This window comes from Massilia sp. CCM 8734, assembly GCF_011682155.1.
In the GTDB taxonomy this organism is placed as follows: Bacteria; Pseudomonadota; Gammaproteobacteria; order Burkholderiales; family Burkholderiaceae_D; genus Telluria_A; species Telluria_A rubra.
This window is the reverse complement of record NZ_WHJI01000005.1, coordinates 108,611-166,281: the sequence shown is the minus strand read 5'-3', so window position 1 is coordinate 166,281 and position 57,671 is coordinate 108,611. Positions and strand designations below refer to the sequence as shown.

Annotated in this window: 37 protein-coding genes and 1 pseudogene (2 of these 38 running past the window's edge); 14 read left to right on the top strand and 24 right to left on the bottom strand. The window is 65.3% G+C overall.

All coding sequences use genetic code 11. The annotated features are described in order from the left end of the window. Positions 1-1,119, top strand: partial view of a TonB-dependent siderophore receptor gene (locus tag F2P46_RS07100; protein ID WP_166886731.1) — the 3' portion only. It extends 990 nt beyond the left edge of the window; 1,119 of the gene's 2,109 nt are visible here — the last part of the coding sequence; its start codon lies beyond the left edge, outside the window; it ends in the stop codon at positions 1,117-1,119. A 142-nt stretch (positions 1,120-1,261) separates the two neighbouring features. Here the strand turns inward: F2P46_RS07100 and F2P46_RS07095 are convergent, their stop codons facing one another. From F2P46_RS07095 to F2P46_RS07085, 3 genes are all read right to left on the bottom strand, one after another. Next, a complete protein-coding gene (locus tag F2P46_RS07095) occupies positions 1,262-1,783 on the bottom strand; it encodes an AAA family ATPase (RefSeq protein WP_166886728.1) in 522 nt (173 codons plus the stop codon). Continuing rightward, positions 1,780-2,376 carry a nicotinamide riboside transporter PnuC gene (gene pnuC, locus F2P46_RS07090; RefSeq protein ID WP_166886725.1) on the bottom strand — a complete coding sequence of 199 codons (597 nt, stop codon included), beginning with the start codon at positions 2,374-2,376 and terminating at the stop codon, positions 1,780-1,782. Before pnuC ends, F2P46_RS07095 begins: the two co-directional genes overlap by 4 nt. 91 nt (positions 2,377-2,467) lie before the next feature. After that, on the bottom strand, positions 2,468-4,615 hold the full coding sequence (locus tag F2P46_RS07085) for a S46 family peptidase (RefSeq protein ID WP_166886722.1): 2,148 nt from the start codon (positions 4,613-4,615) through the stop codon (positions 2,468-2,470). Positions 4,616-4,806: 191 nt separating this feature from the next. Between F2P46_RS07085 and F2P46_RS07080 the strand changes: the two genes are divergently transcribed. From F2P46_RS07080 to F2P46_RS07055, 6 genes are all read left to right on the top strand, one after another. Further along, positions 4,807-8,121 carry a WG repeat-containing protein gene (locus tag F2P46_RS07080; protein WP_166886719.1) on the top strand — a complete coding sequence of 1,105 codons (3,315 nt, stop codon included), beginning with the start codon at positions 4,807-4,809 and terminating at the stop codon, positions 8,119-8,121. After that, entirely contained in the window at positions 8,118-11,450 is a 3,333-nt protein-coding gene (locus F2P46_RS07075; protein WP_166886715.1) for a WG repeat-containing protein, read from the top strand. The genes F2P46_RS07080 and F2P46_RS07075 overlap by 4 nt, the downstream gene beginning before the upstream one ends. 1 nt (position 11,451) lies before the next feature. After that, positions 11,452-13,266 (top strand): WG repeat-containing protein, encoded by a 1,815-nt coding sequence (locus F2P46_RS07070; protein ID WP_166886712.1) that lies wholly within the window; start codon positions 11,452-11,454, stop codon positions 13,264-13,266. 40 nt (positions 13,267-13,306) lie between these two features. After that, positions 13,307-16,501 (top strand): WG repeat-containing protein, encoded by a 3,195-nt coding sequence (locus F2P46_RS07065; protein ID WP_166886709.1) that lies wholly within the window; start codon positions 13,307-13,309, stop codon positions 16,499-16,501. A 14-nt stretch (positions 16,502-16,515) separates the two neighbouring features. Then, positions 16,516-18,444: a WG repeat-containing protein gene (locus F2P46_RS07060; protein ID WP_166886706.1), complete on the top strand. Its 1,929-nt coding sequence runs from the start codon at positions 16,516-16,518 to the stop codon at positions 18,442-18,444. A gap of 179 nt (positions 18,445-18,623) precedes the next feature. Then, positions 18,624-21,665, top strand: coding sequence for a WG repeat-containing protein (locus F2P46_RS07055; RefSeq protein ID WP_229509142.1), 3,042 nt, complete (start codon positions 18,624-18,626; stop codon positions 21,663-21,665). A 2-nt stretch (positions 21,666-21,667) separates the two neighbouring features. Here the strand turns inward: F2P46_RS07055 and F2P46_RS07050 are convergent, their stop codons facing one another. The 11 genes from F2P46_RS07050 to F2P46_RS07000 form a co-directional block, all read right to left on the bottom strand. Continuing rightward, positions 21,668-22,168, bottom strand: coding sequence for an SET domain-containing protein (locus F2P46_RS07050; RefSeq protein WP_166886700.1), 501 nt, complete (start codon positions 22,166-22,168; stop codon positions 21,668-21,670). 9 nt (positions 22,169-22,177) lie between these two features. Beyond that, positions 22,178-23,575 (bottom strand): efflux transporter outer membrane subunit, encoded by a 1,398-nt coding sequence (locus F2P46_RS07045; protein ID WP_208296533.1) that lies wholly within the window; start codon positions 23,573-23,575, stop codon positions 22,178-22,180. A gap of 8 nt (positions 23,576-23,583) precedes the next feature. Further along, the gene (locus F2P46_RS07040) at positions 23,584-26,793 is read right to left on the bottom strand and encodes an efflux RND transporter permease subunit (protein WP_166886695.1); all 3,210 of its coding nucleotides are present in this window, start codon (positions 26,791-26,793) and stop codon (positions 23,584-23,586) included. Beyond that, positions 26,790-29,888 (bottom strand): efflux RND transporter permease subunit, encoded by a 3,099-nt coding sequence (locus F2P46_RS07035; protein WP_166886692.1) that lies wholly within the window; start codon positions 29,886-29,888, stop codon positions 26,790-26,792. The genes F2P46_RS07040 and F2P46_RS07035 overlap by 4 nt, the downstream gene beginning before the upstream one ends. A 40-nt stretch (positions 29,889-29,928) precedes the next feature. After that, positions 29,929-31,215, bottom strand: a complete 1,287-nt coding sequence (locus F2P46_RS07030) for an efflux RND transporter periplasmic adaptor subunit (RefSeq protein ID WP_166886689.1) — start codon at positions 31,213-31,215, stop codon at positions 29,929-29,931. Between the two features lie 419 nt (positions 31,216-31,634). Further along, on the bottom strand, positions 31,635-33,494 hold the full coding sequence (sppA, locus tag F2P46_RS07025) for a signal peptide peptidase SppA (protein WP_166886686.1): 1,860 nt from the start codon (positions 33,492-33,494) through the stop codon (positions 31,635-31,637). Between the two features lie 34 nt (positions 33,495-33,528). Next, on the bottom strand, positions 33,529-35,022 hold the full coding sequence (locus tag F2P46_RS07020) for a sodium:solute symporter (protein ID WP_166886683.1): 1,494 nt from the start codon (positions 35,020-35,022) through the stop codon (positions 33,529-33,531). A 60-nt stretch (positions 35,023-35,082) separates the two neighbouring features. Further along, positions 35,083-35,550, bottom strand: a complete 468-nt coding sequence (locus tag F2P46_RS07015) for a metallophosphoesterase family protein (RefSeq protein WP_166886680.1) — start codon at positions 35,548-35,550, stop codon at positions 35,083-35,085. Further along, on the bottom strand, positions 35,551-35,976 hold the full coding sequence (locus F2P46_RS07010; protein WP_229509128.1) for a hypothetical protein: 426 nt from the start codon (positions 35,974-35,976) through the stop codon (positions 35,551-35,553). 325 nt (positions 35,977-36,301) lie between these two features. After that, positions 36,302-37,819, bottom strand: a complete 1,518-nt coding sequence (locus tag F2P46_RS07005) for an NYN domain-containing protein (protein WP_166886677.1) — start codon at positions 37,817-37,819, stop codon at positions 36,302-36,304. Positions 37,820-37,862: 43 nt separating this feature from the next. Then, positions 37,863-38,471: a cysteine dioxygenase gene (locus F2P46_RS07000; protein ID WP_166886675.1), complete on the bottom strand. Its 609-nt coding sequence runs from the start codon at positions 38,469-38,471 to the stop codon at positions 37,863-37,865. A gap of 332 nt (positions 38,472-38,803) precedes the next feature. Between F2P46_RS07000 and rsgA the strand changes: the two genes are divergently transcribed. After that, positions 38,804-39,865, top strand: coding sequence for a ribosome small subunit-dependent GTPase A (gene rsgA, locus F2P46_RS06995; protein WP_166886671.1), 1,062 nt, complete (start codon positions 38,804-38,806; stop codon positions 39,863-39,865). Here the strand turns inward: rsgA and F2P46_RS06990 are convergent. The 3 genes from F2P46_RS06990 to F2P46_RS06980 all read right to left on the bottom strand — a co-directional run bounded on the left by F2P46_RS06990 (position 39,828) and on the right by F2P46_RS06980 (position 43,416). Beyond that, positions 39,828-40,352 (bottom strand): hypothetical protein, encoded by a 525-nt coding sequence (locus tag F2P46_RS06990; RefSeq protein ID WP_166886668.1) that lies wholly within the window; start codon positions 40,350-40,352, stop codon positions 39,828-39,830. The two genes, rsgA and F2P46_RS06990, sit on opposite strands and share 38 nt — an antisense overlap. Positions 40,353-40,506: 154 nt before the next feature. Next, positions 40,507-42,477 carry an alpha/beta hydrolase domain-containing protein gene (locus tag F2P46_RS06985; protein WP_166886665.1) on the bottom strand — a complete coding sequence of 657 codons (1,971 nt, stop codon included), beginning with the start codon at positions 42,475-42,477 and terminating at the stop codon, positions 40,507-40,509. A 45-nt stretch (positions 42,478-42,522) separates the two neighbouring features. Beyond that, complete coding sequence (locus F2P46_RS06980) at positions 42,523-43,416, bottom strand: NAD(P)/FAD-dependent oxidoreductase (protein WP_166886662.1); 894 nt, start codon at positions 43,414-43,416, stop codon at positions 42,523-42,525. Between the two features lie 65 nt (positions 43,417-43,481). Here F2P46_RS06980 and F2P46_RS38780 point away from each other — a divergent pair. Beyond that, positions 43,482-43,625, top strand: a pseudogene (locus tag F2P46_RS38780) (hypothetical protein); the annotation flags it as partial. On the opposite strand, the gene F2P46_RS06975 reads toward F2P46_RS38780, so the two are convergent. Beyond that, positions 43,613-44,761, bottom strand: a complete 1,149-nt coding sequence (locus F2P46_RS06975; protein ID WP_368737890.1) for a Fic family protein — start codon at positions 44,759-44,761, stop codon at positions 43,613-43,615. The pseudogene F2P46_RS38780 and the gene F2P46_RS06975 overlap by 13 nt on opposite strands. Before the next feature lie 266 nt (positions 44,762-45,027). Here F2P46_RS06975 and F2P46_RS06970 point away from each other — a divergent pair, with 266 nt between their 5' ends. Next, entirely contained in the window at positions 45,028-45,243 is a 216-nt protein-coding gene (locus tag F2P46_RS06970) for a DUF3820 family protein (RefSeq protein WP_166886657.1), read from the top strand. Positions 45,244-45,252: 9 nt separating this feature from the next. Here F2P46_RS06970 and F2P46_RS06965 read toward each other — a convergent pair whose 3' ends face one another. From F2P46_RS06965 to F2P46_RS06950, 4 genes are all read right to left on the bottom strand, one after another. Beyond that, positions 45,253-47,145, bottom strand: coding sequence for a glycosyltransferase (locus F2P46_RS06965; protein ID WP_368737885.1), 1,893 nt, complete (start codon positions 47,143-47,145; stop codon positions 45,253-45,255). Between the two features lie 86 nt (positions 47,146-47,231). After that, positions 47,232-49,418: an EAL domain-containing protein gene (locus F2P46_RS06960; protein WP_166886654.1), complete on the bottom strand. Its 2,187-nt coding sequence runs from the start codon at positions 49,416-49,418 to the stop codon at positions 47,232-47,234. Further along, positions 49,411-50,436: an EAL and HDOD domain-containing protein gene (locus F2P46_RS06955; protein WP_166886652.1), complete on the bottom strand. Its 1,026-nt coding sequence runs from the start codon at positions 50,434-50,436 to the stop codon at positions 49,411-49,413. The genes F2P46_RS06960 and F2P46_RS06955 overlap by 8 nt, the downstream gene beginning before the upstream one ends. A gap of 77 nt (positions 50,437-50,513) precedes the next feature. Further along, positions 50,514-51,449 (bottom strand): LysR family transcriptional regulator, encoded by a 936-nt coding sequence (locus F2P46_RS06950; RefSeq protein ID WP_166886650.1) that lies wholly within the window; start codon positions 51,447-51,449, stop codon positions 50,514-50,516. 152 nt (positions 51,450-51,601) lie between these two features. Here F2P46_RS06950 and F2P46_RS06945 point away from each other — a divergent pair, with 152 nt between their 5' ends. Beyond that, a complete protein-coding gene (locus F2P46_RS06945) occupies positions 51,602-52,303 on the top strand; it encodes a pirin family protein (protein WP_166886950.1) in 702 nt (233 codons plus the stop codon). A gap of 58 nt (positions 52,304-52,361) precedes the next feature. Here the strand turns inward: F2P46_RS06945 and F2P46_RS06940 are convergent, their stop codons facing one another. Next, entirely contained in the window at positions 52,362-54,260 is a 1,899-nt protein-coding gene (locus tag F2P46_RS06940; RefSeq protein WP_229509126.1) for a PAS domain-containing sensor histidine kinase, read from the bottom strand. 204 nt (positions 54,261-54,464) lie between these two features. Here F2P46_RS06940 and ribA point away from each other — a divergent pair, with 204 nt between their 5' ends. From ribA to F2P46_RS06925, 3 genes are all read left to right on the top strand, one after another. Beyond that, a complete protein-coding gene (gene ribA, locus F2P46_RS06935) occupies positions 54,465-55,109 on the top strand; it encodes a GTP cyclohydrolase II (protein ID WP_166886647.1) in 645 nt (214 codons plus the stop codon). Between the two features lie 76 nt (positions 55,110-55,185). After that, positions 55,186-56,616, top strand: coding sequence for a trypsin-like peptidase domain-containing protein (locus F2P46_RS06930; protein WP_166886644.1), 1,431 nt, complete (start codon positions 55,186-55,188; stop codon positions 56,614-56,616). After that, complete coding sequence (locus tag F2P46_RS06925; protein ID WP_166886642.1) at positions 56,613-57,581, top strand: FHA domain-containing protein; 969 nt, start codon at positions 56,613-56,615, stop codon at positions 57,579-57,581. Before F2P46_RS06930 ends, F2P46_RS06925 begins: the two co-directional genes overlap by 4 nt. Before the next feature lie 9 nt (positions 57,582-57,590). Here the strand turns inward: F2P46_RS06925 and F2P46_RS06920 are convergent, their stop codons facing one another. Then, positions 57,591-57,671: the end of a YdeI family protein gene (locus F2P46_RS06920; protein WP_166886639.1), read on the bottom strand. The gene runs 525 nt beyond the window's last position; 81 of the gene's 606 nt are visible here — the last part of the coding sequence; its start codon lies beyond the right edge, outside the window; its stop codon occupies positions 57,591-57,593.

Here is a 57,671-nt window from a genome sequence, read left to right as displayed (position 1 = left end):
TATCCTGGTTACTGCTCGAATGGCGACTACGACGTTTACGATTACCAGAGCGTAGGCGAGCGCAAGTCGCCGCTCGGCGCGCAGGCCCTGTTGCAGGGTAAGTTCGCCACCGGCGCGATCGGCCACGAGCTGACCTTCGGTGCGACCTATCTGGAACGCAGCGACAAGGCGGGCGAGTATGTGTACGACTACGTCGGCTTCAGCAATATCTACAACAACCTGGTGGTGCCGCCGGTCGACGCCAGCCGCGTCACCGGGCCGCTGACCGAGCGCCGCAACGACCATGAACGCGGCTTCGTGGTGCAGGACATCCTGTCGCTGGGTGCGCAGTTCAAGCTGCACACCGGCTTGCGTTACGTGGGCATCAAGCGCAATGCCACCACCGACACCACCTTCCTGCTGCCGAACGTCGCGCTGGTGTACAACCCGACGCCCGACTGGACGGTTTACGGCTCGCTGGCGCACGGCATGGAGCATGGCGGCGTGGCGCCCAAGCGCACCGCGAACGAATTCGCCTCGCTCGATCCAAGCCGTTCGAAGCAGGTGGAGTTCGGCGTCAAGGCCATGGTCAATGATGCGCTCAGCATGTCGGCCTCCGTGTTCAGCATCGTCAAGGGGCTGGAGTACACCAACGCGGCCAATACCTTTGTTCGCAGCGGCGAGCAAAAGCACAATGGGCTGGAACTGGCTGCGCAGGGCAAGGCTGGCAAGGACCTGAAATACAGCGTCTCGCTGATGGCGCTCGATACGCAGCAGGAAGGGACCGGCACCGCCTCGCTGGACGGCAAGCGTGTGACCAATGTACCGAAGTTCAAGACGGCGACGGTGCTGGAGTATGCCGTGCCGGCGGTGGCTGGCCTGAAGGTGAACGGGATGTGGCAATACACTGGCAAGAAGGCGTTCGATATCGAGAACAAGACGCTGGTGCCGGGATACAGCGTGTTCAATCTGGGGGGCGCGTACGCAACGCGCATCGCGGGCGTGTCCACGACGGTGCGTGCGACGGTGGACAACGTGGCCGACAAGTTTTACTGGCGCGATGTGACGCAGGAACTGGGCGGGTATTTGCTGCCGGGCGCTCCGCGTACGGTGCGGGTGTCGGCGCAGTTTGATTTTTAAGCACCAATCGGCAAACCGTCGCGAGAGATTGGAACACCACTAGACTCAAGACCGTCTTTCCCGCGCAGGCGGGAATCCAAGGTATAGTTGCGTAGCGAAGATGCCTTGGATTCCCGCCTGCGCGGGAACGACGGTCTTTTAGTCAGTGGATAAAAGTAAGCAAGCGCACCGCCTGCACCAACCGCTCCTCCAGGCTCCCCGTTACCAGCGTATAGCCGATCGCCCGCTCATCGAGCATCTGAAGCACCTGCTCATGAATCGTCTGGCGCACCGCCGCCGATTCACGCTGCAATCCATCAGCTTCCCACGGCCCGTCCGGCGCCGTCACGAGCGTCATCGCATAGTCATGGCGCCGTTCGAGCACCGACAACTGCGCATCGACCCTGTTCCAGTACCAGCGGCTGTAAATAGCCGTCATCAGCGGCGTGGTGTCGCAAAACAGGAAGCGCGTCGCTTGCCGCGCCGCCGCGTCTTCGCGCGCCATCTGGGTCAGCGCAATTTGATACTGATCGTCCTCGCGCGGCACGCGCCCCGTGGTATCGACAAATTCGCGCAGGTACTCCGGCACCCACACCGTACCGAAGTGCGACGCCAGCGCCGCGGCCAAGGTCGACTTTCCCGACGATTCGGCGCCCAAAATGGCGACCCGCAAAACCGGCGTCATGGCTTGCCGTCCACTGCGCGCGCCCAGGCGCGCCATCCAAACACCGCCATCACCACGAACGCCGCATACAGCACCGCCGTCGCATGCAGGTCCTTGTGGATGTACAGGCCAACATACAGCACATCGACCACAATCCACACGATCCAGTTTTCAACCTTCTTGCGCGACAAAAGCAGCTGCCCAAGCAGGCTGCCTGCGGTTAGGAAGCCATCGATATGCGGCACGTCGGTATCGGTGAATGTGCGCAGCGCATAGCCGATCGCGGCGAACAGCACCAGCCAGCCGACAATGCCGCCGATCCAGCCGGCACGGCCCGACCACGTGGCCGTGAGCGGCGCATGCTGCTCGCCGCCATACAGCCACTGGTACCAGCCCCATACCGACACGGCGATGAACACGCCCTGTAAGCCCATGTCGCCATACAGGCGCGCGTTGAGGAAGACAATGCCGTAGACCGCCGACGAGGCGATCGCGAACAGCCACGCCCAGTGGGTCTGGCGAATATTGAGTACAACGGTGATGACCGACAGGACCAGCGCCGTCAGTTCGAGCGGTGTGGTGGCCAGGCCAAGCAGGACAAAGGAATCGTTCATACGGAGGGAGTGGCGGAAAGTGGCGCAATTGTAGCGTATGCGCCGCTTTCCAAAAGGCGGGAACGGCGTCCCCACCCCAGATTTACCTGGCTTACTTGCGCGGGTACTTGATGGTCATTTCCTTGAGCAGGTTGTCGGCATGGTCGACTTCCTTCATCACCCACAGCATGTAGCGGATGTCCACGTGAATGGCGCGCGTGATGTCGCTGTCGAAGTACCAGTCCTTGGTCACCGATTCATAGGTCGAATCGAAGTTCAGGCCAACCAGCTCGCCGCGCTTGTTCATCACCGCCGAGCCGGAATTGCCGCCCGTGGTATCGGCGCTGGACAGGAAGTTGACCGGCACCGTGTTCAGCACAGGGTCCTTGAACACGCCATAGCGCTTAGCCTTGACCGCATCGAGCAGCGGCTTCGGTGCGTTGAACGGCTCGGCCGCCGTATGCTTCTCGACGATGCCTTCGACCGTCGTAAACGGGCCTTTGACGACGCCATCGCGCGGCGAGTAAGGCGCCACCGTGCCGAAGGTTACGCGCAGGGTCGAATTGGCATCGGCGTAGACCGGTTTGCCTTGCGACTTCTTCCACGCGATCACGGCCGACATGTACTGCGGGATGATGCGTTCGAGGTTGCCGTCGATTTCCTTGCGGCGGTTCTCGAGGGCCATGGTCACGTCATGCAGCTTGACGGCCAGCTTGATGACGGCGTCATCCGACTTTGCAAACGCCGCCGCATCCTTGCCGATCCAGGCCAGGCGCTTGGCGGTCTCGCCAAGTTCCGATTGTTTGTACAGTGCGCCGATGGCGCCTGGTTCCGGCAGCAGCGCGTCCAGGCCTTGCGGATGCATCTTTGCGGCCATCTTCTGGTAACGCTGCAAACCGGCGGCAAAGCGCGCCTCGTCCACGCTGCCTACGTAAGATTGCTCAAGGCGGGTCAAGCGCGCCTTGATGAACGACACGTCGCGTTGCTGGTAGCCGGTCTCGCGCCTGGCATCCGGCTTGGCGCTTTCCAGCGCAAGACGGTACAGCGTGCGCGCGGTTTTCAGCAGGTCGCTGTTGCCGGCGACCGACCAGGCAAATTCCGGCTCCGACAACGCCATATCGGCGGCGATGGCGGCGTCCAGGTCCGCCAGCAAGGTCGGCGACACGTCTTTCTGGTTACCCGGCTTGTTGAACCAGGCGCGGAACTCGGCGTCCTGCACATCCTTGATCGCCGCGATGTCCTTGCGCGCAAAGCCGTCGAGCAGGCCCTGGGTTTTCTTGAGCACGTTGTTGATGCCCTTGACCACGCTGGCGTAGCGCACGTCCTGGGCGGCGTTACCCTTGGTGGCGGCAGCGATGACGGCCAGGTCGGCCCGCATCTCGGCCACGCGCACAGGGAAGTTGGCGTCGCGCGCGAAGCGGATCTCGGACGGCAGCTTGTAGCGGCTGGTGCGGCCGGGGTAGCCGGCCAACAGGATCGGATCGCCGTTCTTCAGGCCTTCGGCCGACACGACCAGGAAGTCTTTCGATTTGTACGGCACATTGTCGGGCGACGGATCGGCCGGACGGCCATCCTTGCCGACGTAGGCGCGCAGGAAGGAGTAGTCGCCGGTCTGGCGCGGCCACTCGAAGTTATCGACGTCGCCGCCAAAATTGCCAATCATGTCCGACGGCGCGTACACCAGGCGCACGTCGCGGATCATCAACTGGCGAATGCGGTAATACTCAAGGCCGCGGTGAAAGCTCGGCACCGAACAGCGGTACGCCTTGTCGGTTTCGCATTCGGCAGTCAGCGCCTTGATGCGGTTCTGGACTTCTTCATTGCGCTCGAACCCGGACAGGGTCGGCGACAGACCCTTGAGCACGCGGTCGGTGACGTTTTCGACTTTTTCGGTCACGTACACCAGCGTATTCGGGCCGCCCGGCAGTTCGGCGTCGCGCGTCTTGGCGAGAAAGCCGTTGACGATGTAGTTCTTTTCAGCCGTCGAATTGCGTTGAATCGCGCCGTACGCGCAGTGGTGGTTGGTGACCACCAGTCCATCGCCGGAGACGAACGACGCCGAGCAACCACCCAGCGACACGATGGCGCTCATGGGGTGCTTGGACAGGTCGGCCAGCTTCTCGGCGGGGATGGTGATGCCGATGCGTTTGAGTTCCGACGACAGTTGCGGAAGCTGGTATGGCTGCCACTGGCCTTCATCGGCATTTGCGGTAGCAAATACGCCGAGCAGGGCGACGGGTAAGGCGATGGATTTCAACAAGATATACCCCAGAAGATAAAAGCAAGCGGGGAGTATATCGCTGATGCAAAGCGCTGGAAATGATTTTGTCGGCGCCGTATTGACGGTACGCCTGCGCGCGCAGCGTTGGTGCGTGACGGGCACCGGCCGGTGACACCGCCAAAAGACGTGCGTTACAATCAACTGTTAACAAATAATCACAACACTGCCCGATGCCGACACCGCCCCTCCTCGTCCGAAACTACTTCCATCATGCCGGCGCCGATGCGGAACTGCTGCTGGTGGCCGATGGCCACGTCATCGTGCCGGCCACACCATTGCTGCAGGTCGGCCATTTTACGAACGATGGCCGGGGCGGCATGATCGCTGCGGCGTACACGCTCGATCGTCAGGCCGGCTACATCGACGCCGGCGGCGCGTGGCTGGCCGGTCCCGGCATGGAGCACGCGCGCGCTTTCAGCGCCGACGGCCTGGCGCGCTTTTGCGAGGGCGGCCTGTGGGGCTACGTCAACCTGGCGGGCGAGCGCGTGATCGCGGCGCAGTACGCGGAGGCGGAAGGGTTTTCACACGGCCTGGCAGCGGTCAAGGTGGCGGACGACGAGTGGCGCTACATCGACCAACACGGCCAGTTTGCCTTCGACGGCAGTTTCTGGGGTGCTTGCGAGTTCGATGCGCTTGGCATGGCGGCGGTAAAGCAGGAAGAAGACCAGCCATGGGGTTACATCGACCGGCAAGGGCAGTGGGCGATCGACGCGCAGTTTTACCGCGCTTGGCCATTCACAGCCAGCGGCGTGGCGCCGGCCAGCACCGACGAGGATGAATGGGGCCTGATCGGCACCAGCGGCGAGTGGATCGTGCCAGCGTCGTTCAACTTTATCTACCCGTTCAACGACGACGGCTACGCCTATTTCCGCGACCGCGATTCGGACGACGAAGCCGAGGGCTACCTCGATGGGCACGGTGTCAAGGTCATCACCGGCGGGTTCATATCGGAAGAGATGCACGCCGGCGTCGCGCTCGACGGCGACCGGAACTTCATCACAGCCGACGGGCCGCTAGCGTTTCCGGTCAACCTGAGCTGGGTACGCCACTTCGACGACAGCGGCTACGCCCTCGTGCGCACCTCCGATTTTGCGCCCGGTCCCGGTGCGGTAAACGCCGAACCAGTGTGGGGCTTTGCGCACCGCGACGGCCGCTTCGTCCCGGTGCCGGCAAATGCGTTGGAACCGCTCACGAGCGACGGCTGGATTCCCGAAAACGAGTCGGGCACGCCGCTGACACCGTTCCTCATGCGCGACGGTGAAATCCACCTGTTCGACTGCGAGGCACGCACGCTCTTCATCTGGCGGCCCGAGAACTGCGCTGGGGGCACGCGAGCGGTCCTGCACGACCATGCCGGACGGCCGCTCTGGCACGCGGGGCCTGCCGACGCACTGGCAATCCCGGCACTCTTCTTCAATGCGCCGCCCGAGTCCTTCCTGGAAGGATGCGACGCCTTCGATCAAGTACCCGACCTGGCCATCTCCATGCTCGAGGAGGTAGAGCGCAAGCTGCACGCACTGGCGGGCGGCGAGAAAAATGTACCAGCGGCGCAAAAACAGACTCGCATCTCTCGCCGCGTGGCGCGCGTCTACGTCAGCGAGCCACACAACACGCATTACGACTTCCTCCTGTCGTACCGCGCGGGCGACAGCAGCCTGGCGCACAGCGGCATCGTCGCCGCACTGGATCAACGCTTCGGTAACGCGGATCCGGATCCCGACATGGCGCGAATCGCTTACCGCAGAGTGTCGCTGGCATGGCCGGTGCAACTGCGCCAAACGCTGGCAGCGCCGCAGGGAGCCAGGGAAGACTCGAACATAATGTGGATTGCTGTTTTCTGCACCGATGGCGACGATGATGGCGATGCCTGGTTCGACGTCTGGATGGACTGCGGCGCGAGCATCGAAACACTGGAAGTGGCGTCGGCGGCCGGCATCGTAGCGCAGGAAGCCGATCCGGACGAGGAATATGAAGAGGAAGATGAAGAGGAAGAGGACGAACAGCAGGCTGCCATCCTGTCTCCCTACGACGAGTGGATGGCCGAAGTAAGCCGCAGCTACCACAGGATCGAAGACGTTCCGGTTGAACTCATGGATGACGCCTTGTGCGATGCCGCCCTGGCAGAGAACAGCGATGCGCTGACGTATCTGCCCGCGCACTGGCGGACGGCCGACCGCCTCGCTGGCGTCATTGGCAAAAGCGTCGATAGCGCAATGGCCGTGCCGCCCTGGTGCATGACCGCCGCCGGACTGGCCCTTGCGCGCTCGCTGTACTCCACCGACGCGGCATGGCAGCGCGCCGACGCCGCGTTGTCGACGGTCCCGGACGTGATGAACGACTACACCATGCGCAAGGTGTGGGGATGCCTGCTCGATCCCGCCATTTGCCTGCGCGCGGTCAACGCGCGCGTGAGCCTGGGGTATATTCCGCGCTGGCTGCACAGCCCCGAACTCATCGCGCTCGCATTGGGTAAAGATATCGGCAATATCCGCTGGATCGAAAAGAGCGGCATCACTGCCGACATGGCACGGCACGCGGTGTCCCGTCGCTACGCCAACGTGGTGAGCTACATTCCCGCAGCCGTGATGACGGCGGAACTCTGGCAATTGGCGGTGCGTACCGATCCTTCAACGCTGCGCATCATGGCGCCCGCCCTGCGTACACCCGAGGTCTGCGCCATCGCCCTGGAGCAGAACGAGAACTACCTTCCCGACGTACCAACCGCAATGCGCGAAGCGACCGTGACGCTCCTGATCGACACCGACCCGGGGTCGCTCGGTATGCGGCGCGACGGACGCACCGCCAGCAGGTGGCATCATCTGCGCGCCTGGGCCAGGCTATGGAACAACGATTACCATGGCGCCATCGCCGACGCCACGCTGGCGGTGCAGGCGATGCCCGAATCGGCGCACCCCCACTACATCCTCGCTCACGCGCTCGATGAGATCGGCGAGCATGGCGCCGCCATGCGCGAAGCCGCCCTGGTGCTGTCACTCGACAGCCAGTACCGCATGCAGTTCAATGAAGACGCCTCGATCGGCTGGCTGCGCGCGCTGGCAAAAAGGGCGGTCGACGAGGCCGACGCCACCTTGCTAATGCAGCTGGCAGCCAATCCGGGCGGCCTGGCCAACATACCACGCTGGCGCGTAACGCGCGAGATGGTCGACCTTACGGTCGGCGCCGACGCCGCGAGCGTCGCCTTCGTCCCCAAGCGCCTGATGACGTCCGCGCTCTACGAACTGGCGCTCACCCAGGACATCAAGCGCTTCGTCCAGGTGCCCACGGCGTTCATGACCGAGAGTCTCTGCCTGTGCGCGGTAAAAAGCTTGAGCTTCGGTCTCTTCCTGGTCCCTCAATCCCTGCGCACACTCGCGCTATGCATTGCCGCAGTACGCCACAGAAGCACGGCGCTCGATCATGTTCCGGCAGCCCTGCTCGACGAAGTCCGCGCCGCCTTGCCACCACATGAGAGCCGAAAAGCATGACGATCACCGCAGCGTTCATCCGAAACTACTTTGTACCGGCGAACCACGAGCCGGACCTGCTGGTGCTCGACGCGGGTCGAGTATACGTGCCCACCCCCGGCATCGGCGATGTGATCGGCGAATTCACCGATGACGGCCAGGGTGGCGGCATCGCCGCAGCCCGGGCTGTCAACGGCATGTGGGGCTACATCAATACACGGGCCGAGTGGATCGTCGCGCCGACCCTGGACAACGCCCGCAGCTTCGTCGACAACGAGCTGGCGCGTTTCTGCGACGCTGGTCTGTGGGGCTTCGTCAACCTGGCGGGCGAGCGCGTCATCGCGGCGCAGTACGCCGAGGCGCAAGGGTTCTCGCACGGCCTGGCGGCGGTCAAGGTATCCGAAGGTCATTGGCGCTACGTCGACTGCCAGGGGCAGTTCGCGTTCAATGGCGTCTTTGCCCATGCGGGCAAGTTCAGCGCCTGCGGCCTGGCGGCGGCCGCGCCGGGGGAAGGCCAGCCATGGGGCTACATCGACCGGCAGGGCCAGTGGGCGATCGCACCGCAGTTTTACCGCGCATGGGCCTTCTCGGACGGCGGCACTGCGCCTGCAGGCGCCAGTCAGGAAAAATGGGGGCTGATCGATACTGGCGGCCACTGGATCATGCCCGCATCGCGCGGATTCATCAGGCCGTTCAATGACGACGGCTACGCATTTTTCTCCGGCTCCGGTAGCAGCGACGAAGCCCAAGGTTACCTCGATGCGCGCGGGGTCAAGGTCATCAGCGGGCAATGGGTGTCGCACAAAATGCGGGCCGGCGTCGCGAAAAACGGCGATCGCGGCTTCGTCAATGCCGACGGGCCCATGACGTTTCCGGTCGAATTGCGCTGGGTGCGCAAATTCGACGCCAGCGGCTACGCACTGGCACGCACGTCCGACTTTGCGCCCGGGGCAAACGCCCGGCCTGTCGCAGCGGTGTGGGGCTTCGCGCACCGCGACGGGCGCTTCGCGCCGGCACCGGAGGACGCGCTCGAACCACTCACCCTCGATGGCTTCATTCCCGATTCCGAAAGCGGCACGCCGTTGACGCCTTTTCTCATGCGCGACGGGCGAATCCACTTGCTCGACAGCGAAGCCCGCACGGTCCTGGCCTGGCAACGCGAATCCTGCGATCGCGGCGCCTGCGCAGTCTTGTCCGACCACTCCGGCCGGGTGCTCTGGCGCGGTGCGCCGTGTGACGCCCTGGCTGGCTATCCGCCCTTTTTTGTGCTGTCGCCGGAATCATTCCTGGTTCCGGTGGGCGCCTTCGAACAAATACCTGGGTATGCGGCATCCCTCCTCGACGAGATAGAGAGCGAGCTGCATTCGTTCGTTGAAAGTCCGGGCAACGCACACTGGATGGCGGCGCGAACGCGCATTTCGCGCCGGCTGGTGCGCGTCTACCTCAGCGAACCGCACAACACGGAATACGATTTTCTTGGCCCGGTGCGCGCACGCGCCAGTGGCGTGGCGCACGAGCGCATCATCGCCGCACTGGAAAAGCGCTTCGGCCCCGGCGACACCGATCCCGACCTGGCGGAGGCCGGCGAGCGCACGGATTCGATCGGGTGGCCGGTCCAGCTGCGGCAGGCGCTGGCGACGCCGCACAGTTCGAGGGACGACGCCAACCGCTTGTGGATCGCCATCTATGTCGATAACGGGAGTGACGATGCCGACGCCTGGTTCGACATCTGGATGGATTGTGGTCCGAGCATCGAAACATTGGAAACGGCATCAGCGGTCGGGATCGCGGAGCAGGAAGGCACGGACGATGACGATGACGACTACGACGATGACGTGGAAGACTATGACGACGATGACGACGAACAGGAAGATGAGGTCCCCGCCGCCACCCCGTACGAGCAATGGATCGCTGCTGTAAAACGACGCGGCTACGCCATCGAAGAAGTCCCGACCGAACTGATGGACGACGTCCTCTGCGATACCGCGCTGGCGCATGGCAGCGACACACTGCTGTACCTGCCCGCACGATGGCAGACACCGGAGCGCCTGGCCTCGCTGATCCGCAAAAATGTCCATAGTGCGGTGCGGATTCCCCGCGCCTGCATTACCGCCGCCGGATTGGCGCTGGCGCGCTCGCTGTACGCCACCGACACAGACTGGCAAGAGGCCGATGCCGCCGCGTCCACAGTGCCGGAATACCTGAACGACTACAGCATTCGCGAGGTGTGGGGCTGCCTGCTCGATTACGAGCAGTGCCTTCGGGCAGTCAGGGAACGCGCCAGCCTGGCGTCGATGCCGCGCTGGCTGCGCACCCCTGAACTGGAGGCGATCGCGCTGGATAACGATATCGGCGATATCCGTTGGCTCGACAAGAGCGATATCACACCCGGCCTGGTGCGGCGGGCACTGTCCGATCCCGAGACCGATGCCGTGCGATACATCCCTGCCGCGCTGCTGACGACGGAGATGTGTTTGCTCGCGGTGCGCACCGAAGCGAGAGCGCTGCGCAGCATGGCGCCTGCCCTGCGCACGGCCGAGATATGTGCCGCCGCCCTGGCAACAGACCCGTACATCGTGGCCGATGTACCGGAAGCAGTGCGCGAGGCTGCCGCCACGCGCTTGATCGACGAGGACTTGGGTTCATCCAGCGCGCTAAGCGAATATCGCAATTTCAGCAAATGGCACAAACTGCGTGCCTGGATCAAGTCGTGGCAGAAGGACTACCAGGGCGCCATTGCCGACGCCACCCTGGCGTTGCAAGCGATTCCCGACTCGGCCGACGCCCACTACATACTGGCACACGCTTTCCGCGAAACCGGCGAGCATGACGCGGCGGCGCGCGAAGCGTTTCTCGTACTGTCGCTCGATAACGACTACAGCGAGGAGTTCGACCGTAACGCCAGCACATACTGGCTGCGCGCCCTCGCCAAGCGGGCGGTCAACCATCTCGATGACGCCACCCTGCTGGCCCAGGTGGCGGCCAATCCGGGCGCGCTGGCTGGCATGCCGCGCTGGCGCGTCACTCGCGAGATGGTCGACCTTGCGGTTGGCGCGGATCCGGCAACCGTGGCGTTCGTCCCCAAGCGGCTGATGACGCAACCGCTCTACGCCCTCGCACTGGCGCGTAAAGTCAAGCAGTTCAAGCAGATCCCCGCCGCGTTCAAGGACGAAGCCTTTTGCCTGGCAGCGGTGCGGCATTCGAGCTTTGGACTCTACTACGTTCCAGAAGCTCGGCGCACGCTCGCGCTATGCATCGCCGCAGTACGCGACAGCAGCACGGCGCTCGATCATGTTCCGGCAGCGCTGCTGGACGAAGTCGCGCGCGCCACCGGCGTGGGGAGGTCCTGAGATGAGCGCGCATCCTGTCCTGATCCGAAACCCGATGCAGCCAGACGGCAAACCGTCCGAGCTGCTGCTGGTTCACGATGGCAGGGCTTACCAAAGCCGCCCCGCCCTGTATTACGTCGACGGGCCATTTGTCGACGATGGCGCCGGCGGCGCCATTGCGGCTGCAATGGCTGCCGACGGCGGCCGCGGCTACCTGAACGCGCGTGGCGAATGGGTCGTCGCACCGACCCTGCAAGACGCCCAGCCTTTCGGCCCGGACGGCCTCTCGCTGTTCCGCGACCAGGACCGGTGGGGTTACCGCAACCTAAAGGGCGACGTGGCCGTCGCCGCCCAATACGAAAAAGCCGAGGCATTCAGTTTCGGCTTGGCGGCAGTCATGATCGGCGAGCGCAAATGGCGCTATATCGACACCAGCGGACAGTTCGCGTTCGACGGTTTTCTGCGCCATGCCGGACCATTCACCGCAATCGGCCTGGCAGTGGCGCGAGGTGGAACCTACAAATGCGGCTACATCGACCGTAGCGGCGCATGGGCCATCGCACCACGCTTCGAGCGTCCGGCGCCATTTTCAAGGCATGGTGTGGCGCCCGCCAGCGAGAACGGCAGGCGTTTCGGCATCATCAACCAGCAGGGCGAATGGGTACTGGCGCCTTGCTACGACGAGATAGACGCCTTCAACGACGACGGCCTGGCGTGGTTCAAGGCTGATGACAACCAGGAGGGCTATCTCGATGCCGCCGGCATTCCCGTCATTCCCGACTGCTACGACCTGTCGCGCACCATGCGCCACGGCGTCGCCGTAGAGCGCGCGGCGCAGATGTGGTACCGGAGCGCGGATGATGTGCCCGAATTTGGCGAGGCGTTCGACTGGGCCGGCGACTTCAACACCCACGGCTTTGCGCTCGCACGCGCCGTCAATCAGGAGCGCGGGCCGGTGTGGGGCATTGCACGCCTCGACGGCCCCTTCGCCGTCGTGCCCGCCGACGTGCTCGAACCGCTCCCGGACTGGGATATCGATATCGGCTGCCCCGAACCGGGCACCCCGCTGATCGCCTTTCTTGCGCGCGATGGCAGCATTGCCCTGCTCGACCGCCATGCACGCCTGGCCTTCCGGCTACGCGCCGAATCGGAGGATGGCGTTGAGCGCGTGGCGCTGTACGACCAGACCGGGCGCCAGCTATGGCAGGACGCACCGTGCGCGGGACTGCACATACCGCAGCCCTACTTTTCCGCGCCGGCCGAGGCATTCCTGGCTGAAGTGGGCCAGGTCGACGAACTACCTGCCTACGCGGAGACGATGCTGGCGGCAACCCGGGCCAAGCTGCTCAACATCGACGCCCTGAAACAGGCGGCGCACAACGGCGAGACGGAAACCGACGACGCGTACGCGTACAAGTCTGGCCCCGATGACTGCTTCAACGGGTACAGCGACACCAACGACGAAGGCAGGCTGGCAAGGCTGGTGCGCACCCGGCGCCGCATTTTCCGCATGTACCTCGGCGAGGATGAACTGATGCGTTATGAGTTCCTCGGCAGCGACCGTTACCCGATGGTGTTGCGGATGGTCGAGCGCTGCGTGGCACGACTGAGCGCGCATTTCGGCGCGCCCGTGTCCGATCCCGACTACGCCGGGGCCGAGCCCGACCGCGACACCCTGGCCTGGCGCGTCGGCGCACTGTGGCTTGGCATCGCGGGCATCCACGAGAACGGCGACGGCGATGCGTGGCAGCATATCTGGCTGTTGTGCGCTCCCAGCCAGGCAGCGTTCAATGCGGCGCTGGCCGGCCAGCAGCCATCCCCTTTCGATCCCACCTGAGCACACCATGTTTATCCAGCCCGTCCTCATCAGAAACTACATGTCCCCGCCAGCGGCCTGGGACGAACTACTCATTCTCCACGAGGCAAAGGTGTATACCTCCTCTCCCGGCCTGGTGCAGGTGTTCGGCCGCTTTATCGACGACGGCGCCGGCGGCGCGATTGCGGCGGCGATGGCTGTCAACGGCAAATACGGCTATGTGAACGCCACTGGCGGCTGGGTGCTCGAGCCGGCCCTGGAATACGCCTTTCCGTTCAGCGAAGGCCTCTCGCATTTTTGCGAAGGCGGCTTGTGGGGTTACCGCGGGCGCGATGGCAAGGTGGTCGTGCTGGCACGGTTCATGCGGGTCGAGCCGTTCCGGCATGGGCTCGCGGTCGTCGACGTCGAGGGCGGCAAATCGCGTTACATCGACAGCAGCGGCGGCTATGCGTTCGACGCCAGCTTCACGGCAGCCGGCTCGTTCAGTGCCGTCGGGCTGGCGCCCGCGCGCGGCACGTCCAGCAAATACGGCTACATCGACCGCACGGGCGCGTGGGCGATTGCGCCGCGCTTCCTGCTGCCGCTCGCATTTTCCGATGCGGGCGTGGCCCCGGCCGCCGAAAAAACGAAACAGTATGGACTGATCGACCGGCAAGGCAAATGGGTGCTCGAACCGTGTTACCAAAGGATCAGGGAATTCAACGACGACACGCTGGCCTTTTGCAGCGAGCGCTACGAACATGACGGTTATCTCGACACAAGCGGGGTACTGGTCATCCGCGACATGCGCAGTCTGTCGGCGCACATGCAATGCGGGATCGCGGTCGACTCGAACTACATCTGCATGACCGCACAAGGCAAGCTGGAATTTGACGTTCCCCTCGACTGGTGCGACGACTTCAATGAACATGCTTTCGCCGTCGCGCGCAGCGCCGACGGCAGCTCGGCCCCGGTGTGGGGCATCGCGCGGGCGGACGGCACATTTGCGGCGCCGCCAGCGGGCGCGGTCGAGCCAATCACCGTGCGCCACCGGCACATCGCCCCGTGCGAGGCTGGCACTGCGCTGGCCGCGTTCGTGGAACACGACCTTGGCGTCGTACTGCTCGACCGCGATGCGCGCGTGGTCTACCGCCTGCGTGCCGAAAACGGGCCGCAAGGCACATACGCGGCCTTGTACGACGCCGCCGGTGACCAGCTATGGCGAGGCGTACCGTTCCCGGCCCTGCGATCGCCCCGGCGGTTCTTTACCGCGCCGCCGGACAGCCTGCTCGCTGAACTGCCAGGCTTCGATGCGCTGCCCGGGCTGGCCGCCACGCTCGTGCAGGCGACAGAGGAGAAACTTCACAACGCCGGCGCACTGCTTGACCTCATCGACAACGGCGCATACGCTCCCGAGGCCACCTACAACAACGGGCACGACGACTATGAGCAGGAAGACGATGACCTCAGCCTGGACCACAAGGTGGCGCAAGCGGTGCGCTCGCGGCGGCGCATCTTCCGATCCTACCTGGACGAAGATGAACATGGGCGCTATCCATTTCTATTCGAAGAACGGATCGTCATGGTGCAAGCGGTGCGCACCCGCTTTGTCGCCATCCTGACTGCGCATTACGGCCCACCGGAGCGCGACCCGGACTATGCTGGCGAAGCGGCTACGGAGGATGCCACCGCCTGGTGCATCGCGCTCGCGCAACCGCTGGCGGGACCGGAATCGGCACGCCCGGAGTCGAACCAGCTGTGGCTGGGGCTCTCTTTGGTCCTCGATAATGGCGACGGCGATGCCTGGAACCACATCTGGCTGGTGTGCGCACCATCGAAAGAGACGCTCGAAGCCGCCCTCGCCGGCCGCGCCGTGGAAGCGCCCGGCGACGACGACCATCCTGCGCCGGATGACGGCATCGACTGGCTGGCGCGCGTGAGCGCCTCGCCCGATGCCATCGTCGGCATGCCGGGGGAACTGATCAACGACGCCATCGCCGATGCCGTCATCGAATCCGAGATCCGCGCGTACCCGTTCCTGCCGCCACGCCTGCAAACCCCAGCGCGGCTGGAGGCGCAGATCCGGCGCAACGCCAAGATCGCATCACGCATTCCGCCGGTGGTCATGAGCGCCGACGGACTGGCCTTGGCCCGCTCGCTGTATGCCGACGACGCCCGCTGGCTCCGTGCCGACAAGCGCAACTCCACCATCCCGACCAGGTTACATCGCGACTGCCTGGAGCATGTGTGGGGCTGCCGGCTCGACCAGCAGACCTGCCTGACCGCGGTCTGCAACGATGCCGACATTCGCAATGTGCCATGGCGGCTGCACAGCGAAGACATCGTCGAAATCGCGCTTTCCAGGGACGTTGACAATATCCGTTTCGTCGCCCCATCCGCGATCACGCCGCGCGTGGCCCGATTCATGGCCGGTCGGGGCGACGCCGCGCTCCTGGCACGCATCCCGCCAGCGTTGATGACCGAAGAATTGTGTGCGCAGGCGCTGCTGAAAGACGACAACGCCTTCTCCGGCGTGCCCGATGCACTGAAAGAAGCGGTCGTCAACCGTCTGATCAAGGGCGACGCAGATCGGGCCTCCGACGGCGGCAGCCGCTGGCAAACCCTGCGCGCCTGGAACCGCCTTTCCGCAGGCGATGCGGACGGAGCGATCGCGGCTGCGCAGCTCGCGATCGGCAACACCAGTCGGCCGGTGCACATGCACTACGTGCTTGCCAGCGCCTGGCGCCTCAAGGGTGACATGCAGCGCGCCGCGCTGGAAGCGGCCAAGGTGCTGTCGCTGCGCAGCGACTACACGCCGCAGTTCGGGAAAAACGCCAGCATCGCCTGGCTGCGCGTGCTGGCGCAAGGAGCGGCCAGCCAGGCCGACGACGCCACGCTGCTGCGCGAACTGGCCACGCAACCGCAGATGCTGGCAAAAATTCCCGGGCGGCGCATCACGCGGGTGATGGTCGACCTGGCCGTCAGCTTGGATGCCCGGGCCGTGCGCTTCGTACCGCGCCGCCTGATGACGACAGCGCTCTACGAACTGGCTCTCAGCCACGGACACAAGCGTTTCGAGCAGCTACCGGTCGCCATGATGAGCGAAGCGTTCTGCCTTGCAGCGGTGGAGAGACACGACTACGAACTCAAATTTGTTCCGCAGGAGCTGCGCACGCTCGCCCTGTGCATCGCATCGGTACGCAAACACTACTGGGTGATTGACCATGTTCCGGTGGCGCTGCAAGGCGCCGTCCGCGCCGCCCTGACAACAACCTGACTGCGCATACTTTAATGACAATCCAACCCACCCTTATCCGCAACTACTTTGCGCCACAAGGCCAGGAGCCCGACCTGCTGCTACTCCACGAGGGTCAGGTCCATGCGCCCGTTCCCGCCCTCGCCGACGTCCTTGGCGAATTCGTCGGCGACGGCCAGGGTGGCGGGATTGCCGCAGCGCTGGCAAGTGGCGGCGGGTCGGGATACATCGACGCACGCGGCGTCTGGGTCGTCGCGCCAACGCTCGACGACGCGCGCACCTTCAGCGCCGATGGCCCGGCACGTTTTTGCGACCAGGGGAAATGGGGCTACCTGGACGTACGCGGCAAGGTCGTGATCGACGCGCAGTACGCGCAGGGTGAGCCATTCCAGCATGGCCTGGCGGCGGTGCAGGTAGCCGCAGGAGCGTGGCGCTACATCGACACCAGCGGCAAGTTCGCCTTCGACGCCAGTTTTGCCCGCGCCGGTTTGTTCACCGCTGTCGGGCTGGCGGAAGCCAGCGTCACAGCCGGCCAGGTCGGCTACATCGACAGATCCGGAGCGTGGACAATTGCGCCGCGCTTTGCGTCGGCACAGCCGTTTTCACGCGATGGCGTGGCGCCGGCCAGCGAGGACGGTAAGCTGTTCGGCATCATCGACCGCAAAGGCGCATGGGTACTGGAACCGCGCTATGACAGGATCGACGACTTCAACGCCGACGGCCTGGCCTTTTTCAAGCACGGATGGAACGATGCAAGCTATCTCGACACCACAGGCGCACCGGTGATCGTGGCGTTCAACCGCCTGTCGGAGTCGATGTCCTGCGGGATCGCCATCGAATCGGCCCACACCTGCATGACGGCGGAGGGCAAACTGGCCTTCGACGCGGCCCTGCTGTGGTGCGGCGACTTCAACGAGCATGGCTTCGCAATCGCCTGTGCCCGGGCCGCCCCAAAAGACATTGATGCGGCGCCCGTGTGGGGCATTGCCCGAGCCGACGGCAGCTTTGCGCGGCCACCGGAAGATGTGCTCGAACCGCTGACCCAGGGCCGTTACCGCGATATCGCAACCCAGGAAGCGAACACCCCGCTGGTTGCCTTCCTCGCGCGCGACGCAAGCATCGCATTTCTCGACCGCGATGCGCGTGTGGCCTGGCGCCTGCGTGCCGAACCGGGTCCCGACGGTGCCCGCCCGGCGCTGTACGACGCTGCGGGCCGGTTGCTGTGGCACGGACAATCCGACTCCACGATTGCGCCGCCAGCGCTGTATTTTTCGGCCCCGCCCGAGTACCTGCTGGTCGACCTGCACGACCTCGGCGAGCTGGCCGGACTGGCCGACTCGATGGTGCTCGCAAGCGCCAACAAACTACGCAATATCGACGCGGCGCTGCAAGCACTCGCAAGCGGAGATGAGGACGAGGAAGATCACTGCACGCTTCCCGGCGACCGCGACGAGTACGGTGCCAACGTCAGTGCGGCCGACCAGCTGGAGAAATCCTTGCGCACGCGGCACCGCATCTTTCGCTCGTACCTTGACGAACACGAGCACGCGGCTTACGAATTTTTTGCTTCCACGCGGGGCGCCGTGATGGATGCCACGTACGCACGCTGCGTGGCGCGCCTGACGGAGCATCTGGGACCGTCAACGCGCAATCCCGGCTACGCCGGCAAGGCCGCTCCGCCCGACATCACGGCGTGGGGCGTCCCCATCACCCCGCCGCTGGCCGGGCTTGAGCCGGGGTCCAACCAGCTGCGGCTCGTGCTCTTCACGCAAGCTGGCTACGGTGACGGCGACGTGTGGCACAACATCTGGCTGGTCTGCGCGCCCTCGATAGAGACGCTGGCAGCAGCCCTTGGCGGGCGCATCCCGGCGTACCGTGCGGATGAGGACGTCGATGACGGCGAAGAGGAAGATGACGAGGACGGTGACGGCGGCGGTTCGCCGGCAGCTCCAGGCACCGACTGAATCGAATCCGTTATCGCATCTGCGGAAAAACTGAACGTCCATTTACAAAGAAGGCAGACCATCACATGATCGAACAACCAGTCCTCATCCGAAATCATTTGGTCGGACGGGGCGAAACATCCCATCTTCTGTTCATCAATAAGGGCCAGGTTATAGAACCGTCGCCCGCCGTGAGCGATATGCTGGCGTATTTCGAGGACGATGGCCATGGTGGTGGCATCGCGGCGGCACAAGCGGCCGATGGCAGTTTCGGTTACGTTGACACGCGCGGCGCCTGGATCGTGGCGCCCACGCTCGACAAGGCGCGCGCGTTTGGCGACAACGGCCTGGCGCGCTATTGCAGAGAAGGTCGCTGGGGCTATCTGGACGTGCGCGGGCAAACCGTCATCGCGCCACGCTACGAAGATGCGCAGGCCTTTTCGCAGGGACTGGCGGCCGTGCAGACCGGCGCGAATAAATGGATCTACATCGACGTCGGCGGGAACCCGGCATTCGAGTGCGCATTTCGCAGCGCCGGTCCTTTCACCGACACCGGACTGGCAGTAGCCAGTACCAAGCGCGATCTGTTCGGCTACATCGACAACACCGGCGCCTGGGCCATCGCGCCGCGCTTTGAGCGCGCGCTCGCCTTTGGTGCGCAAGGTGTGGCGCCGGCGTCGGAAGATGGCAAGCTGTTCGGACTGATCGACCGGCGCGGCAACTGGATCCTGCAGCCTTGTCACCGGCGCATCGATCCGTTCAACGAGGAAGGCCTGGCCTACTGCGAAGAGGCCGGGCAGGAATGGTACGACGGCGGCTACATCAACGTGCGTGGAGAGCACATCATCCGTAACCGGCGGCGCCTGTCGCCGGTGATGTCGCATGGGATCGCGGTGGAGGACGACAGTGGGTATGTCACCGCACAGGGCACGCTCGATGCTGGCTTGTACGTCAGTTGGGCGCAGACGTTCAACGACAGCGGCTTCGCCGTCGCGCGCTGCTCCGGCATGGTGCAAACGCCACAGGGGCCGGTCGACGCGAAATCGCGCTGGGGCATCATGCGCAGCGACGGCAGCTTTGCCCTGCCGCCAGCCGATGTACTTGAACCTGTGACCGGCGATGACCGCATGGTGGTGCCGGCCGAACTGGACACGCCGCTGGCCGCCTTTCTCGCCAGCGATGAAAGCGTCGCCCTGCTCGACCGCGATGCGCGCGTGGCCTACCGCATGTGCAAGAGTGGCGGGCCGCAGTCCTGGCATGCGACGCTCCATGACGCCGCTGGCGCGCTGCTCTGGCAAGGCGCTCCGCATCCCGCGCTGCGTGTCCCCTCTTTGTTTTTCCACCTGGACGCCGATGCGCCGCTCGATCAACTCGATAGCGCCGATCATCTGATCCCGTTCGCACAAGCGCTGATGGGTGAAACGGAGCGCAAACTGCACGACATCGCTACCTTGCTGCACGCGATCGACGATGACGACGCTGAGAACGACGACGACGAGGACGAGGACGAAGGAGATGACGACGACCTTGATCCCGCCCAGAAGCTGGCCAGGCTGGTCGGGACCACGCGGCGCATCTACCACGCCTATCTGGACGCGAACGTGAACGCCACGTTCGATTTTCTCTGTTTTGATCGCGAGGAGATGGCCGATGCGATGTACAGCCGCTGCATGGCGCTCCTCGATGCACACTTCGGCCCGGCCGACCCGGACCCCGACTTTCCGCCCGGGTCGACAGGCGAAGACTGGCCCGCATGGCAGGTGGCGTTGCGCCGTCCGCTGGCAGGGCCAGGGTCGGCCCGGCCGGAATCGAACCAGCTGTGGCTGGCCATCGATCTGGAGAGCGACAATGGCGATGGCGACGTCTGGCACATCATCCGTCTGACATGCAGCCCGTCCAAAGAGACGCTGGAAGCGGCACTGGCCGGACGACAGCCCGCAGCGCCAGTGGCCGCCGAGCCAGATCCTGCGCCGCAAACAGCGCAGGAATGGTTTGCCCGGTCGTATGGTGCGAAACACGCCATCAGGAACATGCCACGCGACCTGATCGACGCCGACGTTGCGGACTTCGCCGTCGACCTTGGCGCGGATGCCTTCGCCGAGCTGCCCCCTCACCTGCAAACGCCGGCCCGCCTGGAACGCGTCATCCGGCAGAGCGCGGAGCAGGCAGCGGACGTCCCCGGCTACTGCATGACGGCCGACGCGCTGGCCCTGGCGCGTTCGCTGTACGGCGACGATGAGGACTGGTGCCGCAGCGACAAGCGCAACTCGCAGGTTCCCACTACCTTCGACGCCTATTGCCTCGATGAGGTATGGGGTTGTCTGGTTGATCAACAATTTTGCCTGCATGCCTTGAGCGCAGACGCCTGTCTTGGCTCGGTGCCCCTGTGGCTGCGCAGTGAGGAGATGTACACCGGGGCCTCGTTTGGTTACAGCGATAATCTGCGTTACATTCCCCGCGCGTCGATCACGCCGGAGATGGTCTGGCGAATCCGCGCCAGCGATCTGGGAACGATTCCCGAGACGCTGCTTACGCCGGAGGTGTGCCAGTTCCGCACCTGGGAAGATCCGATGGCGCTGGCATTCCTGCCCGAAGCGCTGCGCACGCCCGCCCTGTGCCGCACAGCCGTCAAGAACGACACGCAGGCGTTATGCGGCGTGCCAGATGCGCTCAAGGAAGCGATCTGCTCGCAACTCATCGCCGAGCATGCGGGGCCGGGAACGAATGAAGAACGCGCTTGCCGCTGGCACGCGCTGCGCGCCTGGACGCGGCTGTGGAAAAGAGACTGGGACGGCGCCATCGGCGACGCGCTGCTGGCGATCAAGCATGTCGATGATCCCGCCCACATGCACTATGTTCTCGCCAGCGCTTACCGCGCCAGCGGACAGCCATTGCCAGCGGCGCGCGAGGCCGCCAAGGTGCTCGCATTATGGGATGTCTACGAACCCGAATTCGGCGACAAGACAGATGCGCAGTGGCTGCCATCGATCGCGCACACAGCGTTCAATGAGGCGAGCGAGGCGGAACTGCTGGAGGAACTGTACGCCAATCCACTGGTGTTGTCGCAGATACCCGGACGCCGCATTACAGCGGCGATGGTGGATGTGGCGGTGGGCGCCGACTCCAACGCCGTGGCGCATGTGCCGAAACGCCTGATGACGGCTGCCCTGTACGCCCTGGCGGTACGCACCCATAACAAACACGAAAGCCGGGTACCGCCCGCCTTCCGCAAGGGCGCCTGAGGTCAGCCGGCCCTGGCGCGCTTGCGCTTTTTAGGCGCCAGCATGCTGCCGGTGCAGGTGGGCGCGCCACAGCGGCATTCGAAGGCTTTTTTGACAGCCGGCGTATGCCGCTCTTCGTAGATCAGCGCGTAGTTGTATTTGAGTTCTTCGTCGCGCATGATCGGATGCAGCGCGTAGATGAACACCCTGCCCTCGTCTTCCTGCGCTTCGCAATTCGGTTCGCAGGCGTGATTGATGAAGCGCGAATCGTTGCCGCCACGGCCACCGTCGATGACCATGCCGTCGGCCAGCGAAAAGAAGAACGTGTGGTTGACAGGCCCGCCGCCGGCGTCGGCGCGGACCGCCGATTCGTCAGACGTGATGCGCTCGCCCGTGTATTCGGCGATCTGCTCGCCCGGCTCGATGTCGCGCGTGGCAAATACGCCGTTGCCGTGGATAGTGGAGCGGCGTACTTCGTAGCAGGCTGGCTCGGTTTGAATGGATTGGGAGGGTGTACTGTTCATCCGCCTATTTTACTGCGCTTGCCACCCGCCCCCCAATGCCTGAATCAACGAAATCGCGGTGCTCTGGCGGTCGCCCTGCGCCTGCACCAGCGCGCGCCGCGCCGACAGCGCGCTGGCCTGGGCCTGCACCACTTCGCTGTAGCTCACCTGCCCCGCCTTGTAGCGATTGAGGATCTGCGCCTCGACCTGGTCGGCCGAGTCGGATGCCTCGCGGCGCAGCACCAGTTGCTGCGCCAGCACGCGCGTGGCGGAGAGCTGGTTTTCCACGTCGCCGAAGGCATCGAGCACCGTCTGGCGGTAGCGCGCCACCGCCGCCTGCTGGCTGGCTTCGGCCCCGGCCACGCTGGCGCGCGTGGCGCCAGCGTTGAACAGGGTTTGCACCGCGCTCAAGCCGAACGACCAGAGCGCGCTCGAGGCGCTGAACAGGTCCGATACGCGGCTGCCGCTGTTGCCCACCGACGCGCTCAAGCCGATGTTCGGATAGTAGGCCGAGCGCGCAATGCCGATCTGCTCATTGGCCGAGGCCACGCGCCGTTCGGCGGCGGCGATGTCGGGCCGGCGCTGCAACAGCGCCGACGGCACGCCGACCGGAATCTCGGGCACAAACGCTTGCCACGGTGCGCTCGCCAGGCTGAAGTCGGCCGGGGCCTTGCCCAGCAAGACGGCGATGGCGTGTTCGAACTGGGCCCGCTGGCGCGCCAGCGACAAGGCGTCGATGCGAGCGTTGGACAATTGCGTCTGCGCCTGCAGCACGTCGGACTTGGTGGCGATGCCGGCGTCGAAGCGGTTGCCGGTGATCTGCAGCACGCGCTGGTAGCCTTCGATGGTGGTGGCCAGCAGCGCCGCCTGGGCGTCGGTCTGGCGCACCACGAAATAGTTGGCCGCCAGTTCGCCCTGGGCCGACAGGCGCGCCGACGCCAGGTCGGCGGCGCTGGCCTGGGCGTTGGCGCTGGCCGCGCCCACGCTGGCGCGCAGCCGGCCCCACAGGTCGGGTTCCCAGCTGGTGCCGATGTTGAGGCGGTAGTTATTGTCCGCGCCGGCATTGCGCGTGCCCGAGCGCTCGCCGCTGGTACTGAGCGACACGCTCGGGAACAGCGCGGCGCGCTGCTGCGCTACCTGCGAACGGGCTTGCGCGTACGAGGCTACGGCGGCGGCGACGTTCTGGTTCGATACCTCCACTTGCGCGGCCAATTCGTTCAGGACCGGATCGTTGAACAGCATCCACCACGGGCCGCGGTCAAGCGCATCGGCCGGGGCGGCAGGCGACCAGCCCTGCGCCTCCTTGAAAGCAAGCGGTTCGGGCGTGGTGGGCTTGACGTATGCCGGGCCGACGGCGCAGCCGCCGAGCAAAAAGAAGGCCAGCGGCAGAAGATGAAGAAGCGGACGAAGGAGCGGAATGGCGCGCATAGGATTACTCATTGTGGATTAGGTGAGGCAGCGTTGTCGGCGTGATGGCCAAGCTGGCGCTCGGCGGGACTGCGCCGGCGCAGCTTGTCCATCACGACATAGACGACGGGGGTGGTGAGCAGGGTCAGGACCTGGCTGGCGATCAGGCCGCCGATGATGGCGATGCCGAGCGGGCGGCGCAGCTCGGAGCCTTCGCCGAAGCCGATTGCCAGCGGCAAGGCGCCCAGTGCGGCGGCCAGGGTCGTCATCAAGATCGGGCGAAAGCGCAGCAGGCAGGCTTCGCGCACCGCTTCCAATGGAGACAGGCCGCGCGTGCGCTCGGCTTCGAGTGCAAAGTCGATGATCAGGATCGCATTCTTTTTCACGATCCCGATCAGCAGGAACACGCCGATCAGGGCGATGATCGAAAATTCCATCTTGAACAGCAGCAGGGCCAGCACAGCGCCCACGCCGGCCGACGGCAGGGTCGAGAGCACCGTGATCGGGTGCACCAGGCTTTCGTACAGGATGCCGAGCACGATGTAGATGACAACGATGGCCGCCGCGATCAGCATCGGCTGTTCCTTGTTCGACTCGTCGGCCGCGCGCGCCGTGCCCTGGAAGCTGCCGCGCACATTGTTCGGCATGCCGATGTCGGCCTCCGCCTGCTTGACGGCGGCCTGTCCGTCGGCCAGGTTGCTGCCCTGCGCCAGGTTGAACGACACCGTCGTCGCCAGTTCGCCATCCTGGTGGTTGACCGAGGTCGGGGTCGAGCTTTCGGCAAAGCTGGCGATCGCCGACAGCGGCACCATGGTGGTTGCCGCGCTGCTCAGGGCTTGCCCGCTGGACGGGTCGCGCGCGGCCGTGGTGTTGGCCGGCGTGGCGGCGCCGCCGGCGCTGGACGTGCCGCGCGAAGGCACGTACACATCGTTCAATGCTTCGGGCGACTGCTGGTACTGCTTTGCCACGCCCATGATCACGCTGTACTGGTTCAGTTCATCGTAGATGGTGGTGACCTGGCGTTGGCCGAAGGCGCTGTAGAGCGCATTGTCGACGTCGCGCGGGTTGATGCCGAGGCGCGCGGCGCTGTCCTTGTCGATCTGGACGAACATTTCGACGCCGTTTTCGGCCTGGTCGGTGTCCACATCGACCAGCGGCGCTTGCCGCTTCATGGCATCGGCCAGCTTGCCGGCCCATAGTTTGAGGTCGGCGCGGTTGTCGCTCTTTAAGGTGTACTGGTAGGTCGAGTTGGACTGGCGCCCGCCCATGCGCAGGTCCTGCACCGGGTTGAGGAACATCGACACGCCGGTCACCTTGGCCAGTTGCGGACGCAGGCGCGCGATCACGGCTTGCCCGCCATCGCTGCGTTCGGACACCGGTTTGAGGTTGATGAACATGAAGCCGCCCCCTGCCCGCCCGCCGCCGGTAAAGCCGACCACCGTGGCCACCGCAGGGTCGCGCCGGATGATATCGACCAGTTGTTTCAATTTCGCCTGCATGGCCTGGAACGAGATGCTCTGGTCGGCGCGCAGGCCGCCGCTGATCTGGCCCGTGTCCTGCTGCGGAAAGAAGCCTTTCGGCGCGGCGGAAAACAGGTACACATTGAGGCCGATCACGAACACGAAGATCAGCATCACCAGCGCAATGCTGTCCAATGCCCAGTCGAGCGAGTGTTCGTACGCTTTGTGGATGCGGTCGAAACCGCGTTCGGCCCAGCGCGCAAGGCGGCCCGGCTGGCGCTCGATGTCGGTCGGCTTGAGCAGCCAGGCGCACATCATCGGCGTGGTGGTGAGCGAAATGACCAGCGAAATCATCACCGCCGCCGACAAGGTCACGGCGAACTCGCGGAACAGGCGGCCGACTTGCCCGCCCATGAACAGCAGCGGGATGAACACGGCCACCAGCGACAGGCTGATCGAGAGCACCGTAAAGCCCACTTCGCGCGCGCCCAGCAGCGCCGCCTGCATGCGGTCCATGCCGTTTTCGATGTGGCGCGCGGTGTTCTCCAGCACCACGATGGCGTCGTCGACCACGAAGCCGGTGGCCACGGTCAGCGCCATCAGCGACAGGTTGTTCAGGGAAAAACCGAGCATGTACATCACGCCGAAGGTGCCGAGCAGCGACACCACGGTGGCCACCGCCGGGATGATGGTGGCGCGCACGCTGCGCAGGAACAGGCTGACCACCAGCACCACCAGCAGAATCGAGATCATCAGGGTCAGCTCGATTTCGGCCAGCGACGAGCGGATCGAGTTGGTGCTGTCGGACGCCACTTCCAGCTTCACGTCCTGCGGCAGTTGCGCCTGGAGCATTGGCACCAGGGCGCGCACCCCGTCCACCGTTTCGATGACGTTGGCGCCGGGCTGGCGCGTGATCAGCACGATCACCGCCGGCTGGCCGTTGAACAGGCCGAGCGTATTGACGTTTTCGACGCCGTCGATCACTTCCGCCACGTCGTCCAGGCGCACGGCGGCGCCGTTGCGCCAGGCGACCACCAGGCTGCGGTAGTCGGCCGCGCTGCGCCCGCCGGTGGCGGTGCTGGCCTGCGAGTAGATCTGCAGGCGCATGCCGTTGCCTTCGATGGCGCCCTTGGGCCGGTTGGCGTTGGTCGACTGGATCGCGGCGCGCACGTCCTCGGTCGAGATACCGTAGCGATTGAGCGCGTATGGCAGCAATTCGACGCGCACGGCCGGCAGCGAGCCGCCGCCGATTTCCACGTCGCCCACGCCCTGCACCTGCGCCAGCTTCTGCTGCACCAGGTTCGATACCGACTCGAAGATCTGGCCGGGCGACTTGGTCTTGGAAGTCAATGCCAGGATGATGATGGGCGCGTCGGACGGATTGGCCTTGCGGTAGGTCGGGTTGCTCTTGAGCGTGGACGGCAGGTCGGCGCGCGCGGCGCTGATCGCCGCCTGCACTTCGCGCGCAGCCGAATCGATCTTGCGGTTCAAGTCGAACTGCAGGCTAACCCGGGTCGAGCCGCTGCCGCTCGACGAGGTCATTTCGTTCACGCCCGAGATCACGCCGAGGCGACGCTCGAGCGGCGTCGCCACGCTGGTGGACATGGTGTCGGGACTGGCGCCCGGCAGCGACGCGCTTACCGAGATGGTCGGGAAATCCACCTGCGGCAGCGGCGAGACCGGCAGCACGAAGAACGCGCCGATGCCGGCCAGCGCAATGCCCAGCGTGAGCAGGACGGTGGCGATCGGGCGCCGGACAAAAGGCTCGGACAGGTTCACTTGGCAACCTCGCCCGCGGCAACGACGTCTTTACGCGACCAGCGCCGCGCCAGGCTGTCGAAGCCGAGGTAAATGACCGGCGTCGTAAACAGCGTGAGCAGCTGGCTGACGATCAGGCCACCGAAGATGGCCAGGCCGAGTGGGCGGCGCAACTCGGCGCCTTCGCCCCAGCCCAGCATGAGCGGCACCGCCGCGAACAGCGCGGCCAGGGTCGTCATCAGGATCGGGCGAAAGCGCAGCAATGCGGCCTGCTGGATCGCCTCGCGCGGGGCCATGCCCTTCTCGCGTTCAGCCTCGATGGCGAAGTCGATCATCATGATGGCGTTCTTCTTGACGATGCCGATCAGGAGAATGATGCCGATGATGCCGATCACGCCCAGATCCTGCCCGCTGATCATCAGCGCCAGCAGCGCGCCCACGCCGGCCGACGGCAGGGTCGACAAAATCGTCAGCGGATGCACATAGCTTTCGTACAGCACGCCGAGCACGATGTAGACGCATACCACCGCCGCCAGGATCAGCCACAGCTGGTTCGACAGCGACGCCTGGTAGGCGCCGGCGGCACCGAGGAAGGTCATGCTGACCGACGCCGGCAGCTTGATTTCCAGCGCGGCGGCGCGGATCGCCTCGACCGACTGGCCGAGCGAGACGCCCGGCGCGGTATCGAAACCGATGGTGGTGGCCGGGTATTGTGCCACGTGGGTGATCTGCAGCGGCGCCGGCTGCTCGGTGATGCTTGCCACCGCCGACAACGGCGTGGTCTTGCCGGAGCCGGTCTTGATCGGCAACTGGCCCAGGCTGGCGATCGACATCTGCGCGTCTCGCTGCGCTTCCAGGATCACGCGGTACTGGTTGGTCTCGGTGAAGATGGTCGAGACGATGCGCTGGCCGTAGGCGCTGTACAGAGCGTCGTCGATCGAGGCGGCGGTGACCGACAGGCGCGAGGCCGTGTCGCGGTCGATGCTCACGAACGCCGAGGTGCCGGTGGCGCCGGCGTCGGTGACCACATTGGTCACCTGCTTGTTCTGCTGGAGGTGCTTGACCAGGGCTGCTGCCCACTGGCTGACGGTGGCGCTGTCGGCGCCCTCGAGCGAAACGCGGTACAGGGTCGGGCCGCTTTCGGCGTCGATGGTCAGGTCCTGGGTCGGTTGCAGGTACAGCGTGACGCCCGCCACATCGGCCACGCGGCGGCGCAGGCGCTCCATGATCTCGGCCTGGCTGGACGCCTTGTCGTGTTTCAGGTTGATCAGCATGCGGCCGGTGTGCAGCATGGTGTTGTTGGCCGCATCGACGCCCACATTGGAGCTGAGCGACTCGACATCGGGATCGGCCAGGATCGCCTTGCCGGCCGCTTGCTGCAGTTCGGCCATGCGGTCGTACGAAATCGACTGGCGCATCTCCACCCGCGCCTGGAGTTGGCCGGTATCCTGGGTCGGGAACAGACCCTTGGGAATCAGGATGTACAGCACGGCCGTGAGCACCAGGGTGGCCAGGGCGACCAGCAAGGTCAATCCCTGGCGCGCCAGCACCCAGTTCAGGGCATGGTCGTAGCGCACGATCACGCGCTCGAAAAACGCCTGGGTGCGTTGCGCCATGCGCCCCGGCTTTTCGTCTTCATGGCTGCGCAGCCAGCGTGCCGACATCATCGGCACCAGGGTCAAGGACACCACGCCCGATATCAGAATGGTGATCGCCAGCGTGATGGCGAACTCTCGGAACAGGCGCCCCACCACGTCGCCCATGAACAGCAGCGGAATGAGCACGGCGATCAGCGACACCGTCAGCGAGATGATGGTAAAGCCGATCTGCGCGGCGCCCTTGACGGCGGCCGCCATCGGCGTTTCGCCTTCTTCGATGTAGCGCGCGATGTTTTCGATCATGACGATGGCGTCATCGACCACGAAACCGGTGGCAATCGTCAGCGCCATCAGGGACAGGTTATTCAGGCTGTAGCCGAGCAGGTACATGGCCCCGCAGGTGCCGATCAGCGAGATCGGCACGGCCAGGCTGGCAATGACCGTGGCGCGCACGCTGTGCAAAAAGGCGAAAATGACCAGCACCACCAGCGCCACGGCCAGCAGCAGTTCGAGTTCGACGTGGGTGACCGAGGCGCGGATGCCGGTGGTGCGGTCCGACAGCACGTCGAGCCGCAGCGCGCCGGGCAGGCTCGCTTGCAGTTCGGGCAGGCGCGCCTTGATGGCGTCGACCGTGGCGATGACGTTGGCGCCGGGCTGGCGCTGCACGTTCAGGATAATGGCCGGCTTCATGTTGGCCCACGCGCCCAGTTTCACGTTTTCGGCGCTGTCGACCACCCTGGCCACGTCCGACAGGCGCACCGGCGCGCCATTGCGGTAGGCGACGATCAGTTTTTCGTAATCGGGCACGGTCAGGAGCTGGTCGTTGGCGTTGATCGCGTAAGAGCGCGTGGGACCGTCGAAGTTGCCCTTGGCGCTGTTGGCGTTGGCGCCCGAAATCGCACTGCGCAAGGTGTCCAGCCCGAGGCCGTAGGTTGCCAGCGCGCCGGTATCGGCCTGGATGCGCACCGCCGGCCGCTGTCCGCCGCTCAGGGTGACCAGGCCCACGCCCGACACCTGGCTGATTTTCAGCGCCAGGCGCGTGTTGACCAGGTTCTGCACCTCGGTCAGCGGCACCGTGTCCGACGTGATGGCAAGCGTGAGCACCGGCGCGTCGGCCGGATTGACCTTGGCGTACACCGGCGGCGCCGGCAGGTCGGCCGGCAGCAGCGAGCCGCCGGCGTTAATGGCCGCCTGCACCTCCTGCTCGGCCACGTCGAGCGTTTGCCCAAGGCCGAACTGCAGGGTAACGATGGACACGCCCGAGGCGCTGGTGGAACTCATGCGCTGCAAGCCGGACATCTGGCCGAAGCGGCGTTCCAGCGGCGCCGTGACGGTGCGCGCCATCACTTCGGGACTGGCGCCGGGGTACAGGGTCTGCACCTGGATGGTGGGGAAGTCGACCTGCGGCAGCGCCGACAGCGGCAGGAACTTGAAGCCGACAAAACCGGCCAGCACGATCGCCAGCATCAGCAGCGACGTGGCGACCGGGCGGGCGATAAACGGGGCTGAAGGATTCATCGCGCGCCCCTCGCATCATGTGCCAAGATCGGCGCCACCATCATCGCGGCGCTCCTTCGCGCTGGCGGCGACGTCCGCCAGCGGCGCCGGCGGCCGGCTTGTCGGTCGGCAGGGTCACTCTGGCGCCATCCTTGAGGCGGTCGGCGCCTTCGGTGATCACCTGTTCGCCGGCTTTCAGGCCGGTTTTCACTTCCACCTTGTCGACGGTTGCCTGGCCGCGCGTGACGGGCCGCACGGCGACAGTGCGCTCGCTTGGATTGAGCACATACACAAAGTCGCCCGTGCTGCCGTGGCGCAGCGCGGTCACCGGCACCATGACGGCGTCCTTGATGGTGCGCAGTTCCAGGCGCAGGTTGACGAACTGGCTGGGGAACAGCGCCTGGTCGTCGTTGGCGAAGCGTGCCTTGGCGCGTACGGTGCCGGTCTGCACATCAACCTGGTTGTCGAGCGCCTTGAATTGGCCTTTGGCCAGCGAGGTGGTACGGGTGCGGTCGAACGCGGTGGCGGGCAGGCTGGCGCTGTCGCGGATGCGCCCCTGCAGGTCGGGCACGCGGTCTTGCGGCACCGCGAATTCGACATCGATCGGCGAGAGCTGGGTGATGACGGCGATGCCGTTGGCGTCGCCGCTGCCGACCAGGTTACCCATGTCGATCACGCGCAGGCCCACCCGGCCCGTGATCGGCGCCCTGACCTGGGTGTAGCCCAGGTTCAGGCGTGCCACGCCTTCGGCGGCGCGGTCGGTCATGGCGGTGCCTTGCAACTGCTTGACCAGCGCGGCCTGGGTGTCGACTTCCTGGCGCGCGATCGAGTCCTGCGTGAGCAGGGTGCGGTAGCGCTCCAGCGTGACCTTGGCGCTCTCTAACTGCGCTTCGTTGCGCTGGCGCGTGCCGCTCGCCTGCATCAGCGCCATCTCGAACGGGCGCGGATCGATCGTGGCCATCACCTGGCCGGCTTTGACCAACTGCCCTTCGCTGAAGTGGACCTTTTGCAGGATGCCCGATACCTGCGGGCGCACCGTGGCCGTGGCGGCCGCGGTGACGGTGCCGAGGGCGTCGAGGGTGACCGGGATGTCGGTGCGTTCGGCGCTGGCCACGCCGACGGTGGTGGCCATGCCGCCGCCGCGTCCCCCACGGCCACCGCCACCGCCGCCGCCCGGGCCACCGGGGCCGGCCGCCGCGCCGGGAGCGCCGCCCGGGCTGCCGGCCGGGCTTTGGTGGGTCAGGTACCAGGCCAGTCCGCCGAGTCCGGCCATGGCGAGCACGGCAATCACGCTACCGATGATCTTGGTACGGCGGCTGCGCCGTGGCTGGGAAGGTGATGGGTCCATGCTTTTCCTTGTCTTGATTGCAACGATTGTTGAAGCAACTCTAGCATGGAGAAGGCGAAAAGCATGTTTCGCGGAAGGGGCAACGGGCGCCAAAACGAGGCGATTTGTGCACTGTAAGGACGTGCGCACGCCGCCACCGGCGCGGGTGGCGCGGCGGCGGCGGTGTTTTCACAGGGAGACGAGGCGCTGCGGGCGAGTTTGTAACAAACTACATGGCGTTACAAACTCGCTACAAATTGACGGCGGGAGCCTGGGCCGCGCCGGGCATGTCGGGGCGTTCTGACTGACGCCGAGGCAGCACGGGCCGGCCTCCAACCGAGAACCGTCGCCCCCGCGCAGGCGGGGGTCCAAGTTTCGGCGGCTATCGCGGGACTTGGGCTCCCGCCTGCGCGGGAGCGACGATGCTTACGTCAGCAGTGTTACGGCGCGGTACACATGCAGTGGGTGACCGCCGCGAACGGCTTGCGCCCGTTGGTCATTTCGGACAGCCAGCCCAGTTCCCTGGTCACCTCGGTCATGGCGCTCGCTGGCACGCCGGTTGGCATCAGGCCCAGTTTGACCTCGATGTTGACCGCTTGCGCGGCGCTGGCGCCGAACATGGTCACGAAGCGCTCGAATGCCGACACATCGCGCTCGATGTAGGCCACGCGGTAACCCTCGGCCAGCTTGGCGCGCTTGGCGGCCGACTTGAGCGCGTCGGTGTAGCTGCCGATGGTGTCGACCAGGCCGCGTTCCTTGGCCTGCACGCCGGTCCATACGCGACCCTGCCCCACTTCGTCGATCTTCGGCTGGGTAGTCTTGCGCGCCGCCGCGGCCTTGGTGGTGAACTCGCTGTAAATATGGTTGATGCTGCTCTGGATCACCTGGGTGAAGCGCGGATCGAGCGGACGCATCGGGTTGTAGGCGTCGGCCAGCCAGGTGGTGGTGGTGCCGGCGGTGTGGATGCCCAGTTTGTCGACCACTTTTTCAGCCGTCGGCAGGATCGCGAACACGCCGATCGAACCGGTGATGGTGGCGCGGTCGGCGAACACTTCGTCGGACGCCATCGAAATCCAGTAGCCGCCGGAGGCCGCCACGCTGCCCATCGACACCACCACCGGCTTGCCGGCGGCGCGGGTCAGTTCCAGCTCGCGCCGGATCAGTTCCGAGCCGAAAGCGCTGCCGCCTGGCGAATCGACGCGCAGCACGATCGCTTTGATCTGCTTGTCTTCGCGCGCCTTGCGGATCAGGTTCGCGGTGGACAGGCCGCCGATCGAGCCGGCCGGCGCATTGCCGTCGCTGATTTCGCCGGCGGCCACGATCACGCCGACGCCGTCGCCGAACATGGGCGGACGCAGGCGCGCCAGGTATTCGTCGAAACCAACCTGGCGGAAGCTCTTGCCGTCATCATCCGGCGCGCCGCGCGTGATCATCATGGCGCGCACTTCGTCGCGCGTTTTCAGGCCGTCCACCAGTTTGGTGGTCACGGCCAGCTTGCCGGTGTCGCCGCCGGCTTCTTCCATCAGCGCCGGCAGCGCGTCGATTTTCTGGGCGATCCAGCCGGCCGGCAGCTTGCGGTTTTTCTCGACGTCGGCGGTGTAGCCGGCCCACAGGGCGTTGTACAGGAAGGCGTCGGCTTCGGCGGCGGCCGGCGACGGACCGTTGCCAATGTACGGCTCGGCGAAGCTCTTGTAGGTACCGACCTTGATCAGGTTGACCGTCACGCCGACCTTGTCGAGCGCATCGCGGTAGTAGTTGCGATAGCGGCCGAAGCCTTCGATATGGACGGAACCCATCGGATGCATATATACCTGGGTGGCGTGCGAGGCGATACGGTACTGGCGCTGGTCGAAGTTGCCGCCCCAGGCGATCACCGGCTTGCCGGCCGCCTTGACTCGTTCAACGGCCAGGCCGACTTCATTGAGCATGGCAAGGCCGGCGCCATCCATCTGGTCGAGCAAGAGCAGCACGCTGCTGATCTGCGGGTCCTTGGCGGCGCTATCGAGCACGGTGAGCACGTCGCGCAGCTGGACCGACTTGCGCACGTCGCCGCCGCCGACATTGGCCATGAGCGCGTCGCGCACATTGCCGCTGTGCTGCTCGACCAGGTCGCCCTTGACTTCGAGGACCAGCGCGGTCTTGGTCGCCATCGGCTTGACGCCGCCGCCGAAGATCGCTATCAGCAGGATGACCACGATGATCAGGAAGAGCACATTGAGCACGCCCCGGCGCGTGCTGTCGACCGCGCTCCAGAACATGCCGAAACCGCGGCGTAGGGTGGACAAAGGTTTAAATGACATCGGTACTCCGGCGGAAAATGAGGTGGGTAAAAAGCTAAACGTCTACTGTAAGCGAAATCGCCGCATCCCGTTCGGAAATGCGGGCCTGGGCGGGCCGGGAAATAGCCCACAAGCCGGCAAACACCAATATGCCATTAATCATGAGCAACTCAAGCCCGAGGCGATAACTTCCCAACAGCAATGTTTGATTATATTCAAGGAAAGCGCAGATAAGCGGTCCGCCGATGGCCACCAGCGGCACCCAGCGGTCCCTGAGGGTGCGTTCGGTCAGCATGCCGAAGGCGAACAGGCCAAGCAGCGGGCCATAGGTGTAGCTGGCCACTTTAAGGATCACGCCGATCATGCTGGGGCTGTCGACCAGTTTGAAGGCCATCACCAGCGCCAGGAACAGGGCCGCGAAGCCGAGGTGCACGCGCTGGCGCCAGCGCACCTTGTCCCGCTCCGACAGGTCCTGGCGGCGCGTCAGGCCAAGCAAGTCGATGCAGACGGTGGACGTGAGCGCGGTAATGGCCCCGTCGGCGCTGGGGAACAGGGCCGAGATCAGCGCGATCAGGAAGATAATCTGCAGCGTTACCGGCAAGTGGCCCATGACGACGGCGGCGAACAGCTTGTCGCCGCTGGCGGTCACGCCGGCGCCCGGCGCGTACAGGTGCAGCAGGCCGCCGAGGAACATGAACAGCGACAGCACCACGACCAGGATCGCGGTCAGGCTGAGGAGGTTTTTCTGCGAGTCGGCCAGTGTCTTGACCGAGATTGTCTTTTGCATCATCTCCTGGTCCATGCCGGTCATGGTGAGGACGATGAAGGCGCCGGCGATGATCTGCTTGAGGTAAAAATTGGGGCTGTCGACGGCAGTGGTGAACACGCGCGACAAGCCCTGCTCGTGCATCCGGGCCAGGCTCTGGCCGACCGAAAGGTCCATCTGGCTGAGCAAGATGGCGATGCAGGCGAGCAGGCCGAACAGCATGCAGCTCGTTTGCAGGGTGTCGGTCCAGACGATGGTTTTCACGCCGCCCCGGTAGGTGTACATCAGGATCATGCCGAGGATGACCAGGGTGGTGAGCCAGAACGGCACGCCGAGGCTGTCGAGGATGATGGCCTGCAAAATGTTCACGACCAGGTACAGGCGCGCGGTGGCGCCCAGCAGGCGCGAAAGGATGAAGAACGACGCGCCGCTCTGGTAGGCGCGCCGGCCCAGGCGCTGGTTCAGGTAGTCGTAGATCGAGGTCAGTTTCAGGCGGTAGTAGAGCGGCAGCAGGATATAGGCGACCGCGATGTAGCCGATCACATAGCCGATCAGGATCTGCATGTAGCCGAAGCCGTCGCGCCCGACCGCGCCGGGCACGCTGATGAAGGTCACGCCGGACAGCGTGGTGCCGACCATGCCGAAGGCGACCAGTTTCCAGTTGCTGCTTTTGTTACCGATGTAGAAGCTGTCGTTGGTGGCGTTGCGCGAGGTGGCCCAGGCCACGCCCAGCAACAGGGCGAAGTAGGCGATGAGGATGCAGAGAAGTAGAGCCGGTGACATGACATTCCGTTGGATGATCGAACCGGCAGCAATATACACTGTGCCGCGCCTGCCCCGCCGTCAAGCCCGTGGAATCAGCAGGGCGATGTTGGCCCTCACCTGCCCGCCATCGACCAGCAGTTCGGCCGCCGTCACAGGCAGGCTGAATCGGCGCGGCCCCGCGCTGCCAGGGTTCAGGTACAGCAGCGCTCCCCGCTGCTCGGCCAGCGGCCGGTGCGAGTGTCCATACACGATCACCTTCACATCGCCCGGCAGCGCGGCCGCATCGAGATCGGCGATATCGTGCAGCGCGTACAGGCGCACGCCGCCCACCTCCAGCGTCGCGCTTGCCGGCACAGCGGCGGCCCAGCCGCCCTTGTCGTTATTCCCGCGCGCCACCGTCAAGGGCGCAATCGCGGCCAGCCGGGCCAGGATGTCGGCATTGCCGATATCGCCGCCATGCACGATGGCGTCGCTAGCGGCGAGAAAATCGACCGCCTCCGGGCGCAGCAAGCCATGCGTGTCGGAGATGACGCCGATGCGCAGCATTCAGATCCCCTGCCCCGCCACGCGCCGGAACGGGCCGATGCAGGCGTCGAACGATTCGGCGGCGCACATCACGAACAAGGTGCCGGACGGGTGAAAGCGAACGAAGTGCGTGACCGAGGCGTCGGGTTTCATGACAGCGCCCGAACAATCCTCCTTGCCGTTGCCCTTGACGTAGCGGTCGACCAGCTTGTAGAAGCCCCTGGCGCTCGGTTTGGCCGGTATCTCGAAGCGGCTCTCGGACACTTCGGCCGCGCTGGTGACGAGCGTGGTGCCGTCGCCGCGAAAGCGATAGGTCTCGGAGCAGCTACGGTCGGGCAAGGTCAGCTTCCAGATGCCGAGAATGGGATGGCTGGCCGCCGGCGGCGCGGCCTGCGCAGCGGGCGCGAGGACGGCCAGAAACAGCGCAACGGCAGTGAGCATACGCATGGCGGTCTTCCTTTTCGGGCGTTCGTGGCGAGAGCATGAAGTTTGCACCATTTTGCGATTGCGTGCAGCGGCCCGCTTTGATGCGTGGGCCCGACCGACAGCGACATGAATCCGGACGACGCAGCGATTGCTGAGGCGGTCAAGCCGGGCATTGCGATGGGACGCTATGGAACGGGGGCCGATGTGGCCAATGCGGTCGCTTACCTGGCGGGGCCGGGAGCGTCGTTCGTGACGGAGACCAGAGATGCTGGTCGCTGGCGGATTTACGGCGTGAATCCGCCAGCGACATCGCGCAAGGGCATGGCGCCCCTGCGCGTGGTGCTTGCTATTGGCTTTTGGCCGGGGCCTTCGGCTTGGCCGGACGGCGGCTGCGCGCGATGGCTTTTTTGGCTGGCTTGGCAGGCGCTTCCTCATCGCCCTGCTCCGCCGGCAGCTCCAGCACTACCGGTTCCGGTTGCGGCTCTGGCGCCACCTCGGGAGCCGGGGCCACGTCGGCCTGCTTGGCCGCCTTCTTTGCCGCAGGTTTGCGCGCGGGGCGACGCTTTTCCCGCACCGGCGGCTCGGGCGTCACTTCAGCGTCGACCGGCTCCGCCGATTCGTCGGCCTGCGGCGCCGGGTCGTACCATGCGGGGGCCGCTGCCACCGGCTCGACCGCCTGCGGCACGCTCGCCTCGACAGGCTCGTTGCGGTTGCGTCCTCCACGGCCACGACGGCGCGACGACTCGGGAACGACCGGCGCCGCCTCCACCGCTTCCGGCTGCGGGTCGTACCAGGCCGGTACGCTTGCTACCGGCGCGGCGTCCGACAGCTCGGCCGCATCCTCGGACTCCACAACATCCGGCGCGACCGCCTCGACGGTGTCGTTGTCGTTGCGGTTGCGGCCACCGCGACCACGTCCGCGACGCGACGATTCCGGCTTGGCTGGCGCTTCTTCAGCGACATCGTCTGGCGCTGGCGCGTCCTGCACGGCGGAAGCTTGCAGCTCCACCGCGTGCGACTGGTGGTTGTTGTTGGCGCTGGCATTGTTGCTGCGGTAAACGTAGGCGCCAGATTTTTCGTCACGGCCGAATTCGAGCATGCCACGGTTTTGCGCTTCTTCGAGCAGGTTGCCGAAAGTGCGGAAACCGTAGTACGTCTCGTTGAAGTCGGGACGGCGGCGCTTGAGGGTATCTTTGAGCAGCGAAGCCCAGATCTTGCCGCTGTCGCCGCGTTCGGACACCAGCGCATCGAACATCTCGACCACCAGGTCGATGGCCTGGGCCTTGCGCGATTCGAGTTCTTCCTTGCGGCGGTTGCCTTCGTCGGGCGAGCGTTTTGCCTGCGGCTGCACCTTGCGCTCGTCGCGCTTGGCGGCCGCGCGCTTTACTTCGCGCACCAGGTCGTCGTAGAAAATGAATTCGTCGCAGTTCGCCACCAGCAGGTCCGAGGTGGACTGCTTGACGCCCACGCCGATCACCTGCTTGGCATTTTCGCGCAGCTTGGACACCAGCGGCGAAAAGTCGGAGTCGCCGCTGATGATGACGAAGGTATTGACGTGCGACTTGGTGTAGCACAGGTCGAGCGCATCGACCACGAGGCGGATGTCGGCCGAGTTCTTGCCGGACTGGCGCACATGGGGAATCTCGATCAGTTCGAAGTTCGCTTCATGCATGGTGGCCTTGAAGCCCTTGTAGCGCTCCCAGTCGCAGTACGCCTTCTTGACCACGATGCTGCCCTTGAGCAGAAGCCGTTCGAGGACCGGCTTGATGTCGAATTTTTCGTAGTTCGCGTCACGCACGCCGAGTGCGACGTTCTCGAAGTCGCAAAACACAGCCATGCTGATGTTGTCTGAGGATGAAGCCATATGATCTGTTCTCTAATGATGGTTTTGCCAAGCTGATCTTGGATTATACGCAACAACCCGATCCGGGCAATGGCTGCCTGGCGTCGGGTGTGGCGATGTTGGTGTAACCGGACACAAAACGGCTGGCCGCGCCGGTGACGGGATCGTACACATGGCGTGCGATGCGGCCGATGTCCGCGCCGTACACGTGGATGCTGACCGAGACCGCACCCGCGCTGGCGTTGGACACGCGGTGAATGTCGCCCACGCGCGGCGACACCACGTCGATCGCGCCGGCCGGCAGATAGTGCGCGCCAAGGGCGGCAAGCGGCCCGTGGCCGGCCGGCGGCGCGAATTCCTCGCACTGTTCCGCCCCGCGCAGCACGCCCACCATGCCCCACACGGTATGGTCGTGTACCGGCGTGGCCTGGCCCGGACCCCACACGAAACTGACCACCGAAAAGCGCTCGTGCGGGTCGCAATGGAGCAGATATTGTTGATAGCGGTCCGGGTGAGGTGCGGCGAATGCGGCGGGCAGCCAGTCGTCGTGGGCGATCAAGGCGGCCAGCAGCGGCCTGCCGTGTTCGAGAAGGCGCGCTTCGTCCTGTGCGGCCGTATCGACAAGGCTGGTGAAGGCACGTGCGAAGTCGTGCAGGCGGGACGGGTTGTTCATCGCTATATCTTCCTGTGGGCCGGGTGCAGCGAATATAGCATCCTCCGCGCGCTTGACGCGCCCGCGCCCGGCTGGCACACTGCCAGCTTCTATTGACTTCCACGGGAGATTACACCATGCATACGAATGATATTGCCCTCCTGTCGGCCGCCTGATCCCGCCACAACCCGCCTGCCTGCCGTATTTTCCGGACTGAGTCCGGACTGAGCCTCGTGTGTTGATGCGCGCCCGATCGCGCGCCGACCTCCGTTTTCTTTTTGCCTGCGTGCTGTTGCGCGCGGCTTGTGCCCGCGCGCGTCGCGGGCGAACGAATCCGGGAACACACCCTCATCATGATCCACATCGATTTTGAATCACTGCGCACTATCGGGCTGACGCAATCGGTCGCCAGCCAACTCGCCACCATCGACCAGGCCCCCGAAGGCACGCGCCTGGTGCGCGTGACGGAAGTTCACCGCGACTGGGCCGTCATTCACGACGGCGTCGCCGAATCGCGCGCGCGCTCGCTCAATAAACTGGTCCAGTCGCTGCAGGCACGCGACGCCGCCCTCGCCGTGGGCGACTGGGTGCTGGCCGAACCCCATGCGCACGGCGAACAGTGGCTGTCGGAGCGCCTGGCGCCGGTCACGCATATCGCGCGGCGCGCCAGCGACGGGCGTCGCCAGTGCCTGGCCAGCAACGTCGATACCGCGCTGCTGGTCATGGGCCTGGACCACGACTTCAACCTGCGCCGCCTGGAGCGTTACCTGGCGCTGGTCGAATCGTCCGGCGTCGAGCCGGTGGTGGTGCTGACCAAGGCCGATATCGGGCTTGACGTCGACGAGCGCATGCGCCAGCTCACGGAGCGCCTGCCGCGCCGGGTGCAGGCGTTCGCACTCAACGCCTTGGGCGACGAACCGGCACGCATCCTGGCGCCCTGGCTGGCGCCGGGGCAGACCCTGATCCTGCTCGGCACCTCGGGCGCGGGCAAGTCGACCCTGACCAACGCGCTCTCGTCAAGCCACCAGGAAACCGGCGGCGTGCGCCGGGGTGACAACCGCGGGCGCCACACCACCACCGCGCGTTCGCTGCACCAGTGCCCGAGCGGCGCCTGCATCATCGACACGCCCGGCCTGCGCTCGTGGCAGCCGGATGCCGATGAAGAGGCGCTGGCGGCGAGTTTTGACGATATCGGCGAGCTGGCGCAGCATTGCCAGTTCCGCGATTGCGCGCATGAGGAGGAACCCGGTTGCGCGGTGCGCGGGGCGGTCGATCCGGACCGCTTGCTGAACTACCGCAAGCTGCTGCGCGATGCACGGCGCAGCCAGCAAACGCCGCTGGACCGGATCGCGGCGCGCAACAAGTGGAAGGTGGTCATCAAGGCGCACAACGCCAAGACCCGGCAGCGCGACTGAGCGATCGGGAGCGGATCAGCGCGGCGCTGTCACGGCGCCCGCTTGCGGCGCCCGCTTGCGGCGGGGAAGCAGATGCGAGCTGCGCCGCAGGCGGGCGGTCCGGGGCCAGTGCTGACGGCACCCCGGCAGGTGGTACCCGCGCCGCGATATCGGCGACCTGCTTGTTCAAATAGAGACCCTGGCCGACGACGCTCAATACCACGGTCATGGCGAGTGCGACGCACCACCTCATCGTGCTCGTCAATGCGGTGTGCACCTCAACGGTCAGCGTAGTACGGAGATCGAGATGCATTCTTTCAACGTCCAGACGCAGCTCAGCCAGATCGGCTTTGGTGGCCAAGGTCGGCAAGATTGTGTCGAAACGCGTTTCAAGCACGGTGAGGCGACGGTCCATATGGGCATCATAAGGTGGTCCGCCGCCGCCCGCAACAGACGCGCGTTTGTTTTCAGGGTCCGGCGGATCGCTGTTCACCGCATTCATGCTCATCAATTTCCCCCGTTGGCGCGGCAAGTACCGCACCACCAAGTTTACGCTTGCACGATTGCCGCCATCGCGCTTTTGCAGCGCGCTTTGCCGTGAATCAGACGATCAACGGACAAGGGGAACTAATTGAACTTATCGATGGTCGTAAAGAATGACGTTACGGCCCAACCCGCTGGTCCGCTTTGGCGCGTTCGATGAAACGGGTGACGTCTTCGTCGAGCAGCAGTCCGTCGTCGCGCAAGGCCCGCGCGGCAATCGCCACCGCCTTGGCGTATTCCAGCCGCGTCGCGTAGCGCTGCGAGAGCGCACGGCGCGGGTCCCCGGCGCGCGGCACTGCTGAAAACGGCACCGACAAACCATTCAGTCCGCACAACTGGTCTTCGGCAAAGCCGCGCCGGCGCAGGTTCCAGCCGGCATAGGTCGCCAGCGGCACCTCCACATCGGGCAGGCGGATGCCGGCGATATCGTGGCCGTCCAGATCGGCCATCGGCACCAGCACCTGGTAGCGCTTGTCCGGCGCAGGCTTGGGCGGCAGGCTGGCGTAATCGACCACTGTCAACTCATTTAACCCGTCCGGATAGCCGACGCCAAGCGCGCGCAGATCGGGAAACCCGACCGCGTCGCGCTGCGGGAGCGTGAGCATGGCGCTGCCGATCTGCGGATAGCGGCTAGGCGGCGGCTCCTTGCCGCTGCGCGCCCACGCCACCAGGTGGTCGAGCAGCACGCGTACCGTTGGTCCCTGCTGCGCCGTGTTATTCGCCCACTTGCAGATGCCGACCGTGGCCCGCTCGGCCGTCATGTGCTGGGTCGACGACATGAGGTAGGCGCGCACGCCGGCCGGTAGCGCGATGTCCTTGCCGGCGCCGTCGGTCACCACCAGCGAGGCGCGGCCCTGCCAGAATTCGGTGCTGCTGTCGACGTGCATCAACTTCGGGCAGGTGCCGCTGGCCTGGCAGCGCGCGAAGATGCCGTCGGTCGCGCCGCCGACCGGGTCTTTCGTCACCGCGTAACTGAACGGGAACTGATCGCCATAGGTCCAGTGGTTCAGGTGGCCGGTGGAGTAGCGTTCGGGCCGGCCGAAGCGGCGGTTCACAAAACTCTTGCGGCTGCCGGCGATGAGCGGCATGGCGCCGTCGAACACCTTGCCGCCGCGCGGATCGGCGTTAAAACCCTGCCAGATCAGGTCACGCAGAAAGCGTCCCGATTGCGACACGCCCAGCGCCAGCCCGACGTCGGGCTTGATGTCGGCCAGCGGATTAGGCTGGCCGGCGCCATCGGCCATGCCCGACTTGAGATGGCTGGTCACATCGCGCAGCGCCGCCATGCCCAAGCCCATCACGACCGGATCACGCGCCTGGTACTGGAACTGGTAGATCGCGCCGGCGTCGAAGCCGCGTGGACGAGTGACCTCAATCCGGGTCGCACTGGTGTAACGCCACGCGCTGGCCGGCAGGATGAGCGGCGCGGCGGTGGCGTGCGCGCGCACCGTCAGCAGCGTGCCATCCTGGCTGGTCGAGGCGGCGGGATACGCCAGGTCGATCGCGCCAAGCGGCTTGATGTCGTCGAAGACCTTCTCTTCGACGCTCTGGCCGGTGATCGGCTGGTCGTCCAGCAGCGCCGTCGGAAACGCCGTCCCGGCCAATTCGCCATTGGCCGCCAGGCCGATATTGCCCTGCCAGCCGATCCACGCGAGCGTGTGCCCGCGCCGCATCAGGAAGCCGTTGCCGGCGTCGCGCGCGCCGCTTTCGTTGACCATCTCGAGCGCCGGCTTGCCGCCACGGTTGGGGATGTCGAGCACCAGCACGCGCGACGCTTTGGCGGCGTCGCGCGGGCGCAGCAGGATCACGTCGGTATCGTACTTGACCCAGCCGCCGGTCGTGGGCGCCTTGTCCAGGTCCACGATGGCGCGGTTGGCCGGATGATGCGGATCGACGCGCAGATGCGCGATGGCGACGATTTTCTCGTAGGCGCCGGCGTCGTCGAAGACCTTGCCGTCAAAAGCGGGGCCACGGCTGACGATCTCGAAGCGCTCGACCTGGGCCGCCGGCGAACCCGCGCCGCCGGTCCCCGCGCAGGCCGCCAGCATGGTCAAGACGAGAAGGCAAGGCAGGTGGCGCAGGCGGGTCAATTTCAGCTCCTTGTGATCTGCCAGACGATAGCACGGCGGGCCGTGTCAGGCAAAGACCACCGAGCGGTGCGCCGCCGTGCCGGCCATCACGCCATCGGCGGCGGCCCAGGTGGCGTTGTGCGGCATGCGCGCCACGTCGCCGGCGGCGAATACGCCGGCGACGGTGGTCTCCTGGAACTCGTTGGTGCGCACGTAGAGACCGAGCGGGCCTTCGTCGAATTCGCATCCGAGCTGCCGCGCGAGCGGGCTGGTGGATACTTGCGTCGCCAAAAATGCGGCATCGGCCGGCACGCGCGTGCCGTCTTCGAGGACGATGCCGTCCAGCGCCGGCGCCACGCCACCGAGCGAGGCGACTTTACTGTGCTCGATGCGGATGCCGCGCGCTTTCAATACCTGCTCCTGCTCGGCGTCGAGCGCGATGCCGTTGGCGCAGTAGGTGACGAACGGCGACCATTCGGCGATCAGCTGCGCCATGTGGGCCGACATCGGCATCATGCCGATCACGGCGAGCCGGCGGCCCAGGAATTCGTAGCCGTGGCAGTAGGGACAGTGCAGGATCGAGACGCCCCAGCGCTCGCGCACGCCGCCGATCGGGGGGAACTGGTCGACCACGCCGCTGGCCAGGATCAGGCGCCTGGCGCGCATGCGTTCGCCGCCGGCGAGTACGACTTCGAAGCCGCCGTCGATGCGCGCCGCGCTGTCGACCGTGGCGTCGATCACGCTGGCGCTGGGGTAGGCCAGCAACTGGCGGCGCGCGTCGGCCATGATGGCGTGCGGGGCGCGGCCGTCGTGGCCGACGAAGCCGTGGGCGGCGGCCGCGAAGCGGTTGCGCGGCTGGCCGGCGTCGATCACGCGCACCGGGCGGTTGGCGCGCGCCAGTTGGATCGCGGCGGCCATGCCGGCGAAGCTGCCGCCGACGACGATGAAGTCAGTATCCATGTTGGGCTTTCTCAGATTTAACCGTAACAATCATAGTTACGATAAAGGTCGGTGTCAAGCGCGTCGTGAATGGGAACGAGCGTGCGGCCGGGGCGCGCGCTTGCCGCTCAAGCGTGAAATGCCTTACGACAGATGCAAAATGGATAAAGAAAAGGGATAAATACAGAGGCCGCGTCGTCGCCGCCCTGCCCGGCCGCTATCCTGGCTGGTTCGCGTGCGGGGGCTTTCCGTGCGGCGAGGTTGGCGACTGCCGGAAATCATGCACCTCGCCCTGGTCTAGCCTGGCCTGGATGTGCGCTCGCACCGCAAGCAGGGCCTGTCGCTGCGCAGCGGCGTCAGCCGGCATGTTGGCCTCGACATTCTGCGCAGCAGTGTGCAGGGTCTTGAACGCGTCGTGCAGGTCGGCGTGTTCGTTGAGCGCGTCGGCTTCTTGCAACTGCTCGAAGGCGACCGCGCGACTCGGCCGAATGGCGTCACGCAGGAGGTTGGGCAAGTCGCGGTTGCCTTCGAGCTGATCCATGCTCAACACAACATCGCGCTTCGTGCCTGCGTGCTCAATGTGAGCCAGGGCAAGGATGTTCACGCTGCGGTCGCGAGCGATGTTAAGAACATCGCGGCCGGCCGGCGATTTGCCGAACCGCTCCCAATCGAGTTTGTAGCCGCACGCCTGCGCCAGCTGCCGCGTGAACTCGCGCAAGGTGCGGCTGTTGCCGTCGCTGAAAGGGTGGAGGTAATCGACCCCGGAATACAGTGCGCCGATCGCCGTCGTGAACGCGGCCGGCTTGAGCGTGGAAAGGACTGCAGGGTCCGCGCCGTTCAGGACAATGTCGAGACGCGCTTGCGCGGCCTCGTTCATGGATGAATACGCGACACTCGACGTTGCACCGACCGATGCGAGGCTGCGGCTCTTGATCCAGTCGTTGCCAGGGGCAACGGGCGGCCGGAATTCGCCCGGCGTAACATCGTCGCAGCCGAGGCCGGGAAGGTCTTGAAAAATGCGGCGGTTGATTTCTTTCAGGTGTGCAGGGTCGAAGTTGCCGCGCACCGGGTCAAGGCGAAGTTCAACGACGCGCTGCCAGGCGTGCGTCGCCTCCAGCGCCTGGCGCTGTCCAGCCGTGAGCGGCTTGGCGCTCCGGGCCGGGTCATTGCGCACCTTCACGAACTCGGCGAGTTCAATTTCGCCATTGATGAAGCGCTGCGCGTGCTTCTCGTCCGTCTTGCTGAGATTGAAATTTTCCAGGCCGACCGAAGCCCTCCCATAGTTGACGGCCTCTTCGCGACGCTTGCGCTCGGCGGGACTGATCACCGGCGCGCGGGTGCGGGCACGTTCGACGTACTCGCGCATGAAATCGCGCAACACCTGGGCGGCTGGCCGATGCTCTTGCTCCGCCGCTTCCGAAAAGCTGGAACGCAGATCTGATTCAAGCCGGATCGTCATCGTGACTTCTTTGCTCATGCACTCTCCTGGTTCGCCCGGTCATGGGGAACCGTCATGTCATTGTACGGCAAATGACATGACATAATCGATGTTGACGGTTGGTCTGGCAGGTCAGGCCACCGGGTAACGCAAGGCCGACCGGAACACGCCGTTTTTGCTACAGTAGCGGCATCATGAAACCAGAACACTTCCAACTGCTGCTGACCCGCGAGATGCCTTACGGCAAATACAAAGGCCGCGTCATTGCCGACCTGCCCGGCCACTACCTTGGCTGGTTCGCGCGCGAGGGCTTTCCGCGTGGGGAGATCGGCGAACTGCTCGCGCTGATGTACGAACTCGATCACAACGACCTGCGCAGCCTGCTCGATCCCTTGCGCGGGCGGCGTTAAGCGCTGGCGTTACGGTCGCAACACGCTCGTCCTGCGATCGCCGCCGTCGCGTCGATGCGCCTGCGCGATCACGCGCCGGAAAAACGCCACCAGTTCGGGCACATGCGCGTCGAACGTGAATTGGGCGCGCTGCGACCACACCCGTTCGCGCAAGGCGTCCATGCGCGGCCGGTCGCGCAGCAAGGCCCCCAGATGCGCGATCGTGTCGTAGAACACGCCCGTGCCGAGCTGGCGCGACAAGGTCTGGGTGGCGACGATGGCGCCTTCGTTATTGCGCTGGATCATCGGCAAGCCGGCTGCGGCCAGGGTCGCCATGCGGGCCGGATAATTCAGGTCATCCCAGTTGGCGCGCCGCAGCTCGCCGTCGTTGGTGCTGGCAAAGGCGTGCAGCCAGCCGGCGTCGTAGCGCGAAAATTCCTCCACCCAGCGCGCTTGCTCGACGTTGGCATGCAAGTGCAGGTGGCGCGGCGCCAGGCGGCGCGCATCCTCGATCCATTGACGCCACTGGCCCTGGGTAAAGTCGCCGTAAAAGTGCAGGTGGATGCCCTGCGCGGCCAGTTCGCCCACCGTGTGCGGATGCAGGCCGATGGGACGCCCCGGCACCACCGTGTGGATGTCGCCATCGCCCGCGGCGGACAGCAAGGGCGTGCGTTGCTCGCCAAACCAGCTGGCCTTGGGCAGGTCGCCATCGAGCACGTGGCACGGCTTCGAGGTCGACAAACCTGGCAAGACGATATCGAACCAGTCGCGCATCTCGGGGCTGCTGAAGATGCAGCCGTCGGCCTGCGCGAACAACTCCACCAGTTGCGGCCATGTGCCTTTTTCGAGGCAGATGAAGGGCCCTTCCTTGAAATGCCAGACGAACGGCACGCCGGGAGTGGCCAGCATCAGCTCATGACAAAACGGCACCGCCTGCCAGTTCAACTGGGCGTGGATGATGTCCGGGCGCAGCTCCCCGACGGCCCTGCGCCAGTCATCGAACGGCAGCTCGCGCACATGCCCGAACGCCAGCGGCCCGACCGCGTTGTACCAGTACGGCGCGCGCATCCACAGCCCGTGCAGCGTGTTGCCCTGCTCTTCCAGCGCCAGCACGCGCTCGGCGTTGTAGGCCAGTTCGCCGGCCAGAAGGATATTGAGGCCGTCCGCCGCCGCCGGCGTGGGCGCGCGCTCGCGCATGGCGCGGTACTGCGCCACCTCGTCGATGGCGTTGCCCATGGTGGAGTGAAAGCGCAGCGGCTCGCGCACCCGGTAGTGCTGGCGGAACGGGTTGATGCCGCCAACCGGCTCCTGCATCAGCTTGTGGCGCTGGGCCGGGTGGCTGGTCCATTCGCAACTGACCTGGCCGGTAGCGATGAAGGTCCCGCGCGCGCGCAGGCGGCCCCAGTACAGCCGTTCGAGGTCGTCGGATTCGAGTTCGTCGCGCGCGCTCCAGCGCAAGCCGGTGCGGCGGAACATGCACTGGACCAGTTGCAGCGCAACGCCGGCAAGCTGGCCTTCGGCCTCGCGGTTGTAATGATGGCGCATGCCGGAAAAGGCCAGCACGGCAGCCCGATCTGCGTGCAGCGCCGCGCGCAAGGTCGCCAGGTGGTCGCGGTAGAACGCATCGTCGCTGGGCAGGCAGGCGGCCAGCGGCGCGCGCGCCTGGTCCAGCGCCACGTTCAGGGCATTGCCAAGGCCCGTGTTGTGCGGCAGGCGCTGGTAACGCACGCGCGCGTCATGCAGGAATGGTTCGACCGCGCGCGCGGTGGCGTCGCCGGGCGAGCCGTCGTCGATGACGATGGCTTCCCAGGCGGTGAGCGACTGGGCCAGCAGGCTGTCGAGCGCGCGGGGCAGAAAATGGGACTGGCCGTACGTCGGCATCAGTACGGTGACCTGCGGAGTGGTTGGGGACGTGGTTGTCACAGCGAGCTCTTCATAGGATGGTTGACCTGTGAAGTAAGCATGCGCGGAAAATGCGCGACTTGTTTGATGTTAAACAGAAGTGCGCGCTATCGGCTCACTGTCAAGCGCTTGCTTTCACGCTGCATGCGGGCAAATTCATCGCCGCTGACCGCCGGGCTGAACAGATAACCTTGCAACTGGTCGCAACCCAGGTCGCGCAAGAACGCCATCTGCTCGGGCGTCTCCACGCCTTCGGCCACGATTTCCTGGCGCAGTTGCTGGGCCATGGTGACGATGGCGCGCGCGATGGCGCAATCGTTTTCCTCGTACGGCAGGCCGATCACGAAGGAACGGTCGATCTTGAGTGTACTGATCGGGAATTTTTTCAGGTAGGCCAGGCTCGAATAGCCGGTGCCGAAGTCGTCCAGCGCCAGCGCCAGGCCCATGGCCACCAGGTCGTTCATGATCGCGATCACGCTGTCGGTGCCGCGCACCAGCAGGGACTCGGTGATCTCCAACATGATCTGGGCCGGTTCCACGCCGTGCCGGTCCAGCACTTCGCTCACCCGGGCCGGCAGGCTGCGGTCGAACTGGCGCGCCGAGACGTTGACGGCGACCGGCGGCATCGACAGCCCCGCATCGTCCCAGGTGCGGATCTGGCGGCACGCTTCGTTCATGACCCAGTTGCCGATATCGAAAATGAGTCCGGTCTCTTCGGCCAGCGGAATGAACACGCCCGGCGAGATCATGCCGCGCTCCGGATGGCGCCAGCGGATCAGCGCTTCGGCGCCCACGATGCGCCCGCTGCGCAAGCTCACCTTGGGCTGGTAGTGCAGCTCGAACTGGTTCTCGGCCAGGGCGGTGCGCAGTTCGGTCTCCAGGCGCAGGCGTTCGCGCGCGCGCTGGTCCATCTCGTCGCGGTAGAACAAGAAGCCGCCCAGGCCGAATTCGCCCGCCTTGGCCAGCGCCACCTCGGCAAAGCGCAGCAGCGAGGCGGTATCCATGCTGTCGTCCAGATACAGCGCGATGCCGATATTGGCGCTCACCTGCAGGCCATGGCCGGCCACCAGCAGCGGCGCGGCCAGGGTCGCGAGCAGCTTTTGCGCGACGATGCCGGCGTGCTCGCGCTGGCCGATGGTCGGCAGCGCGACGGCGAATTTGCTGCCGTCGATCCGCGCCAGGATGTCGGGCTCGCGCAGCACGCTGCGGAACTGACGCCCGACCGTGCAAATGACCTCGCTGGCCACGTCGTGACCGAGCGTGTCGCTGATGGCGCCGACGCGATTGACTTCGATGACCATCAGCGCGCCGTACTCGTTGCCGCGCCGCGCTTCGTTGAGCACCTGTCCGACCAGGTGATTGAACAGCGAGCGGTTGGGCAGGCCGGTCATGCCGTCGTAGTTGGCCATGCGCTGCATGCGCGCCTCGGCGTCCTTGTGCACGCTGATGTCCGAGAACAGCGAAAAGGTATGCGTAATCCTGCCCTCGGCATTGCGCACCACGCTGATGGTGACCGATTGCGGAAACAGTTCGCCGTTCTTGCGCTTGCCGACAATCTCGCCGCGGAACGGGCCGTTGCCCTGCATGGCGGCGCGCACCTTGGCGCGCAAGTCGGCGTCGTGCACGCCGGAGCGCAGCAGGTCGGGCGTCTGGCCGATCGATTCGGTGGCCGAGTAGCCGGTGATGCGGGTGAACGAACTGTTGATCGACACAATCCGCTCGCTGGCGTCGGTAATGAGCACGCCCTGGTCGCTGTCTTCGATGATGCGCGCGTACAGGCGGATCTTGTCTTCTTCGGTCAGGTGTTCTGCCAGCGGCGAGAGGTGCACCAGCATGCCGATCGCTTCGCCGTCGTCATCGTTGATCAGCGAGAGCGCCAGGCGCACCCAGATCACGTCACCGCTCTTGCGGCGGCGCCGCACTTCGACCAGGCAGCTGCCATGTTCGAGGAACAGTTCGGCGATCCCCGGGTCGTCGGCGCCGGCATCGTCGGCGTACAGGAACAACACGTGCTGGCCGATCGCTTCGTCGCTGGTGTAGCCGAACACCGCTTCGGCGCCGCGGTTCCAGCTGGTGAGGTAGCCCGACAGATCGAGCACGATCACCGCGTCGTCGGAGTGCTCGTAGGTGTCGGCGTGGTGCTGCAGCAGGCGCCGCGACAGCGGCAGTTGCGCCTGTTTGGCCAGCAGCAGTTCGGCTTCGAGCCGCACCAGCATCTCGGCCAGGGCATTGCCTTGCATCGCGCGCGCATTGCGCACCAGGTCCAGGCTGCGGTCGAGCGCCGATTCAGCCATGGCCACTCGCCCCGCTGTCGCGCAGCGCCGCCAGCATCCAGCGGTGCGCTTCCAGGTTGGCGCTGTTGAAGTCGTCCGCTGCGATCTGCAATGCCGCCAGGGGTGGCGCCAGCGCATCCGGTTCGCCCTGTTCGGCCAGTTCGACCAGCGCCAGCAGCGCGCCAAGTTCACCGTCGTGATGCAGCAGCGCGCCCTGCACGGACTCGCTGATCGACAGCGGCGCCAGCAAGGACGCCAGCGGCAAGCCAAACAGAATGCCGAGCAGCGAGAACATGCCGGTCATGAAGGCTTGCTCCTGGGTGAGCTTGTCCAGGCCGCGCGTGCGCGCCAGCAGTTCGAGGGCGCGCGCGCGCACCGCCACGCGCGCCAGCAGCATGGGCGAGCGGATGTCGCCTTTCTGGGCGGCGAACAGCATCAGGTTGAGCCAGCGCCGCAATTGCTGGCGTCCCAGGATCAGCAGCGCCTGGCCGAAGCTGGTGATGCGCCGCACCGCGCCCATGCCGAGCGAGTTGACAAGGCGCAGCAACTGGTACGACATGGTCGGGTCGAGCCGCAGCAGCGCTTCGATCTCGTGGGTGTCGGCGTCGGCGGCGACCAGTTGCACCAGTTGCAGCGCGAGCGTGCGCGAAGCGGCCTGGCTGGCCAGCACCTTGGCCGGCGCGCCGAGGCACCAGTCGCCGTCGATCCAGCGCGCCTCGGGCGGCAGCGGCATGCCGGTAAAGCGCTCGCCGGCGCGGAACAGGGTGCGCTCGGCCAGCGCGCTCCAACCGTGGCCGGCCAGCGCCGCAGCCAGGCACGGGTCGGCACTAGGGCGATACAGGCACGGAAAATCCCGGCACAGGGCGCCGAGATCGTCCACTACGGCGCTCGCGAGGCGGGCCTCGCCCATGGCGGCGCCGGCTTCGATCAGCAGGCCGGACGGCAAGCCGCGACGGTCCGCCAATACGCGGAAAACAAGCAAAGGGGCCGGGCTCGGGCAGGTCATTGGGATCAAGATGGTGAGTGGCAACAAATCCATGTTACCTCCGGGGAATTCACCCTCACCAACGTTTAGATCAATAAGCGAGGTGATTGACGAAAAATATCCGGGATGTCCTAAGCGGGTGTTGCAGATCCGCCCGGCAGATATCCGGACAGTTGCGCGAACAGGCCGGATACCTGCATGCGCTCGCGCCACCAGCGCAGCGCCGCGCCCTCCTCGCCCACGCGCCAGGCCACGTAAAAGGTTTCGGCGGCGCGCACTTCCTCGACTTGTTTTTCTACCAACAGGCCGCGTTCGATGGCCGGGCGGGCGCACGATTGCGGCAAGAAGCCGAAGCCCAGGCCGGCGACCTGCAAGTCGAACTTGGCTTGCATGGTCGGCACCGTCAGCGCGTCCTGGCCCAGCAGCAGGCCGACGGTGCGGGCCGCCATGTTGCGGGCCGAATCGGCCACCACGATGGCGCGGTGGTTTTGCAACTGGCTGCGGCCGAGCGGCTCGGGCAGCCCGGCCAGCGGATGATGGGGCGCGACCGCGAACACGAAGGGCATCGAGCCGATCGGGCGGGCAACGTAGCCGCCGCCGGCCGGGCCGTCACCGGCCACGCCCACCAGCAGGTCGACGCGGCGCTCGAGCAAGGCTTCCCACGGGCCGGACAAGGTTTCCTGCACGATGCGCAGGCGGGTCTGCTCGGCCACCTGGTAAAAGGCGCGGATGTGCTCGTGCAGCGCCAGCACCGAAAACATGGAATCGATGCCGATGCCCAGTTCGGTCTCCCAGCCGGACGCGACCCGGCGTACGCGGTGCTCCAGGTCTTGCGCGGCCTTGAGCAGGTAGCGCCCTTCGGTGAGCAATTCGCGCCCGGCCGGGGTGAGCAGGATGCGCGGGCCGTTGCGCTCGAACACCTGCACGCCCAGGTCCTCTTCCAGCTTGGCGACCGTGTAGGAAATGGTCGAGGGCACGCGGTGCAATTCCTGCCCGGCTTTGGAGAAGGAACCGCGACGATCGATGGCGTCGATGATCAGCAGGGCTTCCAGGCTCAGTTTTAACATTCGATTTTTTCGATCATAGAGGACGAAATTTTCCGTTTTTTGATTCGCTTGACGAGGCCTATACTAGCTTCATCGATGCAGCAAAGGTGAAATCCACCGATCAAGTGGATTCGAAATTATTGCACATTAACTTAAAAGAAACGGAGCATATCATGTTGGAAATTCGTCAAGGCGCGGAACGTGGCAACGCAAATCATGGCTGGCTGCAATCGAAACATACCTTTTCGTTCGGTCATTATCACGATCCGAAACACACAGGGTTTGGTCCGCTGCTGGTGATCAATGAAGACAAAGTGGCGCCGTCGCAAGGTTTTGGCACCCACGGCCACCGCGACATGGAGATTATTTCCTACGTGCTGGAAGGAGCGCTGGAACACAAGGACAGCATGGGCACCGGCTCGGTCTTGCATTACGGCGATGTGCAGCGGATGAGCGCCGGCAGCGGCGTGCGCCACAGCGAGTTCAACGGCTCGGCGACGGAACCCGTGCATTTCCTGCAGATCTGGATCCAGCCGAACGTGACCGGCATTGCGCCGAGCTACGAGGAAAAGCACTTTGCGCCGGAGAGCAAAATCGGGCAGTTGCGCCTGATCGCCTCCAGTGACGGACGCCAGGGTTCGGTGCTGGTTCACCAGGATGCCGCGATTTATGCGGGGATCCTCAATGGTGGCGAGGTGATCGAGCACACGCTGGCCGAGGGACGCACCGGCTATGTGCATCTGATCCGCGGCTCCTTGATGATCAACGGTGTGCGCCTCAATGGCGGCGACGCCTTGAAACTGACGCAGGAGAGCGCGCTCAGGATCGAGAACGCCGAAGCGGCCGAAGTGCTGGTGTTCGACCTGCCTTATTGAGCCGAACCTGAGCCGAACCCGGTGTGGCGCGCCGGCGGCGCCCCGCCACGCCCGGCGCCTACGCGGAAAACGTGCGCAGGCGCTTGGCCACGTCGGCCAGCCTGTACGGCTTGGTGACCAGGTCGAACTGCGCGAGCCCTACGCCGAACTGCTCGCGCAGCGCGGCGCCCATATAGCCGGAGGTGAGCAGGATGTTGATGTGGGGCAGAAGCTGCCTGGCGGCCTGCGCCAGCGCCACGCCGTTCATGTCGGGCATCACGACATCGGTAAACAAGACCTTGATGTCGTGGTGCTGCTCCAGCAGGTCGATCGCCTCGGCGCCGCTGTTGGCGGCGATGGCCTCGTAACCGAGACTCTGGAAGAGGGCCACCGTCATGTCGAGCACGTCGGGCTGGTCATCGACGATGAGCGCCTTGTCGAGTCCGGACGCTGCCGGCTCCACCCCGTCCTCCCCGGTTTCAGCCGGGAAATACAGCGATATGCAGGTGCCCTGGCCGGGTGTCGACGCGATCGCAACGTGGCCGCCCGATTGCTGCATCAAGCCATACACCTGGCTCAGGCCAAGGCCGGTGCCTTTGCCGACCGGCTTGGTCGTGAAAAACGGTTCGAGGGCGCGCGCCGCCACCTCGGGCGGCATGCCGGCGCCATTGTCGTTGACCGAGATCAGCGCATAGGCGCCGCCAGGAAGCTGGCCGACCTCGTTATCGCCCAGCTCGACCTGGCGCGTCTCGAGAGTAACCGCGCCGCCGTCGAGCAGGGCGTCGCGCGAATTGATCACCAGGTTCAGCAGCGCCGATTCGAACTGCGACACATCGGTGCGGACCTTGCCGATGGGCGCCTTGCGGATCACGAAGGTGGCGGCGCTGGGGATCGCGCGCCTGAGCACGGCCTCGAAGGAGGCGATCACCTGGGACAGATCGAGCAATTCCAGGGTCAGCGGCTGCTGGCGCGCGAACGCGAGCAATTGACCGGTCAGCGCGGCGCCGCGCTGGGCGGCGCGCTCCATGCTGTCGATGATCTTGCGGTGCTTGGCCGACTCCGGAGACGTTGCGCGCATCAGGTCGATACCGCTGCAAATGACGCTCAACAGGTTATTGAAGTCGTGTGCGATGCCACCTGTCAGCTTGCCGATAGCTTCAAGTTTTTGCGATTGAGCAAGCGCTTCGCGGGTGCGCTCGAGCGTGATGGCCGCTTCGCGCCGCTCGCTGATATCGCGCGTGATCTTGGCGAAACCGATCAACTGCCTGGCCGAGTCGTAGACCGGATCGATCACCACGTGCGCCCAGAACGTGGCGCCGTCGCCGCGCACGCGCCAGCCTTCGGTTTCGTAGCGTCCCTCGTGCTCGGCCGCCCAGAGCGCTTTTTCCGGCATCCGGTTGCGCTTGTCTTCCTCGGTATAAAAGCGCGAAAAATGGCTGCCTTCGACTTGCGCCAGATCGAGCCGCTTGATGCGGCGGGCGCCCTCGTTCCAGTTGGTGATGAGCCCGGTGGGCGACAACATATAGATGGCGTAATCGGTCACGCTCTGCACCAGCAGCCGGAAGCGCTCTTCGCTGGCATGCAGCGCTTCGAGCGTGCGGCGCTTTTCGGTGATGTCGCGCGTGATCTTGGTGTATCCCAACAGAACATCGTCGGCCCCGAAAATGGGATCGATGACCACGCTGGCCCAGAACAAGGACCCATCCTTGCGCACGCGCCAGCCTTCGTCTTCGAACTTGCCGGTGGTGCGGGCGGCGTGCAGCGCCCGTTGCGGGACACCGTTGGCCCTGTCTTCGGGCGTGTAGAACGCCGAAAAATGCGTGCCGATAATCTCATCCGGCGTATAACCCTTGAAGCGTTCCGCGCCCGCGTTCCAGCTCACGACCTCGCCATCGGCCGACAGCATGTAAATCGCATAATCGGTGACCTTCGAAATGAACAGATTCAGGCGGTCGGCCTCAAGATAAGATTGAGACATGGCAATTTTATAAGCAAAAATACAATTGTACGCGCTTTTGTCCAGCCTGGATTCCCCATTGGAAGGTACTTCCCGGCGCCGGCGCGACCATCCCCTGCCTGGCGCAAACGCCGCGCGGCGCCGCTGTTTAGAGCCCCTCGCCCAACGGCTGCTGGGGTTTTCCGCTACACTTGCGGCTACAGCAATAGTTTTGAGAACATCGCCATGCCCTCCCCTGCCACTGAAGAACTACTCGATTACACCACCTCCTGCGCGCTGCCCACCCCCTGGGCGCAGTTCACCCTGCACGCTTTTGTCGAGCACGCAACTGGCAAGGAGCACCTGGCGATGACCCTGGGCGACATCGGCGACGGCCAACCGGTCCTCGCGCGCGTCCACTCCGAATGCCTGACCGGCGACGTGCTGTTTTCGCAACGCTGCGACTGCGGCGCCCAGCTCGAAGGCGCGCTCAAGCGCATCGCCGAGGAAGGCCGCGGCATCCTGCTGTACCTGCGCCAGGAAGGACGCGGCATCGGCCTGGTCAACAAGATGCGCGCCTACCGTCTGCAGGAAGCCGGCGCCGATACGGTCGAAGCCAACCTGGCCCTGGGCTTTCACGCCGACGCCCGCAACTACGAGCTGTGCCAGCCGATGTTCGGCCATTTCGGCATCGATTCCCTGCGCCTGATGACCAACAATCCGCGCAAGATCGACGCCATGGAAAAACTCGGCATCACCGTCAGCGAGCGCGTGCCCCTGCTGGTGAACCGCAACGCCTTCAACAACAGCTACCTGAACACCAAGGAAGCCAAGCTCGGCCACATGATGACCGCGCTGGCCGAGCCGGTCGCGCAAGACGGCGAACTCTAAGCGAACCCCGCCGACGCGCAAATAAGCTAAGCTGGTGGCAAGATAGCGGAAACAGTGCTTGCCACCGAAGGATTGCATGAAATTTGTCAATACTGCAGTGCTTGCTTATTGCTTCGCGGCCCACGCCATTGCGGCGGCGTTGCCCGCGAAGCCTGCTGCGCCGCCCCGTCCGCCAGCTTCCCTCGCCATTCCCGCCGTCGTCCCGCCAACCGCCCCGGCCGTGCTGCCGCCCGGCGCCCAGCCGCCGGCCACGCCCATACCCGAAGTCGACGAGAACGCCGCCCTGCCGCCGCCCTCCTCGGCCGCGCAAAAAGTGTATTCCGCCGCCAAGGGCGACCTGTTGCAGATCCGCATGCTGCTCAAGAACGGGCGCAGCCAGTCCACCGTCGGTTCGGGCTTCATGGTCGGCACCAGCAACCTGGTGTTGACCAATTATCACGTGATCTCGCAAATGGCGATCGACCCGGATGTGTACGTGGGCGAATACATCGATACCGACGGCAAGAGCGGCCCGGTCGAGCTGCTGGCCGTGGACGTGCTGCACGACCTGGCCGTGGTGCGCATCAACCGCCACGGCAGCGGCTTTTTCAATATTCCCGAAAAACTGGTGAAGCTGACCCAGGGCCAGTATTTGTATTCGCTGGGCAATCCTCTCGACCTCGGCTTCGCTATCTCGGAAGGCTCCTACAACGGCATCATCTCGCGCAGCTTTTACGACCAGTTGATGTTCACCGGCCCGATCAACTCGGGCATGAGCGGCGGCCCCAGCGTGACCGTGGGCGGCGACGTGGCCGGGGTGAACGTGTCGAAGCGGCGCGATGGCGAGCTGATCAGCTTTCTGGTGCCGGTGCGCTACGCCCAGGAACTGCTGAAAAAAGTGCAGGCGCAGGCCGGCAAACCCAAGGATTTCAATCCCCTGATCGGCGAGCAATTGCTGGCGCACCAGCGCGCCATGATCGACCGCCTGCTCGATTCCCCGCTCTCGCTCAAGACCATGGGGCCGTACCAGGTGCCGGTGCGCGAGTCGGAACAGGTGCGCTGCTGGGGACGATCGAACGTCAAGGCCGAAGCCACCTTCAACGCCGACACCATGGCCTGCGCGATGGAGTCGGCCATTTTTGTGTCGGACTCGCAGCAGACCGGGCACGTGTCGATGACGCACCAGTACGTGCGCTCGGCCATCCTGGACCCGGTGCGCTTTGCGGTGCTGGCCTCGACCCTGTTCAAGACCGATAACCTGGGCAGCACCAAAGACACGCGCCTGACCGGGCCGATGTGCACCGAAAAATTCGTCAAGACCAAGTCGCTGCCGCTGCGCGCGGTGACCTGCGTGCGCGCCTACCGCAAGTTCGCCGGCCTGTACAACTTTACCCTGCTCACCGCCAGCACCGACGACGCCCGCGCCACCTTGCAGAGCCGGCTCGACGTGTCGGGCGTGTCGTACGAAAACGGCTTGCGCACCACGCGCGCCTTCCTTGAAGCGCTGGCGCGCGGGAACAATAAATGAAGGCGCCCTACTTCATCGAAACGCTGGCGCGCAACGGCGATGTGCTGCACCGGCACCAGGTCGACGCGCTGCCGATCCGCTTCGGGCGCGGCTACGACAACGACTTCATTCTCGACGACGCCTTCGCCGCGCCGCGCCACGCCGTGCTCGAAGCGGGCGACGATGGCCAGGCCGTGCTGCGCGACCTGGGCACCAGGAACGGCGTGGTCCACCTGGGCAAGCGCAAGGACAGCCTGGTGCTGACTGGCGACACCGTGATCCGCGTCGGCCACACCACCTTGCGCGTGCGCGGAGCCGACTTTCCGGTCGGGGCGGAGATGGTCGACCGCACCATGCACGGCTGGGAGGGCGGCATTCCCGGCATGGTCGGCCTGCTGCTGATCGGCGCCTTTGCGCTGATCACCACCTGGCTCTCCGACACCCAGGCGTTCCAGTTGATCCGCTACCTGCTGCCGCTGGCGTACGGCATCGGCATCGGCCTGGTATGGAGCGGCGCGTGGGCCTTCGCCAACCGCCTGTTCGGCCGCCACGCGCGGCTCGGGCGCCACCTGTTCATTTTCGGCTGCGGCCTGACGGCGGTGCTGGCCTACAAGCTCGGGGCCAGCGCCGTGGCCTACGCGTTCTCGCTCGAAGCGCTCACCGCCTACAGCGCGCATGTGGCCATCGCCATCGTGGCCGGCGTGATCTTCTTCCACCTGGTGACGGTCAAGCCGCACCAGAGCCGGCGCTTTGCGCTGGCCTGCCTGATCATGGCGCTGGTCGGATCGGGCCTGACCCTGATCAGCAACCAGCTGCGCACCGGGCGCGTGGCGGACGAACTGTTCATGTCGGTGCTGATGCCGCCCTCGACGCGCGTCAGTCCCGATCACAAGGTCGACGAATTCATGAGCGACGTCGCCGCCATGAAGGCCAGGCTCGACGCGGAGCGCGGCAAGAAGATCAAGGGCGACGGCGGCGACGATTGAAGCGGCGCTTCAGGTTTTTTTGGCCATCAGCGGATGCAGCATCTCGCCGCGCGCCAGCATCGCCGCAAAATTAGCAATGTGGCGCGCGCG

Excerpts from the sequence above, each read along its gene's own strand:
- F2P46_RS06980 (WP_166886662.1), bottom strand. The coding sequence starts at position 43,416 with ATGGATACTGACTTCATCGTCGTCGGCGGCAGCTTCGCCGGCATGGCC.
- F2P46_RS07035 (WP_166886692.1), bottom strand. The coding sequence starts at position 29,888 with ATGAATCCTTCAGCCCCGTTTATCGCCCGCCCGGTCGCCACGTCGCTG.
- F2P46_RS06940 (WP_229509126.1), bottom strand. The coding sequence starts at position 54,260 with ATGTCTCAATCTTATCTTGAGGCCGACCGCCTGAATCTGTTCATTTCG.
- ribA (WP_166886647.1), top strand. The coding sequence starts at position 54,465 with ATGCCCTCCCCTGCCACTGAAGAACTACTCGATTACACCACCTCCTGC.
- F2P46_RS07075 (WP_166886715.1), top strand. The coding sequence starts at position 8,118 with ATGACGATCACCGCAGCGTTCATCCGAAACTACTTTGTACCGGCGAAC.
- F2P46_RS06925 (WP_166886642.1), top strand. The coding sequence starts at position 56,613 with ATGAAGGCGCCCTACTTCATCGAAACGCTGGCGCGCAACGGCGATGTG.
- F2P46_RS06955 (WP_166886652.1), bottom strand. The coding sequence starts at position 50,436 with ATGGATTTGTTGCCACTCACCATCTTGATCCCAATGACCTGCCCGAGC.
- F2P46_RS07095 (WP_166886728.1), bottom strand. The coding sequence starts at position 1,783 with ATGACGCCGGTTTTGCGGGTCGCCATTTTGGGCGCCGAATCGTCGGGA.
- F2P46_RS07015 (WP_166886680.1), bottom strand. The coding sequence starts at position 35,550 with ATGCTGCGCATCGGCGTCATCTCCGACACGCATGGCTTGCTGCGCCCG.
- F2P46_RS07010 (WP_229509128.1), bottom strand. The coding sequence starts at position 35,976 with ATGCGTATGCTCACTGCCGTTGCGCTGTTTCTGGCCGTCCTCGCGCCC.
- F2P46_RS07000 (WP_166886675.1), bottom strand. The coding sequence starts at position 38,471 with ATGAACAACCCGTCCCGCCTGCACGACTTCGCACGTGCCTTCACCAGC.
- F2P46_RS07005 (WP_166886677.1), bottom strand. The coding sequence starts at position 37,819 with ATGGCTTCATCCTCAGACAACATCAGCATGGCTGTGTTTTGCGACTTC.
- F2P46_RS07050 (WP_166886700.1), bottom strand. The coding sequence starts at position 22,168 with ATGAACAGTACACCCTCCCAATCCATTCAAACCGAGCCAGCCTGCTAC.
- F2P46_RS06960 (WP_166886654.1), bottom strand. The coding sequence starts at position 49,418 with ATGGCTGAATCGGCGCTCGACCGCAGCCTGGACCTGGTGCGCAATGCG.
- rsgA (WP_166886671.1), top strand. The coding sequence starts at position 38,804 with ATGATCCACATCGATTTTGAATCACTGCGCACTATCGGGCTGACGCAA.
- F2P46_RS07060 (WP_166886706.1), top strand. The coding sequence starts at position 16,516 with ATGACAATCCAACCCACCCTTATCCGCAACTACTTTGCGCCACAAGGC.
- F2P46_RS06930 (WP_166886644.1), top strand. The coding sequence starts at position 55,186 with ATGAAATTTGTCAATACTGCAGTGCTTGCTTATTGCTTCGCGGCCCAC.
- F2P46_RS06990 (WP_166886668.1), bottom strand. The coding sequence starts at position 40,352 with ATGAGCATGAATGCGGTGAACAGCGATCCGCCGGACCCTGAAAACAAA.
- F2P46_RS06975 (WP_368737890.1), bottom strand. The coding sequence starts at position 44,761 with ATGCGCGAGTACGTCGAACGTGCCCGCACCCGCGCGCCGGTGATCAGT.
- F2P46_RS07020 (WP_166886683.1), bottom strand. The coding sequence starts at position 35,022 with ATGTCACCGGCTCTACTTCTCTGCATCCTCATCGCCTACTTCGCCCTG.
- F2P46_RS07045 (WP_208296533.1), bottom strand. The coding sequence starts at position 23,575 with ATGCGCGCCATTCCGCTCCTTCGTCCGCTTCTTCATCTTCTGCCGCTG.
- F2P46_RS06945 (WP_166886950.1), top strand. The coding sequence starts at position 51,602 with ATGTTGGAAATTCGTCAAGGCGCGGAACGTGGCAACGCAAATCATGGC.
- F2P46_RS07055 (WP_229509142.1), top strand. The coding sequence starts at position 18,624 with ATGCTGGCGTATTTCGAGGACGATGGCCATGGTGGTGGCATCGCGGCG.
- pnuC (WP_166886725.1), bottom strand. The coding sequence starts at position 2,376 with ATGAACGATTCCTTTGTCCTGCTTGGCCTGGCCACCACACCGCTCGAA.
- F2P46_RS07065 (WP_166886709.1), top strand. The coding sequence starts at position 13,307 with ATGTCCCCGCCAGCGGCCTGGGACGAACTACTCATTCTCCACGAGGCA.
- F2P46_RS06970 (WP_166886657.1), top strand. The coding sequence starts at position 45,028 with ATGAAACCAGAACACTTCCAACTGCTGCTGACCCGCGAGATGCCTTAC.
- sppA (WP_166886686.1), bottom strand. The coding sequence starts at position 33,494 with ATGTCATTTAAACCTTTGTCCACCCTACGCCGCGGTTTCGGCATGTTC.
- F2P46_RS06950 (WP_166886650.1), bottom strand. The coding sequence starts at position 51,449 with ATGTTAAAACTGAGCCTGGAAGCCCTGCTGATCATCGACGCCATCGAT.
- F2P46_RS07080 (WP_166886719.1), top strand. The coding sequence starts at position 4,807 with ATGCCGACACCGCCCCTCCTCGTCCGAAACTACTTCCATCATGCCGGC.
- F2P46_RS07070 (WP_166886712.1), top strand. The coding sequence starts at position 11,452 with ATGAGCGCGCATCCTGTCCTGATCCGAAACCCGATGCAGCCAGACGGC.
- F2P46_RS07030 (WP_166886689.1), bottom strand. The coding sequence starts at position 31,215 with ATGGACCCATCACCTTCCCAGCCACGGCGCAGCCGCCGTACCAAGATC.